The sequence below is a fragment of the Streptomyces catenulae genome (assembly GCF_000718015.1).
GTDB lineage: Bacteria > Actinomycetota > Actinomycetes > Streptomycetales > Streptomycetaceae > Streptomyces > Streptomyces catenulae.
Map to the genome: position 1 here is coordinate 57,672 of NZ_JODY01000019.1, position 44,493 is coordinate 102,164.

The following is a 44,493-nucleotide window of genomic DNA, read 5'->3' on the forward strand; positions in this document are numbered from 1 at the left end:
GCGGCGGACCGTCTGCGGCGATCTGACCGGCGCGTTCGACTTCCGCCGTGGCCGGAAACAGCCGTCGGTCGCGCGGCCCGGCGCGATCCCGCCGTTCAGCGGCCGCTGGGCGCCGCAGCCGCCCGCCCGGCAGGCCCTCCCGGAGCAGGAGCCCGGCGTCCGCCCGGCCCGCCCGCTGCCCTACCGGCCGGACGCCGACGGCGCGCTGGACGCGGGCGCCGGACTCTTCCGGCTGGCCGTCCGCAACGACGGCGCGGCCTCCGCCCACCTGGCGCTGTACCCGTACGCGAAGGAGTACGGCACGCCCCAGCACCGTGACGTGGCCGGGAAGGACACCTGGGACGTGCCGGTCAAGGACGGTGCGTACCGCTTCACGCTCACCGGGCCGAACGGCTTCCGCCGGGAGTTCGCCGGGAGCGCCGAGGGCGCCGCCGCCGCGGTGGCGGTCCGCACCCGCCTCGACGCGGACCGCCGCGAACTCCATCTGACCGTCGTCAACGGTGGCTCCGCCGACCTCACCCTCACCCTGGCCCCGCTCGCCTACGCCGACGCCGCCCCGCGCACGCTGACGGTCCGGGCGGGCGCCACCCGCACCGTCGCCCATCCGGCGGCCGCCGCCCACGGCTGGTACGACCTGGCCCTGACGGCGGCGGAGGACGCCTCGTTCCGTCGGCGGCTGATGGGGCACATCGAGAACGGGGAGGAGTCGGTGACCGGGTGACGCCGTGTCGGGGGCGTGCGCCGCGTCGGCCGGGCGGGCGCGCGCCCCGTGCGGCGGCGTGGTGCGCCCCCCCCGTGCGTCCCGCGGCCGGGCCCCGCCGCGCCCCGCGCTGTCCCCGCGTTCATCCGGCTCTCATCCCGCTCTCAGACGCGGCCCCTACGGTCGCGCCCATGGGAACGACCAGGACGACGACCGATGAGCGCGACGCGACGCGAACCGACGACCCGTCCGTGACGGGGGACACCGCCACGGAGACCCCGCGGACGGAGGGGAAGGACGCCGGGAAACCGGCCGGAGACCGTGAGGACGCGGCGACCGCCACCGACGAGCAGGACGGTGCGGACCGGGCCGAGGGCACCGGCGCGGACGCCGTGGACACCGAGCGCACCGAGGACGCCGAGGACGCCGCCGAGCAGGACGGCGCGGCGGACGGCGCGGCCCCCGCCCCGACCGGGGTGAAGCGGGGCGCGGGCGCCGTCGTCGCCGCGGGGCTCGGCCTCGCCTCCGTGACCGGCACCTGGCTCGGCACGCTGCTCGCCGAGCGGCAGACCCTGCTGGGGCAGATCAAGCTCCAGTCCGGCAAGGCCACCGACCAGATCGCCACCGTCTACGGGGCGCCCTGGCACACCACCGCACTGATCAACGGCGTCTTCGCGCTGCTCGCCGTGGCGGTCGGCGCCGCGGTGCTCTTCAACCGGCCGCGCGCCACCTGGACCCGCGCCGTCGCCTGGGGCGGTCTGGCGCTCGGCGTCCTCGGGCTGCTGATCTCCGCGGGCATGTACTTCGACCTGCTGGCGAGCCTGCCCACCATCCCCAAGGCCCCGACCCAGCCCCCGGCGGGCTGACGGCTCCCCGCTGCCCGCACCACCACGAAGGCCCACCGAACCGGTGGGCCTTCGTGCGTGCCGGGGGAGGGGCGTCAGCTGATCGCCACCCGCAGGATCCGGTCGTCGCCCTTCCGCGGGTGCCCGCGGCCGTCCGTGTTGCTGGTCACCAGCCACAGCGCCCCGTGGTCGGCCGGCAGGACGGTCCGCAGCCGCCCGTAGCGCTTGGTGAAGAACGCCTGCGGGGCCGCCTCCGGCTTCGCCCCGTTCAGCGGGATGCGCCAGAGCCGCTCACCGCGGAGCGCGGCCATCCACAGGGACCCCTTGGCGTACGCCAGCCCGCTGGGCGAGGCGTCGGCGGGCTTCCACTGGAGCACCGGGTTGACGTAGCGGCCGTCGGTCGGGCCCTTGCCCTCGCGGGCGGGCCAGCCGTAGTTGCGGCCCGGTTCGACGAGATTCAGCTCGTCCCAGGTGTCCTCGCCGAACTCCGAGGCCCACAAGCGCCTTCCGCTGTCCCAGGCGAGGCCCTCCACGTTGCGGTGGCCGTAGGAGTACACCACCGAACGGGGGTCGGGGTTGCCGCGCGCGGGCGCGCCGTCCGGGGTCATCCGCAGGATCTTGCCCGCCTTGGACTTCTTGTCCTGCGAGAGATCCTTGTGGCCGGTCTCGCCGGTCGACGCGTAGAGCATCCGGTCCGGCCCGAACGCCAGCCGCCCGCCGTTGTGGATACGGCCCTTGGGGATGCCCCGCAGCACCGTGCTCGGCACCCCCAACTGGTCACCGGTGTGCCGGGTGTCGTCGTAGGTCATCCGGGCGATGCGGTTGTCGGAGGCGGTGGTGAAGTACGCGTAGACGAGGTGGTCGCCGCGGAACGACGGGGAGACGGCGAGCCCCAGCAGACCGCCCTCACCGCCCGGGGCGACACCGGGCACCGACCCCACCTCGGTCCGGTGCCCGTCGCGGGCCGAGACGCGGGTGAGGGTGCCCTTGTCGCGGGAGCCGACGAGCAGATCGCCGCCGGGCAGCGCGGCGACGCCCCAGGGGGAGTTGAAGCCGGTGGCCAGGGTGCGGGTCACCTCGGCCGACCCCTTGGCGGGCGGCGGGGAGGCGCCCTGCCCCGGCCCGGTGGCCGCGGCGGCGGACCGTTCCGGGGACGGCGCACCCGGGACCGGCCGGGCCCCCTCGGCGGCGCAGCCCGCCACGAGGAGCAGCACGGCGGCGGCCGTCACGGCGGTCGGGAGGCGGTGTGGCACGGCGGAATCCTCTCGTCGGGGAGCGGTGCACGGGCGGCCCCGGCCCGTACCGGGGCGGCGCGCACGCCGGGCCCGCGCGCCGTCCGGCCACCGCACGCGCCGGGCCGCACACGCGGGTCCGGAAAGGCGCGCGGGCCGGGAATGCCGGAGGCGGACCGCGACCGGACGCCGACGGGCCACCGGACCGGCGGAACCGCCCGGAGGGCTGCGCGAACACCCGGAACACCCGGCCGCCCGGCCCCGCCCAGGACACCACACCCGCACCGCACCACGCGGCGGCCCACACCGCGATTCCCCCGTACCGCCGCACGGACGCCCACCACGGCGGCGGTACGGGGCGCCGCACGGGGCGGGCGGGGACGGACGGAGCGCCGCCCGGGGCGGACGGGACGACGTCCGGGCCCGCCGTGCGGCGGTACCGCGTCGGGCGCCGCCGTGCGGTGACGCGGCGTCAGGCCCGTACCGGTGGACGGGGCGACGCCGCGGCCCGCCCCGGGCGTCGCCCGGCCGCCGTCGACCGGCCCGCTCCCGGGTCAGTACCAGGAGCCCCGGGCCGGTGGCAGGGAGGCGATCTCCGCCAGGTCCGCGCGGTCCAGGACCAGATCGGCGGCCTTGGCGTTCTGGGCCGCCCAGCGCTCCTTCTTCGTCCCCGGGACCGGCACCACATGGCGGCCCTGCGCCAGCACCCAGGCCAGCGCGACCTGCCCCGGCGTCGCGCCGTACCGGGCGCCGACCCGCCGCAACCCGGCCACCACCGGCTGGTTCGCCGCCATCATCTCGGCGGTGAAGCGCGGATGGCGGGCCCGGATGTCCGCCGGTTCGAAGCCCTGGCCCGGCGTGAGGGTGCCGGTCAGATAGCCGTTGCCCAGCGGCATCGCCGCCAGGAAACCCACCCCGCGCGACTCGCACCACGGCACCAGCTCGTCCCGCGCCTCCGGCGACCACACCGACAGCTCCGCCTGCACGCTGCTGACCGGGAAGATCTGCTGGATCCGCTCCAGTTGACGCAGCGTCAACTGATGGGTGCGCGCCCCGGGGCGCCGCCCGCCCCCGGGCACCGGCCGGTCCGTCCGCGTGGGCCGCAGCGCCCGCGCGCCCACCGCGCACAACCCCAGCGACCGCACCTTGCCCGCGGCCACCAGCTGCGCCATCGCCCCCCAGGTCTCCTCGATCGGCACCTCCGGGTCCGCGCGGTGCAGCTGGTACAGATCGATGTGGTCGGTCCGCAACCGCCGCAGCGAGGCGTCACAGGCACGCTTCACATAACCGGGCCGCCCGTTGGCGACGATGTGCTGCTCGCCCACGAGCAACCCGCCCTTGGTCGAGACGAACGCGTCCGCCCGCCGCTCCTTGAGCACCCGGCCCACCAGCAGCTCGTTGGTGAACGGCCCGTACATGTCGGCGGTGTCCAGCAGGGTGCACCCCCGGTCGAGCGCGGTGTGCACGGCCCGCAGCGAACTCTCGAAGTCCCGCTGCGACTCGGTGTACCCCCAGCTCATCGGCATGCAGCCGAGCCCGATTGCGCCTACTTCGAGCGTTGCCGCGCCGATTGTCCTGCGCTCCACCTGGTCGTGCCTCCGTCCCCTCGCCCCCGGTCAAGGGCCAGACCAAACTAACGTCTGGAGGAACGGTCCTTCGCATAGCCTCGGACCATGGCAACCGCAGACCCGCACGGCAGCCCGCACGACGTCTGGCTCCCGATTCCCCCGGAAGAGATCGACGGTCTCCCCACGGGCCTGAACTACGTCCACTGGGACGCGGGCCCCGAGTACCCCGCCGACCCCGCCCACTGTGTGTTCTACGCCGTGCCGTACATGAAGGACGTGGCGGTGTCGCTGCGGCCGCTCGCCCGGATGAGCGGGCTGCGGGTGGTACAGACGCTGACCGCCGGCGTCGAGCACATTCTGCCCGCCCTCGGCCAACTCCCGCCCGGCACCCGGCTCTGCAACGCCCGTGGGCTGCACGACGCCAGCACCGCCGAGTTGGCGCTGACCCTCATCCTCGCCGCGCTCCGCGGCGTCCCCGACTTCGTCCGCGCCCAGGACGCGGAGGAGTGGCGCCCCGTGTTCCGGCCCGCGCTGGCCGACCGGACCGTTCTGATCGTGGGGTACGGGTCGATCGGCAGTGCCATCGAGGACCGGCTCACTCCTTTCGAGTGCGCGCGGGTGACGCGCCTCGCGCGCACCGCGCGTGAGACCGTGCGCGGCCCTGTGCATCCACTCTCCGCGCTCGGTGACCTCCTGCCGGACGCCGATGTCGTCGTGCTGGCCACCCCGCTCACCGACGCCACCCGTGGCCTGGTAGGACGCGATTTCCTGGCCCGGATGAAGGACGGCGCCCTGCTGGTGAACGTCGCCCGCGGCAAGGTCGTCGACACCGCCGCGCTGCTCACCGAGGTGACGTCCGGACGGCTGCGGGCGGCACTCGACGTCACCGATCCGGAACCGCTCCCGGCCGCACACCCCCTCTGGCGCGCCCCTGGTGTGCTCATCACTCCACACGTCGGTGGCCCCAGTTCTGCTTTTCTGCCCCGTGCGAAGCGCCTCCTGCGCGACCAGCTGACCCTTTTCGCCGCCGGGCGGCCGCTGCGGAACACCGTCGCGACGGCGGAGCGGAATGCCGAAGGGTAGCGCTACGGGTCCGTATGAATGCGCTGTGTGTCTGCACTTCACGCATAGTCACGCTCTGTAGAGAACCTATATCCCTGAGTGACCGATCTGGTGTATCGTCCCGAGCGGGGACGGCGCCGACGAGGCAAGCGGCGCCCGTGAAGCATCCGGAACGCGAGGGGGGCGACGGGCGATGTACGGCCGATGGGCACACCGCGAGACACGCGATCCACGGGCACCGGGGGGAACGGGGCAGCAGCCCCCGGTGCGCCGACCGCGTCACAGCCGGACGACGACCTGCGGGAGGGTCCGGTGAGCGCGCCGGGCGCGGTGCTCTCCCGTCCGCGACTCCCCGCCGACCGGCCGCCGAGCCTGCTGCCGCAGATCGCGCTCGCGGCGGTCTGCGGCGGGTACGCCGTGGGCTCCGCCCTCGGCTGGGGATCGCCCAAGGTCGCGCTGGTCATGGGGGACTTCGGGCTCAGCTTCGCCGCACTGGTGGCCGCCGTCTCCTGCGCACTGTACGCCCGCGCCGTCGGCTCCCACGCCCGTCCCGCCTGGACGCTCTTCGCCATCTCCTCGGCGATGGCCGCACTCGGCAACGGCATCTGGGGCTGGTACGAGGTCGTCGAGGGCGCCCCGGTGCCCAGCCCCTCCCCGGCCGATTTCTGCTTCCTGCTCTTCGCGCCGCCCGCCATCGTCGGACTGCTGGTCCTCGCCAAACGGCCGGTCACCCGCGCGGGCTGGGTCTGCCTGGGGCTGGACTCCTGGCTGATCGGCGGCTCCCTGCTCACCCTGTCGTGGAGCCTCGCCCTCGCCAACACCACCCACTTCCAGGGCCGTTCGGTCGCCCGGTGCGCGCTGGCGCTCGCCTATCCGCTGCTGGACATCGTGCTGGTCAGCATGGTCCTGGCGCTGCACTTCCGGCGCGGCTGCGCCCAGCGCTCGGCGGTCAACACCGCCATCGCCGCCCTCGCCCTGACGGTGCTGTGCGACGCGCTGTTCACCTCACCGCTGCTGCGCGAGCACTACCGCTCCGGCCAGATCCTCGACGCCGGTTGGTTCGCCGGGTCGGTCCTCCTCGCCTACGCCCCCTGGTTCACCCGCCGGGTGGGGGAGGCCACCGAGGACGCCGTACGGGCGCCGCGCCGCCCCCTGTACGCCGGTGCCCGGCCGCTCGCGGGCTCGCTCGGCGCGCTCGCGCCCTATCTCGCCGCCGCGGTGTGCACCCTCGGCATCCTCACCAACGTCCTCGACGGACAACGGTTGGACCGCGTCGTCCTCTTCACCGGCTGCACCGTCGTCCTCGCCCTGGTCATCCGCCAGGGCATCGTGCTGCTCGACAACCTCACCCTCACCCAGGAGCTGGCGCAGAAGGAGAACCATTTCCGCTCCCTGGTGCAGGGCTCCAGCGACGTCATCATGATCGCCGCGCCCAGCGGTGTGCTGCGCTACGTCAGCCCCGCCGCCGCCGGGGTCTACGGCCGCGACGCGGAGGAGCTGGTCGGCTCCGAACTCTCCGCGCTCATCCACCCCGAGGACCTCGGCCGGGTCCTCCACGAGGTCCGCCGCTTCCTCGCCGCCTCACCCAAGGACGAGCCCACCACCCGTATCGAATGCCGCTTCCGCGCCGGTGCGCGGCGGCCCGGCCAAGGAGGCGCCTCCCGCTCGAACGGAGCCGAGAGCGGGGGAGGCTGGCTCAACGTCGAATCCACCGTCAACCGCCACCACGGCGGCCTGATCTTCAACTCCCGGGACGTCACGGAGCGGGTCCGCCTCCAGGCGCAGCTCCAGCACAACGCCTCCCACGACGCCCTCACCGACCTGCCCAACCGCGCCCTGTTCACCGAACGCGTCAGCAAGGCGCTGGCCGGTCGCCGCGCCGGGGACCACGGCACCGCCGTGCTCTACATCGACCTCGACGGCTTCAAGCAGGTCAACGACACCATCGGCCACCAGGCGGGCGACGAACTCCTCATCCAGGCGGCCAGGCGGCTGGGCGATTCGGTGCGCTCCGGCGACATAGCGGCCCGGCTGGGCGGGGACGAGTTCGCCGCCCTGATCACCGGCGACGCCGCCTGCGACCCCGCCACCCGGGAGTTCCGCATCCACGAGATCGCCGACCGCCTGCGCGTCACGCTCTCCGAGCCGTACCGCATCGAGGGCCGTGACGTCCGGGTCGCCGCCAGCATCGGCGTCGCCTTCGCCGAGCCCGGCATCACCCCGGCCGGTCTGATGCGCAACGCCGACCTCGCGATGTACCGCGCCAAGCAGGCCGGAAAGGGGCGCGTCGAGCTGTACGCCCCGCAGTTGCAGGCCGAGGTGGCCCGCCGCGCCGAGCTGGCCACCCGGCTGCGCAGCGCGCTCCACGACGGCGAGTTCCTGCTGCTGCACCAGCCGGTGATCGAGCTGGCCACCGGCCGGGTCACCGCCGTCGCCGCCCACGCCCGGTGGCGCTCCGCCCAGGGCATCCTCTTCACCCCGGCGGAGTTCCTGCGGGTCGGTGAGCGCGGGCGGCTCGCCGACGAGAGCGGCGACCGCACCGCGGAGCTGTGCCGCTGGCATCTGGAGGCCGCCGTCGAGCAGGCCGCCGCCCGGCACCGCGCGGGGCACCGGGTGCCGGTCGCCGTCCAGCTCTCCGCCCGCCGCCTCCTCGACCGCTCCCTGCCGCCCAAGACCATCGAGACGCTGCTCTCCCGGTACGGCCTGCCTTCCGGCGCGCTCGTCCTGGAGCTGTCCGAGAGCGACGCCCGGACCCCGCTGGACGAGTTGGAGCGCCGCCTGGTCGCGCTGCGGCGGCTGGGGGTCCGTATCGCCCTCGACGGCTTCGGCAGCGGATACGCCGCGATCGGTGCGCTGCGGCGGCTCCCCATCGACGTCCTGCGGCTGGACCGCGGGCTGATCGACGGTGTGGCGGAGTCCGCCCGGTTGCACAAGATCACTTCCGGTCTGCTGCGGATCGCCTCCGATCTCGGGATGCAGTCGGTCGCCGAGGGTGTCGATCTGCCTGAGCAGGTGCTCGCCCTGCGCGCGATGGGGTGCACCCACGGGCAGGGCGCCGCCTTCTCCGGACCGCTCGACGAGCACCGGCTGCGCCGGGTGCTGACGGCCGGTTCCACCCCGCTGCCGAGTCAGGCCGGACCGAGCCGCGCGGTGGTGCTGACCGGCAGTGGCCTGCCCGTTCGGCACGGCGGGTCGGGTCCCGACGCCATCGTCCACCCCCCGCTCCGTTCAAATAGTGAGACCTCCGTCCCACCCACTTGACACTCATGGCGCGCCGGGGGGAGGGTCAGTGCCATGCGCACCCGAATTCTCGTACTTGGACAGCGCGTCGGCTGAAGCTGGGCAACGACCCAACTGACCGCACCGACGCGCTCCCCTCGCTTGCCTCCTGGCACGAGGGGTTTTTTGTTGCACCAGACCCCCCAAACCCCGCCAAAACCCTCAGCTTCGAGAAGAGACGCAGATGACCGAGCAGGCCACCGGGGCCCACCATCCGCAGCCGCGGACCCGTCACGCCCAAGGAGCGCAGCGCACCGCCGCCGTCGAGCACGTCACGGGTGCGCAGTCCCTCATCCGCTCCCTGGAGGAGGTGGGGGCCGACACGGTCTTCGGCATTCCCGGTGGCGCGATCCTTCCGGCGTACGACCCGATGATGGACTCCGCGAAGGTCCGGCACGTGCTGGTGCGGCACGAGCAGGGCGCGGGCCACGCCGCCGTCGGATACGCCCAGGCCACCGGCAAGGTCGGGGTCTGCATGGCCACTTCGGGCCCCGGTGCCACCAACCTCGTCACGCCGATCGCCGACGCCCACATGGACTCCGTCCCGCTGGTCGCGATCACCGGTCAGGTCGCCTCCGGCGCCATCGGCACGGACGCCTTCCAGGAGGCGGACATCTGCGGCATCACGATGCCGATCACCAAGCACAACTTCCTGGTCACCGACCCCGCCGAGATCCCGCGGACGATCGCCGAGGCGTTCCACATCGCGTCCACCGGCCGCCCCGGTCCGGTCCTCGTCGACATCGCCAAGGACGCGATGCAGGCGCAGACCGTCTTCGCCTGGCCGCCCCACACCGAGCTGCCCGGCTACCGCCCGGTGACCAAGCCGCACGCCAAGCAGATCCGCGAGGCGGCCCGGCTGATCGTCGAGTCGAAGCGCCCGGTGCTCTACGTCGGCGGCGGGGTGATGAAGGCGGGCGCCACCGCGGAGCTGAAGGTGCTGGCCGAGCTGACCGGCGCGCCCGTCGCCACCACGCTGATGGCGCTCGGTTCGTTCCCCGACACCCACCCGCAGCACGTCGGCATGCCCGGGATGCACGGCTCGGTCACCGCCGTCACCGCGCTCCAGAAGTCCGACCTGCTGATCACCCTGGGCGCCCGCTTCGACGACCGGGTCACCGGCAAGCTGGACTCCTTCGCCCCGTACGCCAAGGTCATCCACGCCGACATCGACCCGGCGGAGATCGGCAAGAACCGCGTCGCGGACGTGCCGATCGTCGGGGACGCCCGCGAGGTCATCGCCGATCTGATCGTCGCCGTCCAGGCGGAGCACGAGGCCGGTCACCGCGGCGACCACGCCGCCTGGTGGACGGACCTCAACCGCTGGCGCGAGACGTACCCGCTGGGCTACGAACTCCCCGAGGACGGCAGCCTCTCCCCGCAGCAGGTCATCGAGCGGATCGGCAAGCTCGCCCCGGAGGGCACCATCTACGCCGCGGGCGTCGGCCAGCACCAGATGTGGGCCGCCCACTTCATCGACTACGAACAGCCCTCCACCTGGCTCAACTCCGGCGGCGCCGGGACGATGGGGTACGCCGTCCCCGCCGCGATGGGCGCCAAGGCGGGCATGCCCGACCGCACCGTCTGGGCGATCGACGGCGACGGCTGCTTCCAGATGACCAATCAGGAACTGACCACCTGCGCGCTGAACAACATCCCGATCAAGGTCGCGATCATCAACAACGGCGCGCTCGGGATGGTCCGCCAGTGGCAGACCCTCTTCTACAACCAGCGCTACTCCAACACCGTGCTGCACAGCGGTCCCGACGCCGAGCCCGCCGACGACAAGCCGCGCGGCACCCGCGTCCCGGACTTCGTCAAACTGTCCGAGGCGATGGGCTGTGTCGCCCTGCGCTGCGAGGACCCGGCCGAGCTGGACGCCGTCATCGCCAAGGCGAACGCCGTCAACGACCGTCCGGTCGTGATCGACTTCATCGTCCACGAGGACGCGCAGGTCTGGCCGATGGTGGCCGCCGGTACCTCCAACGACGAGGTCATGGCCGCCCGCGGGGTCCGCCCCGACTTCGGCGACAGCGCGGACGACTGAGCCCAGGACGTCACGGAAGATAGAGAGAAGACGACATGTCCAAGCACACGCTCTCCGTCCTGGTGGAGAACACCCCCGGCATCCTCGCCCGGATCGCCGCGCTGTTCTCCCGCCGCGGCTTCAACATCGACTCCCTCGCGGTCGGTGTCACCGAACACCCCGACATCTCCCGCGTCACCATCGTGGTGAGTGTCGAGAAGCTCCCCCTCGAACAGGTCACCAAGCAGCTCAACAAGCTCGTCAACGTCCTGAAGATCGTCGAGTTGGAGCCGGGCCACGCCATCCAGCGTGAGCTCGTCCTCGTGAAGGTCCGCGCCGACAACGAGACCCGTTCGCAGATCGTCGAGATCGTCCAGCTCTTCCGCGCCAAGACCGTCGACGTCTCACCCGACGCCGTCACGATCGAGGCCACCGGCTCCAGCGACAAGCTGGAGGCGATGCTCAAGATGCTCGAACCCTTCGGCATCAAAGAGCTGGTCCAGTCCGGCACCATCGCCATAGGGCGCGGCGCCCGGTCCATCACCGACCGCTCGCTGCGCGCCCTGGACCGCACGGCCTGATCCGCGCGGGCGCCGCCCGGCCGCGCCGCCCGCCCCGCTCGCATCGCGAGACCCCGCAACCTTCCCCACCCCGCCCGACGTACTGTGTGGGCAACCAGCTAGATCCCAAGGAGATACCCGAAGTGGCCGAGCTGTTCTACGACGCCGATGCCGACCTGTCCCTCATCCAGAGCCGCAAGGTTGCGGTCCTCGGTTACGGCAGCCAGGGCCACGCCCACGCGCTGTCGCTGCGTGACTCGGGTGTCGACGTGCGCGTCGGCCTCCACGAGGGCTCCAAGTCCAAGGCCAAGGCCGAGGAGCAGGGTCTGCGCGTCGTCACCCCCGCCGAGGCGGCGGCCGAGGCCGACGTCATCATGATCCTGGTGCCGGACCCGATCCAGGCGAAGGTCTACGAGGAGTCCGTCAAGGACAACCTCAAGGACGGCGACGCCCTGTTCTTCGGCCACGGCCTCAACATCCGCTACGGCTTCATCAAGGCCCCGGCCGGTGTCGACGTCTGCATGGTCGCCCCCAAGGGCCCCGGCCACCTGGTCCGCCGTCAGTACGAGGAAGGCCGCGGCGTGCCCTGCATCGCCGCCGTCGAGCAGGACGCCTCCGGCAACGCCTTCGCGCTGGCCCTCTCGTACGCCAAGGCCATCGGCGGCACCCGCGCCGGTGTCATCAAGACCACCTTCACCGAGGAGACCGAGACCGACCTCTTCGGCGAGCAGGCCGTGCTGTGCGGCGGCGCCGCCGCGCTGGTCAAGGCCGGTTTCGAGACCCTGGTCGAGGCGGGCTACCAGCCCGAGATCGCGTACTTCGAGTGCCTGCACGAGCTGAAGCTCATCGTGGACCTCATGTACGAGGGCGGCCTGGAGAAGATGCGCTGGTCGATCTCCGAGACCGCCGAGTGGGGCGACTACGTCACCGGCCCGCGGATCATCACCGACCAGACCAAGGTCGAGATGAAGAAGGTCCTGGGCGAGATCCAGGACGGCACCTTCGCCAACAACTGGATGGCGGAGTACAACGCCGGTCTGCCGAAGTACAACGAGTACAAGAAGGCCGACGAGAACCACCTCCTGGAGACCACGGGCAAGGAGCTGCGCAAGCTCATGAGCTGGGTCGACGACGAGGCGTGAGCCTCCGGGTGACGGGGGTCGCGCCGCCGCCCGCGGCCCCCGTCACCCATGCGGCCGGGGCCCGCACGAGCGGGCCGCGGCCGCCTTGTCCACCGCGTAGAACCACGCACGGGTGATCCTTACGCTCCGGCGCAGGAGAAGCCCCGGGCCGCCACTACACTGCCAGGCACAAGCGCGTCAGGCTCACAACGTCGTGCGTCTTCACGCGGCTGCCCCCTTCACCGCCTTCGGCCGTCGGGACGGCCGTCCGCGAAGGACTAGTGAGGACTGAAGACCACGTGAGCAAACCCGTCGTACTCATCGCCGAGGAACTGTCGCCCGCGACCGTCGACGCGCTCGGCCCCGACTTCGACATCCGGCACTGCAACGGCGCCGACCGCGCCGAGCTGCTGCCCGCCATCGCCGAGGTCGACGCGATCCTCGTGCGCTCCGCGACGAAGGTCGACGCCGAGGCGATCGCCGCCGCGAAGAAGCTGAAGGTCGTCGCCCGCGCGGGCGTGGGCCTGGACAACGTCGACGTCTCCGCCGCCACCAAGGCCGGTGTGATGGTCGTCAACGCCCCGACCTCCAACATCGTCACCGCCGCCGAGCTGGCCTGCGGTCTGCTGGTGGCCACCGCGCGCAACATCCCGCAGGCCAACACCGCCCTGAAGAACGGTGAGTGGAAGCGGAGCAAGTACACCGGCGTCGAGCTGAGCGAGAAGACCCTCGGCGTGGTCGGCCTCGGCCGGATCGGTGTGCTGGTCGCCCAGCGGATGTCCGCGTTCGGCATGAAGGTCGTCGCCTACGACCCCTACGTCCAGCCGGCCCGTGCCGCGCAGATGGGCGTCAAGCTGCTCTCGCTGGACGAGCTGCTGGAGGTCTCCGACTTCATCACCGTCCACCTGCCCAAGACCCCCGAGACGGTCGGTCTGATCGGCGACGACGCGCTGCACAAGGTCAAGCCGTCGGTGCGGATCGTCAACGCCGCGCGGGGCGGCATCGTCGACGAGACGGCTCTCGCCGCCGCCCTCAAGGAGGGCCGGGTGGCCGGTGCCGGTCTCGACGTCTACGCCTCCGAGCCCTGCACCGACTCGCCGCTGTTCGAGTTCGACCAGGTCGTGGCGACCCCGCACCTCGGCGCGTCCACGGGCGAGGCGCAGGAGAAGGCCGGTATCGCGGTGGCCCGCTCGGTGCGGCTCGCGCTCGCCGGTGAGCTGGTGCCGGACGCCGTCAACGTCCAGGGCGGTGTCATCGCCGAGGACGTCAAGCCGGGCCTGCCGCTGGCCGAGCGGCTGGGCCGGATCTTCACCGCGCTCGCCGGTGAGGTCGCGGTCCGCCTCGACGTCGAGGTCTACGGCGAGATCACCCAGCACGACGTCAAGGTGCTGGAACTCTCCGCGCTCAAGGGCGTGTTCGAGGACGTCGTCGACGAGACCGTGTCGTACGTCAACGCCCCGCTCTTCGCGCAGGAGCGCGGCGTCGAGGTGCGGCTGACGACCAGCAGCGAGTCGGCCGAGCACCGCAACGTCGTCACCGTGCGCGGCACCCTCGCGGACGGCCAGGAGGTGTCGATCTCCGGCACGCTCTCCGGCCACCGCAACACCCAGAAGATCGTCGCCGTCGGTGAGCACTCCATCGATCTGGCGCTCGCCGACCACATGGCGTTCCTGCGCTACGGCGACCGTCCCGGCGTCGTCGGCACCGTCGGCCGGATCCTGGGTGAGGCCGGGATCAACATCGGCGGGATGCAGGTCTCGCGGGCGGACGTGGGCGGCGAGGCGCTGGTCGCGCTGACCGTCGACGACACCATCCCGGCGAGCGTGCTCGCGGAGATCTCGGACGAGATCGGCGCCTCCTCGGTGCGCGCCGTGAACCTCGGCTGAGCCGCACCGTTCCCGACGGGCCCGGATTCCGCTGCCGCGGGGTCCGGGCCCGTTCGCGTACCCGGGCGCCGGACGGGCGGCGGGCCGCGACCGGTGCGCGTCCGGCCGGGTGAGCGGCCCGGAGGCTCCCGCCCCCCGCGTTCACCCGAATGGAGTAGCGACCGGGGTGGGCGGGAGCGCCGTCAGGACCGTCCCGGGGGGCTTGGAGCCGCCCGGCGGGCCCGTTCCCGAGTCGCTGCGCGGGTCGGGGCGACGCGCAATGGGAAATGCGCGTGCCCCCTCCGGCGCGTGCGGAAGGAGAAGACGCCATGAATGCACCCCTGGGTGACACCCCTCAGGACCTCACCGGCCTGAACGTGGTCGATGCGGAGGGCGCCAAGGTGGGCTCGGTCCAGCAGGTCTACCGGGACGACGCCACCAACGTCCCGGAGTGGATCACGGTGCGGACCGGGCTGTTCGGCATGAAGGAGACCTTCATCCCGCTCGCCGGGGCCCGGCGGGTCGACGACGAACTGCATGTTCCGCACACGAAGGAAACGATCAAGGAGGCGCCGCGGATCGACGCGGACGGGCACCTCGACCCCTCCGAGGAGGATGAGCTCTACCGCCACTACGGGCTGACCCGGCCGGGGACGACCGGCGGCCCCAAGGGCGCCGACACCGGCAGTCCGGCCGGGACCACGACCGGTACGCCGGGGACGGCGAAGGGCACCACCGGCATGGCCGCCGGGACCGCCGCGGGCGGTGCCGCCGGGATGGCCGCCGCCGGGCACCGTACCCGGGCCGGGGAGCGCGACCGCACGATGGCCGAGGGCGAGCATGCGGCCCGCACCGAGCACACCGGCCGGCCGATGGCCGGGGCCGGGATGTCCCGCGGCCGTGCGGAGGGCGAGGCCCCGGAGACCGGCAAGACCCGTGAACAGGTTCCCGAGATCGTGCTCTCCGAGGAGCGGATCCAGATCGGCACCGAGGAGCGCGAGGCCGGTCGGGCGCATCTGCGCAAGCACGTGGTGACCGAGGACGTGCACCGCACCGTCCCGCTCAGCCACGAGGAGGTGCGGCTGGTCCGGGAGAAGATCAGCGACGAGGAGCGGATGCGCGGCCGCACCGCCCCGCGGCTCGGCGACGGCGAGGTCGAGGTCGTCCTCCACGAGGAGGAGGCCGTGGTCACCAAGCGGACCGTGCCGGTGGAGCGGGTCCGGCTGGAGACCGAGCGGGTCACCGTGCAGCAGGAGATCAACACCGAACTCCGCAAGGAGGAGGTGGAGTTCGACGACGGTACGTCCCTCCACAAGGAAGGGCGCAAGGGACCGGGGCCGGAGCGCCGCCGGTAGCCGGGTGGGGCGTCGCACCCGGGGGAGGGGCGGGGGCCGGTGCCCGGCCCCCGCCCGCCCGTGACCCGCGGCGCCACGCCCGGACCGCCCGCAGCCCGGGCCCGTCCGGCTCGTCACCCGGTCCCGTCCGGCGGCCGTCGACGCCGTGACAACCGCGGGCGCCATGACAACCACGGACGCCATGACAACCGCGGACGCCATGACAACCGCGGGCGCCGTTACAACCGCGAAGCCTTCAGTCCCATGTGGAGCAGCAGCCGGTCCTCGCCGTCGTCCAGGTCGAGACCGGTGAGCTTCTCGACCCGGCCCAGCCGGTAGTAGAGCGTCTGCCGGTGGATCCCGAGGACCTGCGCGGTGCGCCCGGCCTGACCCGCGCAGTCGAGGAACGCCTCGGCGGTACGGGCCAGTTCGGTGTGGGCCGGGTCCAGCAACGGCCGCACGGAGGCGTCCGGAGCCTCGGTGGGCAACGCGGTGAGCAGCCGGTACGAGCCCAGGGCCGCCCACTCCGCGACGGTGCCCAGCTTGGGTTCGGCGCGCGCCGCGCGGGCCGCGTCCAGCGCCTCGTGCCAGGCGCCCGGCAGCGCCGCCAACTCCGTGGTCCCGGCGGCGATCCCGGCGACCCCGGCCCCGATCCGCGCCTCCGGTTGCGACTGCGTACGGGCACCGCCGCGGCCCTGCGGCTGGACGACCGCGCCCGCGCGCGGCGAGCGCAGCAGATGCTCGGCGACGGTGTGCGCGGGCCCGAGCGCCCCCGGCGAACGCAGCCGCACCAGCGCGGCCAGCGCGGGGGCCGGTTGCCGCGGGCGCGGCGCGGTGAGGACGGGGATGCCGCGCGGCGGGGTGGTGCCGTCCAGCGGCAGCGTCCCCGGGGTGTCGGCCCGGCCGCCCGGACCCTCCGGGTACATCGCGCACGCGGCCAGCAGCCCGGGCAGGCTCGGCGGCGGCGCGGCGTCGGTGTCGGTGGTGTCCCAGGGCAGCACCGCCACCAGCGTCAGCGGCGCGCCCGGGGTGAAGCGCAGGGTGTCGCGGAGCGCGTCGCGCAGCAGGACGGCGCCCGCCGGGCGGTCCGCGGGGTGCGCCAGCAGCAGTTCACGCAGCAGATCGCCCAGCTCCGACCCGGCCCGCGCGTCCTCGGCGAGCAGCGCGCCGATCCGCGACGCGGTCTCCATGGCGTGCTCGATCCGCGGGTCCGGCGGGGTGTCCCGGCCGCCCAGCTCCAGATCGGTGAGGTGGCCGTCGTCCAGCAGCCAGACGTAGCCGTGGACGATGCCGCGGTGGCGTACGGGCAGACAGATCCGGCCTTTGAAGACGCCCGCCGCCGGGTCCGGCGGGATCCGCAGGGCGGACTTGGCGCGGGCGATCCCGAACGCCTCGAACCAGGCGCGCACCGCGGCCGACGAGCGCCGCTGGAGGATCGAGCGGGTGCGCACCGGATCCATGACGAGATCGTCGTCGCCCTCGTGCGCACCGAACGCGATCAGCCCGAAATCGCGGTCCTCCAGGGTCGCGGGCGCTCCGAGCGCCGCTGAGATGTCGTCCACGAGCTGCTGGTAGTCGCCCCGCATCCGCCGGCCGTCTCCTTCCGTGTCACTTGCCGTCCCCGTTACCCGTCCCCACACAGCCCCGCGGCGCCGTCATCGGCAGCCCGGGGGCGCGGCCGTCCCTCTCGCCGTTCGTTTCATTCTCATACATCTGTCTGAGATACGGGACACGAAGGCGTGACAGCTGTCGATGGCTGAAAGGTGGCGAGATCCTTAAGTTTCAGGTGGCTCACCTTGCCGCAGCGCCCGCCCCCAAACGGCGCCCGCCCGGCATTTGTCATCCTGAATCGTGGAGGTGCCCCATGCTGGGTCCCGTGCTTCTCGCCGCCGCGCGCAGCGACAGCATCCGCCGCATCGTCGCGGCCGCTCCGATCACCCGCCCGGTGGTCGACCGATTCGTCGCCGGTGAACGGCTCGACCAGTCGATGGCCGTCGTGCGGTCGCTGGCCGCACGGGGGATGGAGGTCACCCTCGACCACCTCGGCGAGGACATCACCGACCCCTCCGAGGCGCTCCGCAACCGCGACGCCTACCTCCGGCTGACCGAGGCGCTCTCGGCGCAGGACCTCGGCACCAAGGCCGAGATGTCGGTCAAGCTGTCGGCCTTCGGCCAGGCGCTGACCGGCGGCCACGAACTGGCCCTCAAGAACGTCCTCCCGGTGGTCGAGGCCGCCGCCGAGGCCGGTACGACGGTGACCCTCGACATGGAGGACCACACCACCGTCGACTCCACCCTCGCCATCCTCGCGGAGCTGCGTGCGCGCTTCCCGCAGACCGGCGCCGTCGTCCAGTCCTACCTCTTCCGTACCGAGGACGACTGCCACGCACTGGCCGGCGAGGGCTCCCGGGTCCGGCTGGTCAAGGGCGCCTACAAGGAGCCCGCGACCGTCGCCTTCCAGGACAAGCGCGAGGTCGACAAGGCGTATGTGCGCTGCCTGAAGATCCTCATGGCGGGCGACGGGTACCCGATGATCGGCTCCCACGACCCGCGCATGGTCGCCATCGGCCAGGACCTCGCCCAGCGCAACGGCCGCAAGCCCGGCGACTACGAGTTCCAGATGCTCTTCGGCATCCGCGAGGCCGAGCAGGAGCGCCTGGTCACCGAGGGCCACCGGATGCGCGTCTACATCCCGTACGGCACCGACTGGTACGGCTACTTCATGCGACGCCTCGCCGAGCGCCCCGCCAACCTGGCCTTCTTCCTCCGGTCGCTCGCCACCCGCGGCTGACGGCCCCGGACGGGCCGGTGCGGGTGTGATGCTGGAGTGTGGGGCAGAAACCCCACCGCAAGCACCCGCGCCGCCCACCCGCAGCGGCCGCGCCGCTCGCACCACGATTCAAACCGACGTCGAAACGAAGGAGACACGGCCGTCATGGACGCTGTGACCCACGTCCCCGCCCCGTACAACGAGCCGGTGCACGGCTACGCCCCCGGCTCCCCGGAGCGGGCGCGCCTGGAGGCCAAGCTCAAGGAGCTCGCCGGTAACCCCGTCGAGCTGCCGATGACCATCAACGGCGTCAAGCGGATGGGCGGCGGCGAGCGCTTCGACGTCGTGCAGCCGCACAACCACAAGGCCGTCATCGGCACCTACGCGAACGCCACCAAGGCCGACGCGCAGGAGGCCGTGGACGCCGCCCTGGCCGCCGCCCCGGCGTGGCGCGCGATGTCCTTCGACGACCGCGCCGCGATCCTGCTCAAGGCCGCCGACCTGCTGTCCGGCCCGTGGCGCGAGACCATCGCCGCCTCGACGATGCTGGGCCAGTCGAAGACCGCCCAGCAGGCCGAGATCGACGCGCCCTGTGAGCTCGTCGACTTCTGGCGCTTCAACGTGCACTTCGCCCGCGAGCTGCTCCAGGAGCAGCCCCCCATCCAGCCGAACGGCGTGTGGAACCGTCTGGACCACCGCCCGCTGGAGGGCTTCGTCTACGCGATCACGCCCTTCAACTTCACCGCCATCGCGGGCAACCTGCCGACCGCCCCGGCGCTCATGGGCAACGTCGTCGTGTGGAAGCCGTCCCCGACGCAGACCCACTCGGCGATCCTGCTGATGGAGCTGCTGGAGGAGGCGGGTCTTCCCAAGGGCGTCATCAACCTCGTCACCGGTGACGGCAAGGAGGTCTCCGAGGTCGCGCTGCCGCACCCGGAGCTGGCCGGTGTCCACTTCACCGGTTCGACCGCCACCTTCCAGTACCTGTGGAAGGCCGTCGGCGAGAACATCACCAACTACCGCTCCTACCCGCGTCTGGTCGGCGAGACCGGCGGCAAGGACTTCATCGTCGCCCACCCGACCGCCGACCCGGCGATCCTGAAGACCGCCATCACCCGTGGCGCCTTCGAGTACCAGGGCCAGAAGTGCTCCGCCGCCTCCCGCGCCTACGTCGCCCGCTCCACCTGGGAGGGCGGTCTCAAGGACGCGCTGGCCGCCGAGGTCGACGGCCTCACCATGGGTGACGTCACCGATCTGTCGAACTTCATCGGCGCCGTGATCGACGACCGCTCGTTCGCCAAGAACAAGGCCGCCATCGACCGCGCCAAGGCCGACCCGACCTGCGAGATCGTCGCCGGTGGCACCTACGACGACTCGGTCGGCTACTTCGTCCGCCCGACCGTCATCGTCTGCTCGGACCCGGAGAACGAGGTCTTCAAGACCGAGTACTTCGGCCCGATCATGGCCATCCACGTCTACGAGGACGCCGACTTCGACAAGACGGTCGAGCAGATGGAGTCCGCGTCGGCCTACGCGCTGACCGGCGCCGTCCTCGCCAAGGACCGGCAGGTCGTCGCCGAGGTCTCCGAGAAGCTCCGCTTCGCGGCCGGCAACTTCTACGTCAACGACCGCCCGACCGGCTCCATCGTCGGTCAGCAGCCCTTCGGCGGCGGCCGTGCCTCCGGCACCAACGACAAGGCCGGTTCGAAGTTCAACCTGCTGCGCTGGATGTCCCCGCGCGCCATCAAGGAGACGATGGTCGCCCCGACGGACTACCGCTACCCGCACATGGGCTGACACCCCCGGACACCGGGCGGCGGCCCCTGAACCCGCCCGGTGGTCACCGGCCTGCGACCTCCCCCCAGTTCGCCGGTGACCCGCGGTTCTCCAGCCGCGCGAAGCGCCCCTGGCCCGACCGGCCGGGGGCGCTTCGCGTGCGTCCCGAGGGCGTCCCGCACGCGGCGCCGGACGGCCGTTGCGGGCATGGCCGTCTCAGATAGTAGGAAGACCAAGTAATTGTGCAGACATCACGGCTCACCTCGCCTAGCGTTGTAGGAGCCGAACGAATCGCTCCATCGAGCGACGGCGGATGTGGCCCGTGCTGAGGGCAGGTGACCCCTGCCGCGCCGGCCCCCGCCCCTCCGGCCTTCCGATTGATGTGACCCTTCCGCCCGGTGCGTCCGGGCCGTGGGGCCTAGGTATGGGAGACGTGATCATGGCCGAGACCGCCGTCCGCAGGACCCGTCACTCCGCCCGCCGCACCAACGACGCCGACCGCAAGAACGCGGCGGCCGCCCTCCAGCGCGCCCTCGACCGCCGCGACAACGGCGGCACGACCGGGCACTGAGCCCCGCGGGGGTGCGGCCGGTGCGGCCGCATCCCGTCGCGCCCTTCCGATCCCGCCCGCGCCGCCGTCGGTGAGCCGTCCGCCTTCCGGCCGCCGACCGCGCGTCGCTCCCCGGCTGCGGCCGCCGTCTCGTGGACGGTGGGTACCCCGCGCGCGGGGCCCGGGGGTTCGGGACACAGAGAGAAGAGCGCGAGATGAAGGCTGTTCAGTACCGCGAGCCCGGCGTTGCGCCGCAGGTCGTCACCGTCCCCGAGCCCGAGGCCGGGCCCGGACAGGTGCTGCTGGCGGTGACCGCCGCCGGGGTCTGCCACTCCGACATCGCCGTGATGGGGATGCCCGTGGAGCAGTTGGGCTTCCCGCTGCCGCTCACCCTGGGCCACGAGGGCGTCGGCACCGTCGCCGCGCTGGGCGCGGGCGTCACCGGTCTCACCGTCGGCGAGCAGGTCGCGGTCTACGGGCCGTGGGGCTGCGGCCGCTGCGCGGCCTGCGCCGAGGGCCGGGAGAACTACTGCCGCCGCGCCGCCGACCTCGGCATCTTCCCGCCCGGGCTGGGCGCGCCGGGCGCCATGGCGGAGTACATGGTCGTCGACGACCCGCGCCATCTGGTGCCGCTCGACGGGCTCGACCCGGTCGCGGCGGTCCCGCTGACCGACGCCGGTCTGACGCCGTACCACGCCGTCAAACGGTCGCTGCCCAAGCTGGTGCCGGGCTCGACCGCCGTGGTCATCGGCGCCGGGGGACTGGGGCATGTCGCGATCCAGCTGCTGCGGGCGATGACCGCCGCGCAGGTCATCGCGCTGGATGTCGCGGACGCGAAGCTGGCGCTCGCCCGCGAGGTCGGCGCGCACGAGACGGTGCGCTCCGACGCGCACGCCGCCGCCGCGGTCCGCGAGCGGACCGGCGGTCTGGGCGCCCAGGTGGTGCTGGACTTCGTGGGCGCGCCGCCGACCGCCGCCGCTGCCGGGGCGATGGCCGCGGCGGAGGCGGACGTCACCGTCGTCGGACTGGGCGGCGGTGCGCTCCCCGTCGGCTTCGGGACCACCGCGTACGAGGTGTCGGTCTGCGCGCCGTACTGGGGCAGCCGCGCGGAGCTGGCGGAGGTGCTGGCGCTGGCCCGGGCGGGCGCGGTCACGGTGCACACCGAGACGTACGGGATCGACGAGGCGCCGCTCGCCTACGAGCGGCTGCACCAGGGGAAGATCAACGGGCGGGCCGTGATCCTCCCCCGGGGGTGAGCCGGGTCACCGGACCACCTCGAAGTGGTCGATCCGTTCACCGGACTCGGCGAGCGCGGTGACCTTCATCGTCGGCCGGTGGCCGGGGACGACCTCGACGGCGAGGAACGAGAAGCCGGTGTAGCGCACCCGCGACCACTCCACGGTCTCCTCCGCCTTCGCCCGGTCCTTCGTCCAGTGGTAGGTGTCCACGTGGTCGAGGTCCTTGACGTGGCCCTCGTAGCTGTCCGGGACGGGGAAGTCGTAGAGCGCCTTGCCCGCGCCGCCCGCGGTGACGTAGACGATGCCCTCGCGCCGCGGGTCCACCCGCTCGCCCGGGGGCATCCGCTTCGTGACCCGGCCGCCCTTGAGGGCGTCGGTGCGCTCGTAGACGTGGTTGTGGCCGTTGACGACGAGGTCGACGTGGTGCTTCTCGAAGAGCGGCAGCCAGGCGTCGCGGACCCCGCCGTCGGAGGCGTGCGCGTTGGTGGTGGAGTACGCGCAGTGGTGGAAGAAGACGACGACGAAGTCGATGCCGGGGGTGGCGCGCAGCTCGCCCAGACGCCGGTCGAGCCAGCGGGTCTGGCGACCGCCGGTGTAGCCCTGGTTGGCGGGGATCTCGTACGAGACGTCGTTGGCGTCCAGCGCGACGACGGCGGTGTTGCCGTAGGTGAAGGAGTAGACGCCGGGCGCCGCCTCCGGGTCGGGGCCGTTGCCCGGCAGCGTCCAGCGGGCGTTCTGGCCGCCGTAGCCGTGGGGGGAGTACCACGCCTCCATGTCGTGGTTGCCGGTCGTCACCATCCACGGCACGGACTTCGCCACCGACTCGGTCTGGGCGAGGAACTGGTCCCACACCCGCGCGTCGTAGGTGTCGTGCTCGGAGCCCTGGCCGTCCGGGTCGGCGTAGCAGATGTCACCGGCGTGCAGATGGAAGGCGGGGTTCTGGCCCAGGATCAGCTGGTCGTTGGCGAGCGCGTGGTAGCTGACGCCCTGGTCGCCGAAGGCGGTGAAGGTGAAGCGTTCGGCGCGCGCCGGGGCGGTGCGGAAGGTGCCGACGGTGGAGAAGTGGCGTGCGTCCGCCGGGTCGAAACCGTCGTGGCCGACGCCGTAGTAGTACGTGGTGCCCGGGCGCAGCCCGTCGGGCGCGGCGTGCAGATAGAACTGGTCGACCGCGGGCAGCTTCGACGAGAGCGACGGGGTGTGCAGGTCGCGGACCTCGGCGTGGATCTTGCGGCCCAGGTCCCAGGGCTTCAGCCCGATCCGCAGATACGGCCGCCGCACCGCGAGCGGCACCTGCCAGGAGATCCGCATCTGCGTCGTCGGGTCGGCGCCGAACGCCAGATGGCGGCCGAACGGGGCGACCAGCGCACCGTCCACCGGCGAGGCGGCGCCCGAGGTGAGCAGGGTGGGGGTGGCGACGGGCGCGGCGTGCGCCGAACCGGCCAGCAGTCCGCCCGCGGCGAGGGTCCCGGCGCCCGCCGCCGAGGTGCGCAGCAGGCCCCGCCGGGTCAGCTGGGTCCGCAGGTACGCGTGCTGCTCGGGCATGCTCATCCGGGCCGCGAGCCGTTCCGGTATGCCCACGCGCGGCAGATGCGAGGACAGGGGGGCGCTCCCCCGGGAGTCTCCAGTCATGGCCCCGAATGTCCCAGCGCGACCCGTCCGCGGCGGGTCGGTGAGGTGAACGGCGGCTGACCGGCTCCCCATGTGTCCGTATGGCGGACGCCGCGTGTCAACGAATGGGACGACGAGTAGGGTCCAGGCATGTCTCGCAGCATTCGCCTCGCAGTGATCCCCGGTGACGGTATCGGCCCGGAGGTCGTGGCCCAGGGCCTCAAGGTCCTGACCGCCGTCCTCCCGCAGGACGTCAAGCTGGAAACCAAGGAGTACGACCTTGGTGCCAAGCGCTGGCACGCGACCGGTGACACCCTCCCGGACGAGGAGCTGGCGGCGCTCCAGGAGCACGACGCGATCCTCCTGGGCGCGATCGGTGACCCGTCCGTGCCCTCCGGCGTACTGGAGCGCGGACTGCTGCTCAAGCTCCGCTTCGCCTTCGACCACTTCGTGAACCTGCGGCCGTCGAAGCTCTTCCCGAACACCGCGACGCCGCTGGCGGGCCGCCCCGACATCGACTTCGTCGTCGTCCGCGAGGGCACCGAGGGCCCCTACACCGGCAACGGCGGCAGCCTGCGCACCGGTACCCCCGCCGAGGTCGCCACCGAGGTCAGCGTCAACACCGCCTACGGTGTCGAGCGGGTCGTCCGGGACGCGTTCGCGCGGGCCGCCGCCCGGCCCCGCAAGAAGCTGACGCTGGTCCACAAGAACAATGTGCTGGTCCACGCCGGGCACATGTGGAAGAAGATCTTCGACAAGGTCGGCGCGGAGTACCCCGAGGTCACCACCGACTATCTGCACGTCGACGCCGCGACGATCTTCTTCGTCACGCAGCCCGAGCGGTTCGACGTCCTCGTCACCGACAACCTCTTCGGCGACATCCTCACCGACCTCGCCGCCGCCGTCACCGGCGGGATCGGCCTCGCCGCCTCCGGGAACATCAACCCGACCGGCGAGTTCCCCTCGATGTTCGAGCCGGTCCACGGCTCCGCGCCGGACATCGCGGGCACCGGCAAGGCCGACCCGACCGCCACGATCCTCTCGGTCGCCCTGCTCCTGCGCCACCTCGGTCTCGACGCCGAGGCGGTCCGTATCGAGGAGGCGGTCGCCGCCGATCTGGAGGCCCGCGACGGCACGGCCCGCACCACCGACGAGATCGGTGATCTGCTCGCCGCACGCGTAGCGGGCTGACGCCCGCGCCGTACCGCCACACCACGGAGCGCCGGGCCGACAGGGCCCGGCGCTCCGTGCCGTATATCCCGTGTACGTACCACCGGTCCGGGGGGTTCCTCGGCGGACGAACCGGTCCGTACCGGCGTACGCCGGGCAACCGGACCCGCGCACGCCCGTTCCGCCCCCGGACACCCGCGCGCGATAATCGGACATGGACCGCCGGCCGCGACGACGAGGCGCCCCTGACGCCAGGGCCACCCCGCGCCCGGGGCGCGCGGCCGTAACAACCGCACCGGTGCCGCACCCCGAGCACTCCCGGCCCCGCCCGCCGGGCCGCAGGCTCCGGAAGACGCAGTGAAGGAACGCATTCATGACGACGCCCACGATCGAACTCAAGCCCTCCGCGAACCCGCTGTCCGACGCCGAACGGGAGCGGATCCTCTCGGCCCCGGGTTTCGGCCGGCACTTCACCGACCACATGGTGACGATCAGCTGGACGGAGGGCCGCGGCTGGCACGACGCCCAGCTCGTCCCGTACGCGCCGCTCTCCATGGACCCGGCGAACATGACGCTCCACTACGCGCAGACGATCTTCGAGGGGCTGAAGGCGTACCGCCGCCCCGACGGCGGGGTGGCCACCTTCCGTCCGGACGCCAACGCCCGCCGCTTCCAGGACTCCGCGCGTCGGCTGGGCATGCCCGAGCTGCCCGTCGAGACCTTCATCGCCGCCTGCGACGCGCTGGTCACCCAGGACAAGGCGTGGGTGCCGGCCTCCGGTGAGGAGTCGCTCTACCTGCGGCCGTTCATGATCGCGACCGAGGTCGGGCTGGGCGTCCGGCCCGCCAACGAGTACATGTTCCTCGTCATCGCCTCCCCGGCGGGCGCCTACTTCTCCGGTGGCGTGAAGCCAGTGTCGGTGTGGCTGTCGAAGGAGTACGTCCGCGCGGTGCCCGGCGGCACCGGCGCCGCCAAGACCGGCGGCAACTACGCCGCCTCGCTGGTCGCCCAGGCGCAGGCCGCCGAGCAGGGCTGCGACCAGGTCGTCTGGCTGGACGCGATCGAGCGCCGCTGGATCGAGGAGATGGGGGGCATGAACCTCTACTTCGTCTTCGGCAACCGCATCGTCACGCCGGAGCTGACCGGTTCGCTGCTGCCCGGCATCACCCGCGCCTCGCTGCTCTCCATCGCCGCCGACCTGGGCTACGAGGTCGCCGAGGAGCGGATCAGCGTGGAGGACTGGAGGGCGGGCGCCGCCGACGGTTCGCTGACCGAGGTCTTCGCCTGCGGCACCGCCGCCGTGATCACCCCGGTCGGCTCGGTGAAGTCCGCCGACGGTGCCTGGGACGTGGCCGACGGGCAGCCCGGTGAGGTCACCATGAAGCTCCGCAAGGCGCTGCTGGACATCCAGACCGGCGCCGCCGCCGACCCGCACGGCTGGATGCACCCCCTGGGCTGACCCCTCCCGCCACACCGGCCGAGCGCCGCACCGGGCCGCCACCCCTCACGGGTGGCGGCCCGTTCTGCGTCCTGGGCCCCATATTTTTAGAGCGACGTTCAATGGCATCGATCCCTTGCTGCTGAAAGGCGACAAGGCACCTCTTCCCATACCACCCACCCTCCAATTAGAGTGACGCTCAAATCGAGCTGGAGGTGTGAGATGCGGCTGACCCCGACGGAACGCGACCGGCTGCTGCTGTTCGGCGCCGCGGAGCTGGCGCGGGCGCGCCGGGCCCGCGGGGTGCGGCTGAACGTCCCCGAGGCCACCGCGCTGATCGCGGACACCGTCTGCGAGGCGGCCCGCGACGGGCGCCGCCTCGCCGAGGCGATCGAGGCGGCGCGCTCGGTGCTCGGCCCGGACGACGTCCTGCCCGGCGTCGCCGATGTCGTCACCGAGGTGCATGTCGAGGCGGTCTTCGACGACGGCTCCCGGCTCGCGGTGGTCAGCGACCCGATCCGCGGCGCGGTGCCCGACCCGTACGGACCCGGCGCCGTCCTGCCCGGGCCGGTGGATCCGGAGCCCGAACCGGCGCTGCGGCTCACCGTCCGCAACACCGCGGCGGTGCCGGTCAGCGTCACCTCGCACTTCCACTTCTTCGAGGTCAACCCCCGGCTGGCGTTCGACCGCGCCGCCGCCTACGGCATGCGGCTCTGTGTCCCGGCGGGCTCGTCCGTGCGGTTCGACCCCGGAGGCACCGCCGAGGTCGGGCTGGTGCCGATCGGCGGCGACCGCGTCGCGATCGGCTTCGCCGGACTCGTCGACGGGCCGCTGGACGCGCCGGGGGCCAAGGCGGAAGCGCTGCGGCGGGCAGCCGCCTGCGGCTATCTGGGAGCGGAGGAGCAGGCATGACCGGTATGGATCCCCATGAGTACGCGTCGGTGCACGGACCGCGCGCCGGTGACCGGGTGGTCCTCGGCGACTCCGGGCTCGTCGTCCGCGTCGAGTCCGACGCCCAGCGGCCCGGCGACGAATTCCTCGCCGGATTCGGCAAGACCGCCCGCGACGGGCTCCACCTCAAGGCCGCCGCCGTCCGCGACACCTGCGACATCGTGATCAGCAACGTCCTCGTCATCGACGCGGTGCAGGGCATCCGCAAGGTGTCCATCGGCATCCGCGAGGGGCGGATCGCCGCCGTCGGACGGGCCGGGAACCCGGACACCCTCGACGGCGTGGACGTCGTCGTCGGCACCGGCACCACCATCGTCTCCGGCGAGGGGCTGATCGCCACCGCCGGTGCCGTCGACACCCATGTCCATCTGCTCTCGCCGCGGGTGATGGAAGCCTCGCTCGCCTCCGGCGTCACCACGATCATCGGCCAGGAGTTCGGGCCGGTCTGGGGCGTCGGCGTCAACTCGCCGTGGGCGCTGGGGCGGGCGTTCGGCGCGTTCGACGCCTGGCCGGTCAACATCGGCTTCCTGGGCCGCGGTTCGTCCTCCGGCGCGGCGCCGCTGGTCGAGGCGCTGGCCGAGGGCGGCGCCTGCGGCTTCAAGGTCCATGAGGACATGGGCGCCCACACCCGCGCCCTGGACACCGCGCTGCGGGTCGCCGAGGAGCACGATGTGCAGGTCGCGCTGCACAGCGACGGCCTCAACGAATGCCTCTCCGTCGAGGACACCCTCGCCGTCCTGGAGGGCCGCACCATCCACGCCTTCCACATCGAGGGCTGCGGCGGCGGCCACGTCCCCAACGTCCTGAAGATGGCGGGCGTCCCCAACGTCATCGGCTCCTCCACCAACCCCACGCTGCCCTTCGGGCGGGACGCCGTCGCCGAGCACTACGGCATGATCGTCTCCGTTCACGACCTCAAGACCGATCTGCCGGGCGACGCCGCCATGGCCCGCGACCGGATCCGCGCCGGGACGATGGGCGCCGAGGACGTCCTCCACGACCTGGGCGCCATCGGCATCACCTCCTCCGACGCGCAGGGCATGGGCCGCGCCGGGGAGACCGTCCGCCGGACCTTCGCGATGGCCGGGAAGATGAAGGCGGAGCTGGGCCCGCTCGACGGCGACGGACCGCACGACGACAACGCCCGCGTACTGCGCTACATCGCCAAACTGACGCTCAACCCGGCGCTCGCCCACGGGCTGGCGCACGAGATCGGATCGATCGAGACCGGCAAGATGGCGGACCTCGTGCTCTGGCAGCCGCAGTTCTTCGGCGCCAAGCCGCAGCTGGTGCTGAAGTCCGGGTTCCCCGCGTACGGCGTCACCGGCGACCCGAACGCCGCCACCGACACCTGCGAACCGCTCGTCCTGGGCCCGCAGTTCGGTGCGCACGGCGCGGCGCCCGCCGAACTCTCCGTCGCCTTCGTCTCCCGCGCCGCGGCCGAGGCGGGCGGCGACCATCTGCCCACCCGCCGCCGACGGGTCGCCGTCCGCGGCACCCGCGGCATCGGCCCCGCCGACCTCGTCCACAACTCCCGGATCGGTGAGGTGCAGGTCGACGCCCGCAGCGGACTGGTCACCCTCGACGGCGAGGCGATGCGCTCCGACCCGGCCGATTCCGTCTCCCTGACCCGCCTGTACTTCCTGTGAGCCGCCGGGCGCGCGCCCGGCACCCGACCCGTGAGGAAACCCGTATGAACACGCCCGCCGCCGACGGCTTCCGGATGCCCCCCGAGTGGGCGCCGCACGACCGCACCTGGATGGCCTGGCCCGGCCCCAACGCCACCTTCGGCCCGGCGGGCGGGGAGACGCTGCGCGCCGCCCGCCACGCCTGGGCCGCGGTGGCCCGCGCGGTGCGCCGCTTCGAACCGGTCACCGTCGTCGCCGCGCCCACCGCCGCCGAGGGCGCCCGTACGCTGCTCGGCCCGGACATCGAGGTCGTCGAGGCGGAGCTGGACGACGCCTGGATGCGCGACATCGGCCCCACCTTCCTCACCGACGGCGCGGGCGCGCTCGGCGCCACCGACTGGATCTTCAACGGCTGGGGCGCCCAGGACTGGGCCCGCTGGGACCACGACGCCCGGATCGGCGCCCACGTCGCGGGCCTGGCCGGGGCCCGTACGTATGCGTCGTCGCTGGTCAACGAGGGCGGCGGGCTCCATGTCGACGGCGAGGGCACCGTGCTGCTCACCGAGACCGTGCAGCTCGACCCGGACCGCAACCCGGGCCGCACCAAGGCGGACGTCGAGGCGGAGGTCCACGCCCACCTCGGCACCACCAGGGCCCTCTGGCTGCCGCGCGGACTCACCGCCGACTACGGCCGGTTCGGCACCCGCGGCCATGTCGACATCGTCGCCGCCTTCGCCCGCCCCGGCACCGTCCTCGTCCACAGCCAGCCCGACCCGGCTCACCCCGACCACGCCGTCGGCAAGGAGATCGCCGAGGTGCTGCGCGCCGCCACCGACGCCCGGGGGCGCCGCCTGGAGGTCGTGGAGGTGCCCGCGCCGACCGTCGTCGAGGCGGACGGCGAGTTCGTCGACTACTCCTACCTCAACCACTACCTCTGCAACGACGGTGTGGTCCTCTGCGCCTTCGACGACCCGCGCGACGAGGAGGCCGCGGCGCTCTTCCGCCGCCTCTTCCCGGAGCGCACCGTCACCCTCGTCGACGCCCGCACCCTCTTCGCGGCGGGCGGCGGCATCCACTGCATCACCCAGCAGCAGCCGCGCCCCTGACGCCCGCCGGGGACGGCGGACCGGCCGCCGTCCCATAGGGTCCTTCCGTCACCCTTCCGCCGACCCCGGAGGCCCCCGTGTCCGGACCCGCCCGCCGCCCCCGGCGGCGGCTCGACCAACCCCGCGAGCAGGTACTCGCCGCCGCGATGGCGACCATCGCCGCCCGGGGCCTCGCGGGACTGACGATGGCGGGCCTGGGCCGCGAGGTCGGTATGAGCAGCGGCCACATCCTGTACTACTTCGGCACCAAGGACGAGCTGCTGCTCCAGACGCTGCGCTGGAGCGAGGAGCAGCTCGGCGCCGACCGCCGCACCGCCCTCGCCCGCCGCGTCCCGGTCCGCGCACGCCTCGACGCGCTCGTCGACCTCTACCTCCCCGACGGGCCCGGCGACCCGCGCTGGACGCTCTGGCTGGAGGTCTGGAACCGCACCCGCACCGCCGACGACGCGGCCCGCGAGCGCCAACTCGACCTCGAACTCGCCTGGCACCGCGACCTCGTCGCCCTCCTCGTCGAGGGCGCCTCCGACGGCACCTTCCGCGCCGCCGACGCCGAACGCCTCGCCACCCGCATCCGCGCCCTCCTCGACGGCTTCGCCACCCACCTCGTCGTGGGCCTGCCCGGCACGGACCCGGCCACGGTCCGCGGTCAGGTGGCGGAGTTCCTCGACGAGACGCTGACCCCGGCCTGATCCCGGCCCGGCCCGGGCGCGCCCGGAGAAATCCCCGTCCGCGAACGCAACGCACTCAAGTACGCGGGATCGTTGCGGACGTTGCCCTTGCCGAGCGGCCGCCGGTCGGCGACCGTGATCGGCTATGGGGAGAGAACAGTGGAAGAAGATCTGGGTCGGCTCGGCCGGGAACATGGTCGAGTGGTTCGACTGGTTCGTGTACGCCAGCTTCGCGGTGTACTTCGCGGACGCGTTCTTCCCCAAGGGGAACGACACCGCCAACCTCATGAACACCATGGGGATCTTCGCGGTCGGCTTCTTCCTGCGTCCCGTCGGCGGCTGGCTGCTCGGCCGGGTCGGTGACCGCAAGGGCCGCAAGGCGGCGCTCACCCTCACCGTCACCCTGATGTCCGCCTCGGCGATCCTCATCGCCGTCGCGCCCACCTACGCCACGGCGGGCTACGGCGGCGTCGCCGTCCTGCTGATCGCCCGGATGCTCCAGGGCCTCTCCGTCGGCGGCGAGTACGCGGCCAGCGCCACCTATCTCACCGAGGCGTCCGCCCCCGGACGGCGCGGCTTCGCCTCCAGCTTCCAGTACGTGTCGATGACCGCGGGCCAGCTCCTCGGCCTCGGCCTGCAGATCCTCCTCCAGCGGACCATGTCCGACGCGGCGCTGCACAGCTGGGCCTGGCGGATCCCGTTCATCATCGGCGCGCTCGGCGCCGGAGTCGTCTTCTACCTGCGCCGCAACATGCTGGAGGCCGATGTCTACGCCGCCGACGAGGACGCCGCCGCCGACCCCGACCGCGGCACCCTCAAGGCGCTGCTGGCCCACAGGCGCGAGGCGTTCCTCGTCATCGCGCTGACCATGGGCGGCACCGTGGCGTACTACACGTACACGACGTACCTCACCAAGTACCTGTCGAACAGCGCCGGGATGGAGAAGTCCACCGCCTCGCTGGTGAGCTTCTGCGCGCTCTTCCTCTTCATGTGCCTCCAGCCGGTCGCCGGACGGCTCTCCGACCGGATCGGCCGCCGCCCGCTGCTGATCACCTTCGCGCTCGGCTCGACGTTCCTGACCGTGCCGATCATGACGCTGCTGCGGCACGCCGGTTCCTTCTGGCCCGCGCTCGGCCTCTCGCTGCTGGCGCTGGTCATCGTCACCGGCTACACCTCGATCAACGCCTGTGTGAAGGCGGAGCTGTTCCCCACCGGCATCCGCGCCCTCGGCGTCGCCCTGCCGTACGCCATCGCCAACGCCCTCTTCGGCGGCACCGCCGAGTACGTCGCGCTCTGGTTCAAGAACGGCGGCATCGAGTCCGGCTACTACTGGTACGTCGCCGGGTGCGCCGCCGTCTCCCTCGTCGTCTACCTGACGATGCGCGAGACCCGCACCATCGACCTGCACCGCGTCGGCAAGGACGACGCGCCGGGCGCACCCGCCCCGGCCACCGGGCGGGCCACCGCCTGACCCACCGGGCCGGACGCCAGCCGTCCGGCCCGCCCCGCACCACGGCGCCCGCCCGGACCCTGACCGGCGGACGCCCTGCGCGACGCACCGGGCCGGTCCCCCCGAGCCGGCCCGGGCCGTCGGCCGGCCGGCGGCGGCCCTCTCCCCGGGCCGCCGCCGGACCGCGGCACCCGTGGGGAGCGGCGCGTGGCGGACCTGCGCGGACGGCTCCACGCCGGACGCGCCGCCCGCATCGTGAGACCGGCTACCTCGCGCCGCCCGAGCCGTGCCAGACTGCCCTCCGTGCTCTCGTTCGCCATGATTATTGGCAGCAGGCGCGCCGGTCCGCAGTGACCGCCCCGTACCTACCGTGTACGGCGCGGCCCTCGTCGTCCCAGACCCGCGCGCAGACCTCTCGCACCCGCGAGGGGTTTTTTCGTTTCCGGACCCACCCGGCACCGGAGGACGGAGCGCGAGGGAACATGGAGGGGCGGTGGAGCCGGTCATTCCGGTAGACCGAGATCCCGACAGGAGCCAGACCAGCATGACGGACGCACACGCAGCCCCGGCGTCGCCCGAGCCCCGCCCCGCGGGCGCGGTCCCCGACGACTTCCATGTCTTCGACACCACGCTCCGCGACGGCGCCCAGCGCGAGGGCATCAACCTCACCGTCGCCGACAAGCTCACCCTCGCCCGCCACCTGGACGACTACGGCGTCGGCTTCATCGAGGGCGGCTGGCCCGGCGCCAACCCCCGCGACACCGAGTTCTTCCAACGCGCCCGCGCCGAGATCGACTTCCGGCACGCCCAGCTCGTCGCGTTCGGCGCCACCCGTAAGGCCGGGGTCCGGGTCGAGGACGACCCGCAGGTCGCCGCGCTCGTGGAGTCCGGTGCGCCGGTCGTCACGCTGGTCGCCAAGTCCCATGTCGGGCACGTCGCGTTGGCGCTGCGCACCACGCCCGAGGAGAACCTCGCGATGGTCGCGGACACCGTCGCGTACCTGCGCGACCAGGGGCGCCGGGTCTTCCTCGACTGCGAGCACTTCTTCGACGGCTACGCGCTGGACGCCGCCTACGCCAAGCAGGTCGTGCGCACCGCGAGCGAGGCGGGCGCCGATGTCGTCGTCCTCTGCGACACCAACGGCGGGATGCTGCCCGCGCAGGTCGCCGCGGTCGTCCGCACCGTCCTCGCCGACACCGGCGCCCGGCTCGGCATCCATGCCCAGGACGACACCGGCTGCGCCGTCGCCAACACCCTCGCCGCGGTGGACGCCGGTGCCACCCATGTCCAGTGCACCGCCAACGGCTACGGCGAGCGGGTCGGCAACTCCAACCTCTTCCCGGTGGTCGCCGCGCTGGAGCTGAAGTACGGCCGCGCGGTGCTGCCGCCCGGCAAGCTCGCCGAGACCACCCGCGTCTCGCACGCCATCGCCGAGGTCGTCAACCTCACGCCCGCCACCCACCAGCCGTACGTCGGGGTCTCGGCCTTCGCCCACAAGGCCGGACTGCACGCCTCGGCGATCAAGGTCGACCCGGACCTGTACCAGCACATCGACCCGGCGCTGGTCGGCAACACCATGCGGATGCTCGTCTCCGACATGGCCGGTCGCGCCTCGATCGAGCTGAAGGGCAAGGAGCTGGGCATCGACCTCGGCGGCGACCGGGAGCTGGTCGGCCGGGTCGTCGCGCGGGTCAAGGAACGCGAGCTCGCGGGGTACACCTACGAAGCCGCCGACGCCTCCTTCGAGCTGCTGCTCCGCGACGAGCTGGCGCGCGGGGGCGAGCGGGGGAGGGCCGCGCGGTTCTTCCGTACCGAGTCCTGGCGGGCGATCGTCGAGGACCGCCCGGACGGCTCGCACGCCAACGAGGCGACGGTGAAGCTGTGGGCGAAGGGCGAGCGGATCGTCGCCACCGCCGAGGGCAACGGCCCGGTCAACGCCCTGGACCGGGCGCTCCGCGTCGGGCTGGAGCGGATCTACCCGCAGCTCGCCCGGATCGAGCTGGTCGACTACAAGGTCCGCATCCTGGAGGGCCGCCAGGGCACCGGTTCGATCACCCGTGTGCTGATCTCCTCCACCGACGGCAACGGCGAGTGGTCGACGGTCGGCGTCGCCGAGAACGTCATCGCCGCCTCCTGGCAGGCGCTCGACGACGCCTACGCGTACGGGCTGCTGCGCGCCGGGGTGGAGCCGCAGGAGTAGCCGGTCCCGCGCGCGAAGCGGCCCCGCGACCGGTCCTCGGGGGAGGGGACCGGCGCGGGGCCGCGGTATGTGGTGACCGCTCGGGCGGTTCAGGCGGCGTTCTTCACCGCGGAGATGTCGAAGGTGAGCTTGACCTTGTCGCTGACCATCACACCACCGGCCTCCAGCGCGGCGTTCCAGGTCAGGCCCCACTCGGAGCGCAGGATCTCGGTGCTGCCCTCGAAGCCGACGCGCTCGGAGCCGTAGACGTCGGTGGCGGCGCCCTGGAGTTCCAGGTCGAGGGTGAGCGGCCGGGTGACGTCCTTGATCGTCAGGTTGCCGGTGACGCGGAAGCGGTCGGCGGTGAGCTGCTCGACGGCGGTGGAGCCGAAGGTCATCAGGGGGAACGTCTCGGCGTCGAAGAAGTCGCCGCCGCGCAGGTGGGCGTCGCGGTCGCCGATGCCGGTGTCGACGCTCTCGGTCCGGATCTCCAGCGCGGCGGTGGAGTCGCCCGGGCGGGAGCCGTCGAGGCGCAGCCGTCCCTCGTAGGCGCCGAAGGAGCCGCGGACGTTGGTGACCATGGCGTGGCGCACCGCGAATCCGATGCTGCTGTGGGCCGGGTCGATGGTGTAGTCGCCGGTCAGCGCGGTGAGCGCGGGGTCCGCCGCGACGAGGGCGGGGGCGGCGGGGGCTGCGGCGCGCTTGCGGGTGAACAGAGCCATGGCTCCTCCTCGGAAGAAGTTGTTTAACGTTCAACGAGAATGACTGTAGCGGGGTCTCGTTCAAGTTTCAACTTCTTCGGGTGAGGGAGATTCCGGACGGCCTCGGGGGCCGGGTGCGCCGACGCGGGGGAGGGGCTCGCGGCGCCTCTTCCGTCCCGTCCGTCCCGCCCGTTCCCTCCCCTTTCGCGGGGTTCTTGTCGCGCCGCGCGCCCCGTGCTACACCGGCGCTCCGCCCGCCAAGTGCGCCGCCCCGCAGGCCGGTTGGCCGGTCCGGGCCCGCCGTGGGCGGACACGGCCGCCGCGCCGTCACCGAGAGGAACGACCGTGCCGCACCCCGCCGCCTGGTCCCGCCGTGCCTTTCTCGCCGCCGGGGGCGCCGCCGCCCTCGGCGCCGCCACCCCCGCCACCTCGGCCGCACCGGCCGCACCGGCCCGAAGACCCGCCGCCCCCGACGACGTCTTCGCCACGCTCCGCCGCCGCTGGGCGGAGCTGATCCTCGGCACCGGCTACGACCCCGCCGCCGAGCCGTACGCCCGCGCGCTGCGCGAGACCGGGGAGCTGGCCGGACGGTTCGCCGCCACCATGCGGCCCGCCGCCGCCTCGCTCTGGCCCGACCAGCCCTTCGACCCGCCCGCCGGGATCACCCGCAGTCACACCCGGCTGCACACCATGGCCGAGGCGTACGCCCGGCCCGGCACCGGACACACCGGCGACGCCGCCCTCGCCGACGCCGTCCTGACCGGCCTCGACCACCTCGAAGCCGCCGTCTACCACGCCGGGGCGGAGCGCTACGGCAACTGGTGGGAGTGGCAGATCGGCACCCCGCAGCAGCTCCTCGACACCCTCGCGATCCTCGACACCCATCTGCCCGGCGGCCCGCTCCCCGACGCCGAGCGCGCCCGCCACCTCGCCGCCGTCGACCACTTCGTCCCCGACTCGATGCTCGGCGCGTACACCGGCACCAGCACCGGCGCCAACCGCGTCGACCTCTGCCGCGTCGTCGCCCTCAGCGGCGTCCTCGGCCGGAACCCCGCCAGGATCGCCCTCGCCCGCGACGCCCTCTCCCCGGTCTTCCCCTACGTCACCCACGGCGACGGGCTCTACGCCGACGGCTCCTTCGTCCAGCACACCGCCGTCGCCTACTCCGGCACCTACGGCTACGTCCTCCTCGACGGCATCGGCAGACTCCTCGCCCTGCTCGCCGCCACCGAGTGGGCCGTCACCGACCCGGCCCGCCACACCGTCCTCGACAGCGTCACCCACGCCTACGCACCGCTGCTCCACGACGGGCTGATGATGGACATGGTCAGCGGACGGGCCGTCAGCCGTGGCGCGCTGCTCACCGACGACCGCCGCGTCCCGCGCAGCGACCACTACCACGGCCACGCCCTCCTCGCCGCCGTCGCCCTGCTCGCCGAGAGCGCCGACCCGGCCGCCCGCGCCCGCTGGCACGCCCTGGTCAAGGGCCACATCGTCCGCGACCGGGTGCTGCCGGTCCGTACCGACCGCCAGTACACCGTCGCCGACCTCGCCCGCCTCACCGCCGTCGCCGACGGCCCCGCCGCACCCGCCCCCGAACCCGACGGCCACCGCCTCTTCCCCGCCATGGACCGCGCCGTCCACCGCCGCCCCGGCTGGACCGCCGGGCTCGCCATGGCCTCCGACCGCATCGCCCACTACGAGAACGGCAACGGCGAGAACCCGCGCGGCTGGCACACCGGCGCCGGGATGCTCTCCTGGTGGGCGGGGGAGACCGGCGGCGCGCAGTACACCGACGCCTTCTGGCCCACCGTCGACCCCTACCGGATGCCCGGCACCACCGTCTCCACCCGGCGCCTCGCCGACAACGAGGGCGGCGCCTTCGGCGCGCCCCGCCCCGACGTCCGCTGGGTCGGCGGCACCACCGACGGCACCTACGCCGCCGTCGGCCAGCATCTGCGCGGCCTCGGCGTAACGCTCACCGCCCACAAGTCGTGGTTCTTCCTCGACGACACCGTCGTCTGCCTCGGCGCCGGGATCACCGCCCACGACGGCGTGCCCGTCGAGACGGTCGTCGACAACCGCGCCCTCGGCACCGCCCAAGGCGCCACCCTCACCGTCGACGGCCACCCGCAACCCACCGCCCCCGGCACCGCACGCACCTTCCCCGCCGCCCGCTGGGCCCACCTCGCCGGACACGGCGGCTACGTCTTCCCGGGCGGCGCCGCGCTGCACACCCGCCGTGAGGACCGCACCGGCTCCTGGCACGACATCAACGCCGACTCCGACCCCACCCCGCTCACCCGCCGCTACCTCACCCTCTGGCACGACCACGGCACCGACCCGGACGGCGCCCGGTACCGCTACCTGCTGATGCCCGGCGCCACCCGCCACGCCGTCGCCGCCCGCGCCGCCGACCCCCGGTGGCTCACCGTCCTCGCCCACACCGCCGACCGGCACGCCGTCACCGTCCCCGCGCTCGGCCTGACCGCCGTCAACTTCTTCCGCCCCGGCACCGCCGGACCGCTCACCGCCGACGGCCCGGTGAGCCTCCTCGTCCGCCGCACCGGGCCGCGCACCGCCACCCTGCACGCCGCCGCGCCGGAGCGGACCGGCGAGCCGCTGGAGATCGTCTGGCACCGGCCGGTCGCCGCCGTCCCGCACCACGACCCCGGTCTCACGGTCCTCGCCACCGGCCGCACGTTGCGCCTGCGGCTCACCCCGGGGACCGCCTGCGCCACCCACGCCGCCACCCTCACACTGCGCTGACCGGCGCCGACGCCACCGGACGGGGCACCGCACGCCCGCCCCGGTTTTGTCGGCCCCATACAGCACAGGGGTCGCACCCCACCCGAACGGAGCAGCGCGGCGACCTCACGTACAGGAGGCTTCTGTACTGCTTGCCCACCAAATCGCATCCGACGTTGTACGAAACTGACATCGGCGCCCGGGCCCTCGCCCACGTACCGTCGATGCATGACCACTGTCGAAGAGGTGCCCGCGGGCGCGACCGACGCCCGTGGGCGCGTCGCCGAGTTGCACGCGATCCGCGAGCAGGCGTACCGAGGCCCCAGCGAGCGGGCGACCGAAGCCCAGCGCGCGAAGGGCAAGCTGACCGCTCGCGAGCGGATCGAGTTGCTGCTCGACGAGGGTTCGTTCCACGAGGTGGAGCCGCTGCGTCGGCACCGGGCGACCGGGTTCGGCCTGGAGGCGAAGAAGCCCTACACCGACGGTGTGATCACGGGCTGGGGCCAGGTCCACGGCCGGACGGTCTTCGTCTACGCCCACGACTTCCGGATCTTCGGCGGCGCCCTCGGTGAGGCGCACGCCACCAAGATCCACAAGATCATGGACATGGCGATCCAGGCCGGTGCCCCGCTGGTCTCGCTCAACGACGGCGCCGGCGCCCGTATCCAGGAGGGCGTCTCCGCCCTCGCCGGGTACGGCGGCATCTTCCAGCGCAACACCAAGGCGTCCGGCGTCATCCCGCAGATCTCCGTGATGCTCGGCCCCTGCGCGGGCGGCGCGGCCTACAGCCCCGCCCTGACCGACTTCGTCTTCATGGTCCGCGACACCTCCCAGATGTTCATCACCGGCCCGGACGTGGTCCGCGCGGTGACCGGCGAGGAGATCACCCAGAACGGACTGGGCGGCGCCGACGTCCACGCCGAGACCTCCGGCGTGGCGCACTTCGCCTACGACGACGAGGCCACCTGCCTGGAGGAGGTCCGCTACCTCCTCTCGCTGCTCCCGGCCAACAACCGCGAGAACCCGCCGGTCGTCGAGTGCGAGGACCCCGCGGACCGCAGCGGCGACGCCCTCCTCGACCTGGTCCCCGCGGACGGCAACCGCCCGTACGACATGCACAAGGTCATCGAGGAGATCGTCGACGACGGCGAGTACCTGGAGGTCCACGAGCGCTGGGCGACCAACATCATCTGCGCGCTGGCGCGGCTCGACGGCCGGGTGGTCGGCATCATCGCCAACCAGCCGCAGTCGCTCGCCGGTGTCCTCGACATCGAGGCGTCCGAGAAGGCCGCCCGCTTCGTCCAGATGTGTGACGCCTTCAACATCCCGATCGTCACCCTGCTCGACGTCCCCGGCTTCCTGCCCGGCGTCGACCAGGAGCACGGTGGCATCATCCGCCACGGCGCCAAGCTGCTCTACGCCTACTGCAACGCCACCGTGCCGCGCATCTCGATCGTGCTGCGCAAGGCGTACGGCGGCGCGTACATCGTCATGGACTCGCAGTCGATCGGCGCGGACCTCACCTACGCCTGGCCGACCAACGAGATCGCGGTCATGGGCGCCGAGGGCGCGGCGGGCGTCATCTTCCGCCGCCAGATCGCCGACGCCGAGGACCCCGAGGCGATGCGCGCCCGCATGGTCAAGGAGTACAAGTCCGAGCTGATGCACCCCTACTACGCCGCCGAGCGCGGTCTGGTGGACGACGTCATCGACCCGGCGGAGACCCGGCACACGCTCATCCGCTCGCTGGAGATGCTCCGCACCAAGCACGCGGACCTGCCCGCCCGCAAGCACGGCAACCCGCCGCAGTAGCCGCCCCGCCGGTCCGACCGGCGACGCAAACGGCCTCGGCAGCACAGACGACGAAGACGACGGAGACGAACGCATGAATTCCGCAGCACCCGCCAACCCCATCCGCGTGGAGAAGGGCGAGGCCAGCGAGGAGGAGCTGGCCGCGCTGACCGCCGTGCTCCTGGCCCGCGCCGCCCACCGCCCCGCCGCCCCGGTGCGCCCCCGCGCCACCGCCGCGCGCTGGCGCCGTCTGGAGCGCCAGTACGGCTTCCACGGCGCGACCAGCTGGCAGCGCTGACCCTCGCCGGACACACCCCGGGCCCCGCACCACGGACTGGTGCGGGGCCCGGTGCGTGCGGTCGGCGGGTCAGGCGCGGACCGGCTCCGGCGCGGCGTCCGGCCCGTCCGGCACCTGCTCCGCCGCCCTCTCCTCCTCCGGCGTCTTCAGATACAGCGTCAGCAGCGCCGAGACGACGTACAGCGCGGCGAAGATGATGACCACGCCGGACGGACCCAGCGGTCCCAGGAAGAGGCTGACGATCGCCGGACCGACGAACGCGGCGCCGCCCGCACCCAGGTTGAGCAGGGCCATCGCGCCGCCCTTGTTGTCCGGGGCGAGCGCCGGGATCAGCGCCGAGATGGAGACGAACCCGGCGAGCGTCACGCCGTAGAGCATCCCGACGACGATCGCGACGGTGTAGTTGCTGCCGACCGCCTTCGGGACGAAGTACAGCGCCAGCGTGGTGATCGCGCAGCCGACGCCGCCGAACGACGCGATCGTCTTCCGCCAGCCGATCCGGTCGCCGATCACACCGAAGAGGAGGTTGCAGAAGACGTTGGTGCCGTAGATGACGGCGAGCAGCGTCAGCCAGCGGCCCTCGCCGAAGTGCAACTCCTTGGCGAAGAACGTCGGCAGGAACACCAGGAAGCCGAACTCCGGCGCGGTGTTGATGATGCGCACCACACAGCCGACGGCGACCTTCGGATGGGTCCAGGCGATCGAGAGGCTGGAGAGCAGCGACTGCACCGGACGCACCTCCGGCGGCGCCAGCCGCGCGAAACCGGTGCGCTCGCGCACGCCCAGCAGACAGAACGCCCCGCCGACCGCGATGATCGCCAGCGCCACCCACAACGTGCCCAGGTGGCCGAAGAGCGGGTTGGTGACGCCCGCGACGAGGGAGCCGAGCGTCGGCAGACCGCCGGTGAAGGCGACGTAGAACCAGCCGACGGCGGTGCCCATCCGTGCCTTCGGGGCGGTCGCGGTGATCCACACCAGGAATCCGAAGGCGAAGAGCGGGTACCCGAAGCCGCGCAGACCGTAGAAGACCAGCATCAGCGGGTAGTTCTGCGGGCCGATGGCGAGGGTGAGGAAGAGCACGTCGAAGACGACCCACACCGCGAGCCCCAACTGCATCACCCGGCGCGGCCCCCACAGGTCCGACAGCGCCCCGGAGAGCCAGGAGGCGAGCATGACGGTCACGCCGTACGCGGTGATCACATAGGAGGCGTGCACCTCGGTCCCGGCGCCGTGGTCGGCCATGAACGGCGCGATGAATCCGGACTCGACGCCGTCGCCCACCATGAACAGCAGGACGCCGAGGTAGCCGAAGACCAGCGGACGTGGGATGCCGATCCGGTCGAACAGGGTGGGTGGTGCCATGTCACGCCTCCGTGGGGCGGGTGCCGCCGCAGGACGGCGGACGGCGGGTCGGGGCAGGGGAGCCGGGTCTCCGGGCTCGGGCGCCGCCGGTCGGCGGGCGCGGTGCGAGCATCATCAATCCTGAGATCTTCACATGCAAGGTGTGATGCGAGGGATTTTGCGTGGCCGTTCTCCCAGGTGGCTCCGGGATTTCTGGGGCAAGGGGTGACGAGATCTGTGATGTAGGTGTTAAATCAAACAGGGACGAAACAAAGGAGTGTGCCCCTGATGACCACCACCCCCGTCGGCCCCGGACACCACGCCGAGACCTTCCGCGAGGACTGGCTGGAAGGGCTGGCCGACGCCTACGCACGCACCGTCCGCCGCGTCCCGGACGCCTTCGGCGTCGTCGGACGGCACGCTCCCCGCTCCGGCAAGGTCGCCGTCGTCATCGGCGGCGGCTCCGGCCACTACCCGGCCTTCGCCGGACTCGTCGGCCCCGGGCTCGCCGACGCCGCCGCCATCGGCGACGTCTTCGCCAGCCCCAGCGCCGAACAGGTCTACCGCACCGCCCGCGCCGCCGACGGCGGCGCCGGTGTCCTGATGACCTACGGCAACTACGCGGGCGACGTCATGCACTTCGGCCTCGCCGCCCGCCGCCTCGCCGCCGAGGGCACCGACGTCCGCACCGTCCTCGTCACCGACGACGTCGCCAGCGGCCCGCCGCCCGTCGCCGGGCAGGAGATCGACCCCTCCCACGACCGCCGCGGCGTCGCCGGGGACTTCTTCGTCTTCAAGATCGCCGGAGCCTCGGCCGACCGCGGCGACGACCTCGACACCGTCGCCCGCCTCGCCGCCCACGCCAACGCCATGACCCGCACCTTCGGCGCCGCCTTCGCCGGTTGCACGCTGCCCGGCGCCGCCGCCCCGCTCTTCACCGTCGACCCCGGCACCACCGAACTCGGCATGGGCATCCACGGCGAGCCCGGACTCCGCTCCACCCACGGCCTGACCGCCACCGAACTCGCCGATGCGCTCGTCGACCCGCTCCTCGCCGAACTGCCCCGCCCCGCCGACGGCCGCGTCGCCGTCCTCCTCAACGGTCTCGGCCGCACCAAGTACGAGGAGATGTTCGTCGTCTACCGCCAGGTCAACCGCCGCCTGCGGGCCGCCGGCCTGAGGCCGTACCGCCCCGAGGTGGGGGAGTTCGTCACCTCCTTCGACATGGCCGGGGTCTCCCTCTCCCTGATGGCCCTCGACGACGAACTCACCGCCCTCTACGACGCCCCCTGCGACACCCCCGCCTTCCGCGCCCTGCCCGGCGACCACACCCCCACCGCCGACGACCGCCCGGCCGACGCCGACACCGCACGGATCCCGGCCGCCCGCACCGCGCCCGCCCGCCCGGACGACGCGGCCGATCTGCCCGCCACCGCCGCCCTCCGCGCCGCCCTCGACGCCGTCGCCGCCCACGAGGACGAACTCGGCCGCCTCGACGCCGTCGCCGGGGACGGCGACCACGGCATCGGCATCGTCCGCGGACTGCGCGCCGCCGTCGCCGCCGCCCGCGCCACCGAGACCGGCCCGGCCGCGCCCCGCACCGCCGGAGCCGCCCTGCTCGCCGCCGGACTCGCCCTCGCCGACGCCTCCGGCGGCGCGTCGGGCGCGCTCTACGGCGCCCTCCTCGCCGAGACCGGCGCCGTCCTCGCCAAGGCACCCGACGGCCCCTGCACCACCGCCCTGTTCGCCGACGCCGCCGACGCCGCCCACCACGCCGTCGCCGACCTCGGCGGCGCCCGCGTCGGCGAGAAGACCCTGCTCGACGCCCTCGAACCGTTCCGCCGCACGCTGCGCGCCCACACCGCCGACGGCCCCGCCAAGTCCTGGCGCGCCGCCGCCGAGGCCGCCACCCACGCCGCCGCCGCGACCGCCGACCTCGTCCCGGCCCGCGGCCGCGCCGCCCGCATGGGCGACCTCGGCCACGGCCACCCCGACGCCGGGGCCACCTCCCTCGCGCTGCTGCTCACCGCCGTCGGCGACACCCTCACCGACTGACCCGCACATGCCGAAGGCCCCCGTACACCAAGCGGTGCGGGGGCCTTCGGCGTGGTGCGTGCGCGTCGTCAGCGCAGGCGGGCCATGAGCGCGTGCTCCACGAGCGTGATCAGCGCGCTCTTCGCCTCGCTGCGGTGGCGGGCGTCGGTCGTGATGATCGGGGCGTCCGGCCCGATCTGCAGCGCCTCGCGGACCTCGTCCGGCGTGTACGGCTGGTGGCCGTCGAAGCCGTTGAGGGCGATGACGAAGGGGAGTCCGCTGTTCTCGAAGTAGTCGACGGCGGGAAAGCAGTCGGCGAGGCGGCGGGTGTCCACGAGGACGACCGCGCCGATCGCGCCGCGCACCAGGTCGTCCCACATGAACCAGAAGCGGTCCTGACCGGGCGTACCGAAGAGGTACAGGATCAGGTCCTGGTCCAGGGTGATGCGGCCGAAGTCCATCGCCACGGTCGTAGTCGTCTTGTCCGGCGCGTGCGTGAGATCGTCGATCCCCGCAGACGCTGAGGTCATGACGGCTTCGGTGCGCAGCGGGTTGATCTCTGAGACGGCCCCGACGAACGTGGTCTTACCCACGCCGAAGCCGCCCGCCACCACGATTTTCGCGGAGGTGGTGGAGCGGGCTGCACCGCTAGAGCTTGCGAAGTCCACTGAGCACCCTTTCGAGCAGTGTCACATCTGGCTGTCCGCCGGCGGTCTCGTCCCCGCCGGGCTGATGGATGGCGACGAGCCCGGCCTCCGCCAGGTCGGCGACGAGGATCCGGGCGACGCCGAGGGGGATGGAGAGAAGTGCGGAGATCTCGGCGACTGATTTGATCTCGCGGCAGAGGTGGCAGATGCGTTGGTGCTCCGGCAGCTGTCCCTGCAGCTGGGCCGGGTCGGCCGTGGTGCTGACCAGCGCCTCGATGGCGAGCTGGTAGCGCGGCCGGGTCCGGCCCCCGGTCATGGCGTACGGGCGCACCAACGGATTGTGCGCGCCGCCCGCGGGCGCCTGGGGCGCCGGGGGCTGCGGCTGCACCGGCTGAATGCCGGGCGTCCGAGGGGGCTCGTACACCGACGGCTCGTACGGCTGGGGGTCGTACGGGCGGGGTGGGGACTGCGGGGGCTGCTGCTGCCGCGGCGGCTGGGACCGCTGCGGCCGACGGCTCGGCGCGGACGGGAAGTTGAAGCGGTTGTGAGGGGTCTCGCCCTGGGGTCCGGACTGCTGTCCGGGACCGTACGGGTACCCGTCAGGGGGCGTTGCCACGTCTCCTCCTCAACTTGCCTGTCTGACGCCGGTCGCGCCCTCGCACCCTAATGGGCCGAAGGCGGGAAACGCACTGCTTGTCTGCTAGTTCAGAAGGCTGCCCTGGAGTTCGGCGCGTAGGTCGGGGGTGAGGACGTTGCCTGCGCGGTCGACCAGGAGGGCCATTTCGTAGCCGACGAGGCCGATGTCGCAC

General features: G+C 72.9%; 33 protein-coding genes and 1 pseudogene (1 of these 34 cut by a window edge). 25 read left to right on the forward strand and 9 right to left on the reverse strand.

Annotated elements, in window-relative coordinates; all coding sequences use genetic code 11:
• Positions 1-721, forward strand: the end of a protein-coding gene (locus IF23_RS0117960; protein WP_037678562.1) for a phosphocholine-specific phospholipase C. The gene continues 1,394 nt to the left of window position 1, outside the view; only the last 721 of its 2,115 coding nucleotides appear in the window; its start codon lies off the left edge, out of view; it ends in the stop codon at positions 719-721.
• A 170-nt stretch (positions 722-891) separates the two neighbouring features.
• Positions 892-1,566 (forward strand): hypothetical protein, encoded by a 675-nt coding sequence (locus IF23_RS0117965; RefSeq protein ID WP_030284850.1) that lies wholly within the window; start codon positions 892-894, stop codon positions 1,564-1,566.
• Between the two features lie 74 nt (positions 1,567-1,640).
• On the opposite strand, the gene IF23_RS0117970 is transcribed toward IF23_RS0117965, so the two are convergent.
• Both IF23_RS0117970 and IF23_RS0117975 read right to left on the reverse strand, forming a co-directional pair.
• A complete protein-coding gene (locus IF23_RS0117970) occupies positions 1,641-2,798 on the reverse strand; it encodes a PQQ-dependent sugar dehydrogenase (RefSeq protein WP_030284853.1) in 1,158 nt (385 codons plus the stop codon).
• A gap of 533 nt (positions 2,799-3,331) precedes the next feature.
• A complete protein-coding gene (locus IF23_RS0117975; protein WP_030284854.1) occupies positions 3,332-4,363 on the reverse strand; it encodes an aldo/keto reductase in 1,032 nt (343 codons plus the stop codon).
• Between the two features lie 87 nt (positions 4,364-4,450).
• Between IF23_RS0117975 and IF23_RS0117980 the strand changes: the two genes are divergently transcribed.
• From IF23_RS0117980 to IF23_RS0118010, 7 genes are all read left to right on the forward strand, one after another.
• Positions 4,451-5,428, forward strand: a complete 978-nt coding sequence (locus tag IF23_RS0117980; protein ID WP_030284857.1) for a 2-hydroxyacid dehydrogenase — start codon at positions 4,451-4,453, stop codon at positions 5,426-5,428.
• Positions 5,429-5,719: 291 nt separating this feature from the next.
• Complete coding sequence (locus tag IF23_RS0117985) at positions 5,720-8,668, forward strand: putative bifunctional diguanylate cyclase/phosphodiesterase (protein ID WP_030284859.1); 2,949 nt, start codon at positions 5,720-5,722, stop codon at positions 8,666-8,668.
• 202 nt (positions 8,669-8,870) lie between these two features.
• Positions 8,871-10,733 (forward strand): acetolactate synthase large subunit, encoded by a 1,863-nt coding sequence (locus tag IF23_RS0117990; RefSeq protein ID WP_030284861.1) that lies wholly within the window; start codon positions 8,871-8,873, stop codon positions 10,731-10,733.
• A 35-nt stretch (positions 10,734-10,768) separates the two neighbouring features.
• Positions 10,769-11,293, forward strand: a complete 525-nt coding sequence (ilvN, locus tag IF23_RS0117995) for an acetolactate synthase small subunit (protein WP_030284863.1) — start codon at positions 10,769-10,771, stop codon at positions 11,291-11,293.
• 122 nt (positions 11,294-11,415) lie between these two features.
• Positions 11,416-12,414, forward strand: coding sequence for a ketol-acid reductoisomerase (gene ilvC, locus IF23_RS0118000; protein WP_030284864.1), 999 nt, complete (start codon positions 11,416-11,418; stop codon positions 12,412-12,414).
• Between the two features lie 278 nt (positions 12,415-12,692).
• Complete coding sequence (gene serA, locus IF23_RS0118005) at positions 12,693-14,279, forward strand: phosphoglycerate dehydrogenase (RefSeq protein WP_030284865.1); 1,587 nt, start codon at positions 12,693-12,695, stop codon at positions 14,277-14,279.
• 308 nt (positions 14,280-14,587) lie between these two features.
• The gene (locus tag IF23_RS0118010) at positions 14,588-15,613 is read left to right on the forward strand and encodes a PRC and DUF2382 domain-containing protein (protein WP_030284866.1); all 1,026 of its coding nucleotides are present in this window, start codon (positions 14,588-14,590) and stop codon (positions 15,611-15,613) included.
• Positions 15,614-15,831: 218 nt separating this feature from the next.
• Here the strand turns inward: IF23_RS0118010 and IF23_RS0118015 are convergent, their stop codons facing one another.
• Positions 15,832-17,178: a helix-turn-helix domain-containing protein gene (locus IF23_RS0118015; protein WP_030284867.1), complete on the reverse strand. Its 1,347-nt coding sequence runs from the start codon at positions 17,176-17,178 to the stop codon at positions 15,832-15,834.
• A 278-nt stretch (positions 17,179-17,456) separates the two neighbouring features.
• Here IF23_RS0118015 and IF23_RS0118020 point away from each other — a divergent pair, with 278 nt between their 5' ends.
• The 4 genes from IF23_RS0118020 (at position 17,457) to IF23_RS0118035 (ending at position 21,944) form a co-directional block, all read left to right on the forward strand.
• Positions 17,457-18,383 (forward strand): proline dehydrogenase family protein, encoded by a 927-nt coding sequence (locus IF23_RS0118020; protein ID WP_030284868.1) that lies wholly within the window; start codon positions 17,457-17,459, stop codon positions 18,381-18,383.
• Between the two features lie 144 nt (positions 18,384-18,527).
• Positions 18,528-20,159, forward strand: coding sequence for an L-glutamate gamma-semialdehyde dehydrogenase (gene pruA, locus IF23_RS0118025; protein WP_030284870.1), 1,632 nt, complete (start codon positions 18,528-18,530; stop codon positions 20,157-20,159).
• A 418-nt stretch (positions 20,160-20,577) separates the two neighbouring features.
• On the forward strand, positions 20,578-20,709 hold the full coding sequence (locus IF23_RS35425) for a hypothetical protein (RefSeq protein ID WP_281179980.1): 132 nt from the start codon (positions 20,578-20,580) through the stop codon (positions 20,707-20,709).
• Between the two features lie 194 nt (positions 20,710-20,903).
• On the forward strand, positions 20,904-21,944 hold the full coding sequence (locus tag IF23_RS0118035) for an NAD(P)-dependent alcohol dehydrogenase (RefSeq protein WP_030284871.1): 1,041 nt from the start codon (positions 20,904-20,906) through the stop codon (positions 21,942-21,944).
• Positions 21,945-21,950: 6 nt separating this feature from the next.
• Here IF23_RS0118035 and IF23_RS0118040 read toward each other — a convergent pair whose 3' ends face one another.
• Positions 21,951-23,555 (reverse strand): purple acid phosphatase family protein, encoded by a 1,605-nt coding sequence (locus IF23_RS0118040; RefSeq protein WP_051739676.1) that lies wholly within the window; start codon positions 23,553-23,555, stop codon positions 21,951-21,953.
• Between the two features lie 129 nt (positions 23,556-23,684).
• On the opposite strand from IF23_RS0118040, the gene IF23_RS0118045 reads away from it, so the two are divergent.
• The 8 genes from IF23_RS0118045 to cimA all read left to right on the forward strand — a co-directional run bounded on the left by IF23_RS0118045 (position 23,685) and on the right by cimA (position 34,145).
• Positions 23,685-24,725: a 3-isopropylmalate dehydrogenase gene (locus IF23_RS0118045; RefSeq protein WP_030284875.1), complete on the forward strand. Its 1,041-nt coding sequence runs from the start codon at positions 23,685-23,687 to the stop codon at positions 24,723-24,725.
• A 352-nt stretch (positions 24,726-25,077) separates the two neighbouring features.
• Positions 25,078-26,163 (forward strand): branched-chain amino acid aminotransferase, encoded by a 1,086-nt coding sequence (locus tag IF23_RS0118050; RefSeq protein ID WP_030284877.1) that lies wholly within the window; start codon positions 25,078-25,080, stop codon positions 26,161-26,163.
• 201 nt (positions 26,164-26,364) lie between these two features.
• Positions 26,365-27,054, forward strand: coding sequence for an urease subunit gamma (gene ureA / locus IF23_RS0118055; RefSeq protein WP_030284879.1), 690 nt, complete (start codon positions 26,365-26,367; stop codon positions 27,052-27,054).
• The gene (locus tag IF23_RS0118060; RefSeq protein ID WP_030284881.1) at positions 27,051-28,742 is read left to right on the forward strand and encodes an urease subunit alpha; all 1,692 of its coding nucleotides are present in this window, start codon (positions 27,051-27,053) and stop codon (positions 28,740-28,742) included. The genes ureA and IF23_RS0118060 overlap by 4 nt, the downstream gene beginning before the upstream one ends.
• Positions 28,743-28,786: 44 nt before the next feature.
• Positions 28,787-29,827 (forward strand): agmatine deiminase family protein, encoded by a 1,041-nt coding sequence (locus IF23_RS0118065; RefSeq protein ID WP_030284882.1) that lies wholly within the window; start codon positions 28,787-28,789, stop codon positions 29,825-29,827.
• 77 nt (positions 29,828-29,904) lie between these two features.
• Positions 29,905-30,516 carry a TetR family transcriptional regulator C-terminal domain-containing protein gene (locus tag IF23_RS0118070; RefSeq protein ID WP_030284884.1) on the forward strand — a complete coding sequence of 204 codons (612 nt, stop codon included), beginning with the start codon at positions 29,905-29,907 and terminating at the stop codon, positions 30,514-30,516.
• Positions 30,517-30,640: 124 nt separating this feature from the next.
• On the forward strand, positions 30,641-31,966 hold the full coding sequence (locus IF23_RS0118075; RefSeq protein ID WP_030284886.1) for an MFS transporter: 1,326 nt from the start codon (positions 30,641-30,643) through the stop codon (positions 31,964-31,966).
• A gap of 523 nt (positions 31,967-32,489) precedes the next feature.
• Entirely contained in the window at positions 32,490-34,145 is a 1,656-nt protein-coding gene (gene cimA, locus IF23_RS0118080; protein WP_030284888.1) for a citramalate synthase, read from the forward strand.
• A gap of 89 nt (positions 34,146-34,234) precedes the next feature.
• On the opposite strand, the gene IF23_RS0118085 is transcribed toward cimA, so the two are convergent.
• Positions 34,235-34,846, reverse strand: coding sequence for a YceI family protein (locus tag IF23_RS0118085; RefSeq protein WP_030284890.1), 612 nt, complete (start codon positions 34,844-34,846; stop codon positions 34,235-34,237).
• Positions 34,847-35,170: 324 nt separating this feature from the next.
• Here IF23_RS0118085 and IF23_RS0118090 point away from each other — a divergent pair, with 324 nt between their 5' ends.
• From IF23_RS0118090 to IF23_RS0118100, 3 genes are all read left to right on the forward strand, one after another.
• The gene (locus IF23_RS0118090) at positions 35,171-37,594 is read left to right on the forward strand and encodes a polysaccharide lyase 8 family protein (protein WP_030284892.1); all 2,424 of its coding nucleotides are present in this window, start codon (positions 35,171-35,173) and stop codon (positions 37,592-37,594) included.
• Positions 37,595-37,801: 207 nt separating this feature from the next.
• Complete coding sequence (locus IF23_RS0118095) at positions 37,802-39,385, forward strand: acyl-CoA carboxylase subunit beta (protein ID WP_030284894.1); 1,584 nt, start codon at positions 37,802-37,804, stop codon at positions 39,383-39,385.
• A gap of 73 nt (positions 39,386-39,458) precedes the next feature.
• Complete coding sequence (locus tag IF23_RS0118100) at positions 39,459-39,662, forward strand: acyl-CoA carboxylase epsilon subunit (RefSeq protein ID WP_030284895.1); 204 nt, start codon at positions 39,459-39,461, stop codon at positions 39,660-39,662.
• Positions 39,663-39,731: 69 nt separating this feature from the next.
• On the opposite strand, the gene IF23_RS0118105 is transcribed toward IF23_RS0118100, so the two are convergent.
• Positions 39,732-41,024, reverse strand: a complete 1,293-nt coding sequence (locus IF23_RS0118105) for an MFS transporter (RefSeq protein ID WP_030284897.1) — start codon at positions 41,022-41,024, stop codon at positions 39,732-39,734.
• A gap of 267 nt (positions 41,025-41,291) precedes the next feature.
• Here IF23_RS0118105 and IF23_RS0118110 point away from each other — a divergent pair, with 267 nt between their 5' ends.
• The gene (locus tag IF23_RS0118110; RefSeq protein ID WP_030284899.1) at positions 41,292-43,058 is read left to right on the forward strand and encodes a dihydroxyacetone kinase family protein; all 1,767 of its coding nucleotides are present in this window, start codon (positions 41,292-41,294) and stop codon (positions 43,056-43,058) included.
• Between the two features lie 68 nt (positions 43,059-43,126).
• On the opposite strand, the gene IF23_RS0118115 is transcribed toward IF23_RS0118110, so the two are convergent.
• The 3 genes and pseudogenes from IF23_RS0118115 to IF23_RS0118125 all read right to left on the reverse strand — a co-directional run.
• Positions 43,127-43,705 carry a GTP-binding protein gene (locus IF23_RS0118115; protein WP_073447656.1) on the reverse strand — a complete coding sequence of 193 codons (579 nt, stop codon included), beginning with the start codon at positions 43,703-43,705 and terminating at the stop codon, positions 43,127-43,129.
• Positions 43,686-44,300 carry a DUF742 domain-containing protein gene (locus IF23_RS0118120; protein WP_030284901.1) on the reverse strand — a complete coding sequence of 205 codons (615 nt, stop codon included), beginning with the start codon at positions 44,298-44,300 and terminating at the stop codon, positions 43,686-43,688. Before IF23_RS0118120 ends, IF23_RS0118115 begins: the two co-directional genes overlap by 20 nt.
• An 84-nt stretch (positions 44,301-44,384) precedes the next feature.
• Positions 44,385-44,493, reverse strand: a pseudogene (locus IF23_RS0118125) (roadblock/LC7 domain-containing protein); the annotation flags it as partial.

Bases quoted from the DNA above. Each gene is read 5' to 3' on its own strand.
- IF23_RS0118100 (WP_030284895.1), top strand. From the start codon at position 39,459: ATGAATTCCGCAGCACCCGCCAACCCCATCCGCGTGGAGAAGGGCGAG.
- IF23_RS0118040 (WP_051739676.1), bottom strand. From the start codon at position 23,555: ATGACTGGAGACTCCCGGGGGAGCGCCCCCCTGTCCTCGCATCTGCCG.
- IF23_RS0118065 (WP_030284882.1), top strand. From the start codon at position 28,787: ATGAACACGCCCGCCGCCGACGGCTTCCGGATGCCCCCCGAGTGGGCG.
- IF23_RS0118075 (WP_030284886.1), top strand. From the start codon at position 30,641: ATGGGGAGAGAACAGTGGAAGAAGATCTGGGTCGGCTCGGCCGGGAAC.
- IF23_RS0117990 (WP_030284861.1), top strand. From the start codon at position 8,871: ATGACCGAGCAGGCCACCGGGGCCCACCATCCGCAGCCGCGGACCCGT.
- IF23_RS0118060 (WP_030284881.1), top strand. From the start codon at position 27,051: ATGACCGGTATGGATCCCCATGAGTACGCGTCGGTGCACGGACCGCGC.
- IF23_RS35425 (WP_281179980.1), top strand. From the start codon at position 20,578: ATGGCCGAGACCGCCGTCCGCAGGACCCGTCACTCCGCCCGCCGCACC.
- IF23_RS0118085 (WP_030284890.1), bottom strand. From the start codon at position 34,846: ATGGCTCTGTTCACCCGCAAGCGCGCCGCAGCCCCCGCCGCCCCCGCC.
- IF23_RS0118110 (WP_030284899.1), top strand. From the start codon at position 41,292: ATGACCACCACCCCCGTCGGCCCCGGACACCACGCCGAGACCTTCCGC.
- IF23_RS0117980 (WP_030284857.1), top strand. From the start codon at position 4,451: ATGGCAACCGCAGACCCGCACGGCAGCCCGCACGACGTCTGGCTCCCG.
- IF23_RS0118020 (WP_030284868.1), top strand. From the start codon at position 17,457: ATGCTGGGTCCCGTGCTTCTCGCCGCCGCGCGCAGCGACAGCATCCGC.
- IF23_RS0118010 (WP_030284866.1), top strand. From the start codon at position 14,588: ATGAATGCACCCCTGGGTGACACCCCTCAGGACCTCACCGGCCTGAAC.
- IF23_RS0118095 (WP_030284894.1), top strand. From the start codon at position 37,802: ATGACCACTGTCGAAGAGGTGCCCGCGGGCGCGACCGACGCCCGTGGG.
- IF23_RS0117965 (WP_030284850.1), top strand. From the start codon at position 892: ATGGGAACGACCAGGACGACGACCGATGAGCGCGACGCGACGCGAACC.
- IF23_RS0118105 (WP_030284897.1), bottom strand. From the start codon at position 41,024: ATGGCACCACCCACCCTGTTCGACCGGATCGGCATCCCACGTCCGCTG.
- ilvN (WP_030284863.1), top strand. From the start codon at position 10,769: ATGTCCAAGCACACGCTCTCCGTCCTGGTGGAGAACACCCCCGGCATC.
- pruA (WP_030284870.1), top strand. From the start codon at position 18,528: ATGGACGCTGTGACCCACGTCCCCGCCCCGTACAACGAGCCGGTGCAC.
- IF23_RS0118045 (WP_030284875.1), top strand. From the start codon at position 23,685: ATGTCTCGCAGCATTCGCCTCGCAGTGATCCCCGGTGACGGTATCGGC.
- IF23_RS0118050 (WP_030284877.1), top strand. From the start codon at position 25,078: ATGACGACGCCCACGATCGAACTCAAGCCCTCCGCGAACCCGCTGTCC.
- IF23_RS0118035 (WP_030284871.1), top strand. From the start codon at position 20,904: ATGAAGGCTGTTCAGTACCGCGAGCCCGGCGTTGCGCCGCAGGTCGTC.
- IF23_RS0118015 (WP_030284867.1), bottom strand. From the start codon at position 17,178: ATGCGGGGCGACTACCAGCAGCTCGTGGACGACATCTCAGCGGCGCTC.
- ureA (WP_030284879.1), top strand. From the start codon at position 26,365: ATGCGGCTGACCCCGACGGAACGCGACCGGCTGCTGCTGTTCGGCGCC.
- cimA (WP_030284888.1), top strand. From the start codon at position 32,490: ATGACGGACGCACACGCAGCCCCGGCGTCGCCCGAGCCCCGCCCCGCG.